This is a genomic window from Asticcacaulis solisilvae (genome assembly GCF_052327315.1).
GTDB lineage: Bacteria > Pseudomonadota > Alphaproteobacteria > Caulobacterales > Caulobacteraceae > Asticcacaulis > Asticcacaulis solisilvae_B.
Map to the genome: position 1 here is coordinate 1,710,469 of NZ_CP166196.1, position 54,976 is coordinate 1,765,444.

Genomic DNA, 54,976 nt, shown 5'->3' on the forward strand with positions numbered 1-54,976 from the left:
GCCTTCTATGCCGCCGGCTGGAAGAACAAGGAGACCAGGGTTGCCGCCGACCCGCACGCCTTCTTCCGTATCGGCAGCGTCAGCAAGATGTATATGGTTGCCGCCACCACCAAGCTGGTCGCCGCGCATCGCCTGTCGCTCGACGACACCCTGGCGCACCTCCTGCCAGAGCTGGCCGGGCACATCGCCAATGCCGACAGGATCACGCTCAGGATGATGATCCGGCATCGCAGCGGCATCCATAACTACGTCGAGGATTCGCGGTTCCGCTGGGACAAGTACGGTCATCCGGACGAGGCGCTGAGCCTGGTCCTCGACAGGCGCGCCGATTTCGAGCCCGACAGCAGCTATCACTACTCCAACACCAACTACCTGCTCCTGGGGCGGATTCTCGACCGGACGCTGGGCTACAAGTACGACGACTACGTCAGCGCCGAAATCCTGGCGCCGCTGCACCTGACCCATACCTTCGGCCAGCTCGACGACGTGAACGCAGCGGACGTCATGAGCGGCTACGATCTCGACTATCCCGGGGACATGAAGCCCCTCAGCCTGACCAGCCCGGGCGGCTCGATGGTCGCCACCGCCGACGATGTCGGGACCTTCCTGCGGGCTCTGAACACGGGCACGCTGCTGACGCCTGAAGAGCAGGCCATCTATACCTCGCTCTATCCGTACGAACATACGGGCCTGCTGCCGGGCTACGAGACGATTGCCCGCTATCACAAGGATATCGACACGGTGGTTATCGTGTTCGTCAATACGACCGGCCGCAATTCGTGGGGCAAGATCGAGGCGGTCGAAAGCCGGGTAAACCGCATCCTTCATAAGGAAAAACAATAGTTATAACGCGCCCAGCTGCCTCAGACTGGCGACGCCCTCGCGGCCGACGATGACATGGTCATGGACCTTGATCCCGAGGGCGCGGCCGGCCTCGACGATGGCCCTGGTCATCTCGATGTCGTCCTGCGACGGCGATGGATCACCGGAGGGGTGGTTGTGCACCAGGATGATATGGCTCGATCCCTGTTCCAGGGCGCGCTTCATGATCTCGCGCGGATAGGCCGGAGCGTGGTTGACCGTGCCGACGCCAAGCACTTCGTCGGCGATCAGCTTGTTCTGGTTGTCGAGGAAGAGGACGCGGAACTGTTCGCGCGGTTCGTGCGCCAGCGTCACGCGCAGATAGTCGATCAGGGCCGACCACGACGCCACGACAGTCGTGCGCTTCAGCGGCTCGGCAACCGTTCGCCGCGTCGCCTCGAACATCAGGCCGAGGTCCAGCGCGATATCCGGCGTCATCTTCAGCGCCTTGCCCTTGCCGTCGAGCACCGACACCTGAAGCATGTCGTCGAGCGGCGCCGACAGCACGCCTTGCAGCGAACCGAAGCGTGAAAGCAGCGCCTTGGCCAGCGGCTTGACGTCCCGCTGCGGGATCGAGCGGAACAGGAAAAGCTCAAGAAGCTCGTAGTCGGGCAGGGCCTCAAGCCCGCCCTTGCGCGCCCGTTCGCGCAGGCGCTGGCGATGGCCGCCGTGGTCGAGGCGGATGGGTGCGGCGGCCGAAACATCGAAGATGTCCGCCTGGTCTTCCATCCCCCCGGACATCGGCCTATTTCGCCGGCTGCGGCCGGAACTGGCCGGTGACCGAGGCGGTGAAGATCTCGACGCCGGTATCGGTGACGCCGACACTGTGTTCGCATTGCGCCGACAGCGTCTTGTCGCGCGTCACGGCGGTCCAGCCGTCGTTCAGCACCTTCACGTCGGGCTTGCCGAGGTTGATCATCGGCTCGACCGTGAAGAACATGCCCTTTTGCAGAACCGGGCCGGTGCCGGCGCGGCCGAAATGCAGGACGTTCGGATTGTCGTGGAAGATCTTACCGACGCCGTGGCCGCAGAAGTCGCGCACGACCGAGCAGCGCTGGCTTTCGGCGAAGACCTGGATGGCGTGGGCGATGTCGCCGAAGGTGTTGCCGGGCTTGATCTGCTCAAGGCCCAGGCGGATGGATTCGTAGGTGATGTCGACCAGGCGGCGCGAGCGCGGCGCGACGTCGCCGACCTCGTACATGCGCGACGTGTCGCCGTGCCAGCCGTCGATGATGGCCGTGACGTCGATATTGACGATGTCGCCTTCGCGCAGCGTCTTTTCCGACGGAATGCCGTGGCAGACGATGTGGTTCGGCGATATGCAGACCGTGTTCTGGTAGCCGCGATAGTACAGGCAGGCCGGAAGGCCGCCATGGTCCATGATGAATTCGCGCGCCAGGTCGTCTAGATCCGAAGTCTTCACGCCCGGCACGACGTGCGGGATCAGCATGTCGAGGCAATCCGCGGCCACCCGGCCGGCTTTGCGCATGCCTGCGAAATCCTCTTCCGTGTGGATGCGGATGGATTCGGAGCGGATGAGATAGTCGGAATCTGTGTTCATGTCGGGCAATATAGACCTGCGCGGGCTGTCGCGCTAGGGTCGGCATGAAGGTTGGGGGACGTTATGCGGTATTTGCGGCTCTATCTGATTGGTCTTGCGCTGGCCGTGCTGTCGGCGGCCTGGGCGTGGAACAGGATAGACCTGGCGCTCAACTATACGCAGGTCGCGGGAACGGTCATCTCGGCCGACGAAGCGTGCCGCGTCGAAAAGCAAGGCGATGCCGTGACGCGGAAGGCGGAAGTGATCAATGAAATGCCGTGCGACGCAGCCATGGTTGCCGTTCAGGCCGGGCAAGCCTACGCCGGCTATGGGGTCGAGGCCGGGACCGATATCCTTTATAATTACGTCTCCCCGGTCGATCATGCCGTGCATTCCGGAAAGCTATGGCGGGACGGCGATGTGGACCTGGGGCCAGTTCCGGGAGATGCCGTCGCGGTTTATGCCAGCAAAGCGACGGCCGGCGCCTCGAAATTCGTAACGCGATAACCGGGACTTACCCACGCGAATCGCGGTGTGCACACTGGCGGCGGCTGCCGGGTGCGCCTAAGTGACTCCTGTCCCCTGAGTCGTGTAGAGAGGGGCAGGAGCTATTGATGACGGCAGCGCGTATCCTGGTGTTCGGCAACGAGAAGGGCGGGGCGGGGAAATCCACCGTCGCCATGCACACGGCCGTGCACCTGCTGCACCAGGGCAAGCGCGTGGCCTTTCTCGACCTCGACCTGCGCCAGCGCTCGCTGGCCCGGTTCTTTTCCAACCGCGCCGAATGGGCGGCGGCCAATGGGGCGCGTCTGCCGCATGCCTTTGAACCGCACCTGCACGATCAGCCGGCCTCCCTGCTGGCGGCGCCGGAGACCGAAGCGAAACGGGCTTTCGACCGTGCGTTCGAGGAAGCGCTCGACGGCGCCGACTATATTCTGATCGACACGCCGGGCGGCGACCATGTGTTGTCGCGCCGGGCGCACGCCGCCGCGCACATGATCGTCACGCCGATGAACGACAGCTTTATCGACTTCGACCTGCTGGGCCAGGTCGATCCGGTGACTTTGGAGGTCAAGCGGCCGTCCATCTATGCCGAGACCGTATGGAATTCGCGCAAGCAGCGCGCCGTGTGGGACGGGCGCTCGATCGACTGGATCGTGCTGCGCAACCGCCTGGCGGCGACCGAGGCGCGCAACCGCAAGCGCGTCGATGAGCGCGTCCAGACGCTCGGCAAGCGTGTCGGGTTTTCGGTTCTGCCGGGCCTGCGCGACCGCGTCATCTATCGCGAGCTGTTCCCGTTCGGCCTGACGGTCCAGGACCTGTCGCCCGAGGTCAAGCCGGTGGCCCTGTCGATGAGCCATGTCTCGGCGCGGCAAGAGCTGCTGGCCCTGATGCAAGCGCTGGGGCTCGATGAGGCAGAGGGCCTGCGCGCATGTGGATAGCGGTTCCCGTCGTTATTTTCATGCTGCTGGTCTGGGTCGGGCGGCAGGTCCGTCTCGGCAAATGGAAGTCGGGTCCGTGGTTTCGCCAGTTCCGCGCGGTCAGAAGCGTGCTGGCCCTGCTGGCCCTGGCCGCCGGCGCGACGATGATGGTGCAAGGGCTGTGGCCGGCGGGTATCGGCTTCATCATCCTGGCCTTGCTGCTCAGCGGATCGGTGCGGGTGTCGGGGACGATGAGCCGGCGGGAACCGCAGGCGGCAGCGAGCTATACGGCCGAGGAAATCCGCGCCTACCAGACGCTGGGTCTCGGCATCGGGGCCGACAAGACCGCCGTGCGCAATGCCTGGAAGAGACTTATGAAGGACGCCCATCCCGACCAGGGCGGAGACGCGGCCCGTGCCAGTGCGCTTAATGCGGCGCGGGATGTGCTGCTTAGGCGAAGAGGGTAGGGCTAAGAATGCTTCGGCCTTCCTCGTTTACCGTGCATACGGAATTTGCCGGGTTCGTTTTATTCTTCCTCTCCCCTTTTAAGGGGGGAGGGTAGGGTGAGGGGTAGACCGTCAGCAGATGCGCGTGCGGAAGATGCCGGGTTTACCCCTCATCCGGCCCTTCGGGCCACCCAACGCTGGCGAAAGCTATACTTTCGCTGGCGCTATACCCCTATTCAAGGGGAGAAGGAAAAGGCAACGGACCACCTTGGAATGCCATATGCGATTGCCCTACCGTAAAGGGGGAGGTCCGAAGTGAAATCCAACGTTTCATCCAAATAAAAAAGAGGCGGATCGCTCCGCCCCCTTTGATATCCTGTCCGGCAACTCCGCTTACGCGTCCGGCTTGATGACCATGCAGTCGAGGCGCTTGGCTTCCATGCTCTTGCACGCCTTGGTCGCCTGTTCCTTGGTCAGGGCGGCGAAGCGCGTCCGGTACCAGCCGTTATCGTTCTTCGAAATTTCCGACCGGCTTTCGGCCAGGGCGTCGTCGAAGCGCATCTTGACGCTCCTGACCCAGTCGCTGGCGAGGGACTTTTCCTTGAAGGCGCCGACCTGGATCGACCAGCCGGGTTCCTTCTCCTTCTTGCACTTCTTGCCCTTTTTGCACTTCACGGGCGCGTCGGAATCATCGTCGCTGTCGTCGCGCGAAGCCAGTTGCTTCCTGTCGTCGGCCTTCGTGGTCTTCTGCGCGGTCATGCCCTTGCGGTTGGTCTCGACGGCGGCCGCCAGGTTGGCTTCCGACTTGTTGACCGGCTTGGCGCTGGCCTTGGCGGCCGCGGGCTTGGCGTCGGCCTCGACGGTCGCCACGACAACGGCCTTGACCGGCTGGTAGGCCGGCGGCTGGATGGCGGCCTTGACGGCGGCATATGGGACCGGGGCGGCCGGCGTGGCGGTATCGGGGATATCCTGCGACGGCGTCGCCAGGGCCGCGGCCTGGGCCTGCGGCGACTGGGTCAGGGTCTGCACGACCAGCGGCGCCTTGACCTGGGCCGACGCCTTCTGGACATCGACATCCTGGGCGTTGGCCTGCTCGCTGCCTTCCAGGGTATCGCGCAGTTCCTGATCGCTGAACTGGCGGTCGTTGCTGGCGTACTGGACGGCGTTGGTCGACATGCTGGGCATGTCGAGCTGGCGGGCGAATTCGTTCTGCGCGATGGCGATGACCTCGCCGTGCTCGCGGCGGTCCATGACGTCGAAGCCGATGCTCAGCAGTTCGGTGACGTGCTCGCGGCGCTGCTGCTTGTCGGCGGCGCCCAGCATGACGGCGACCAGGCGGTGGTTGTTCTTCACCTGCGACGCGACCAGGTTCTGGCCGGCGGCGTTGGTGTAGCCGGTCTTCATGCCGTCCACGCCCGGCATGCCGTGCAGCGGGTTGTGGTTATAATAGGTGCGGCCGCGATAGGTGACGGTCGGCAGGTCGAAATAGCTGTAATACTGCGGGAAGTCGCGCATGACCGCGCGCGCCAGGATGGCCAGGTCGCGTGCCGACGACAGCTGGCGCGGATCGGGCAAGCCATTGGCGTTGACGAAATTGGTCTGGGTCATGCCCAGTTCCTTGGCCTTGATGGTCATCATGGCCGCGAAGCGTTCTTCGGTACCGCCGACCTTTTCGGCCAGGGCCTCGGCCATGTCGTTGGCCGAATACATGGCGGCCAGCCGCATGGCGGTGTCGACGTCGATGGTGTCGCCGGCCTTGAGATAGACCTTGACCGGAGCCTGGGAGGCGGCGCGGGCGCTGACCGTGATGGTGTCGGAGGGACGGATGTCACCCTTGGCCAGGGCGTCGAACACCATGTACAGCGTCATGATCTTGGTGAGCGACGCCGGATAGCGCGCGGAGTCGGCGCGGGCGGCGTAGAGGACTTCGCCCGATTGCGCGTCAACCACGATGGCGGCGTAGCGGCTGTTGTAGCTGAGGTCGCTGGCCTGTGCGGCGCAGGCCGCCGTCGCCGACAGCGCCGTGGCCGCGAAAAGGGCCGCCATGCGTCCTTTTCGTTTCATCCCCGCCTGCTTGCCCTGCCCGAGATCGCCCAAAGCCTGCCCATATGTACGCATCAAAGCCGTCCTCAACTCATACCAAAAAAGCCTGCCCATTCTGGACCGCAATCCCAATAGCGACAAAGCGCCGCGGAACCGCGTCATACCCTATCCAAAGTGTCCCCGGAGATTTAAACAAACCTTAAGGAGCCACACAATAGTGTCCGTATTGCGTCCAGACCCGCACGGCCGAAAAACGTATCGACCGTTTATATGAAGCGGTTGTGAAGCGTCCCCCCGTTGCCGGCATAACGCCATTCCTATCAACCACCATGCGTGCGGTAACGGTAAGAATCTCCCACCGGAGGCGAAAAGTCCCTTCACATTGTCGTTAACGTTTTGTGCGGTGCACAATAAAGCTTGACATCTTTGTGCAGGTGCATCATATCTGCGTTATCCGGTTTGCAACGGCGATTCGCCGTGCCCGGTCCAGTATCGTACCGACAATCCGAAAAGGAGTTATGCTATGGAAACGGGCGAAGATACCATCAAGTCGACGGTCGAGCGCATGTCTCAGGCCGGCAACCAGGCGTTCAAGGATTCGGTCGAGAAGACCCTGAGCGCGCTCAACGAAGTCAACACCCTGTCGAAGGGCAATGTCGAAGCCGTCGTCGAAAGCCTGACCGCCGCCACCAAGGGCGCGGAAACGGTCGGCGCCCAGGCGCTCGCCTATTCGAAGAAGAACTGGGAAGAAGCCGTCACGGCTGCAAAGACCCTGTCCACCGCCAAGAGCGTCCAGGAAGTCATCGAGCTGCAGTCGACCTACGCCAAGTCGGCGATGGAAGCCTATGTGGCCGAAGTCAACCAACTGACGCAGACCCTGTCGGCCTCGTTCAAGGACACCTTCAAGCCGATCAACACGCGCGTCACCGCCGCGGTCGAGAAGTTCCAGTCCTACCGCTAAACACGGCTCCGTTCACGGAGCAAAATGAAGAAGGCCCCGGATAGGCGTCCGGGGCCTTTTTTGTGTGTTCAGGGCACGGTTCTCCTCCCCATCGCAAGATGAGGAGGTGTCGGCGCAGCTGACGGAGGGGGCGAAGCTAAAGGAAGAAGACCTGCTTCTACAGCGATGACCCCTCCACCGTTTCGGGGTGAGCGCAGCCGACGTATAGCGTCGGCAAGCGCAAGTCCCCATCTTTCGATGGGGAGGAGACGTTCGCGCCGAGCTGGGCGGGACAAGAGAAACGGCCAACTTCTCCCCAGCCGCACGAACGGCGTCCCTTGCTTTTCTCTCGCGGCGCACCATCTGTGTCCTGTCCCGGCACGTCCATGACATTTGCGATAAGAAACTGTGATCGTATGTTTGTGGATTTCGTGCATTTCCCCCTTAACAGGTTGCAGCTTTGGGATATCTTGTACTTTGCATGCAACGGCCTATCTAGGATTCAGGCCCCCGGGACGCCGGGGAAACCGGTCCAGGACGGCCACGATAAATGAGGTGTCTATTGTTGCTGGATTTGCGATCTGCAGACGCGTCCGACGACGTATACGGTAAGACGGTAATGAGTTCCGACGGCATCAAAGCCGCCGACAAGGGCGCGGGCACGACCCGGCCGGCAGGGGCGCCCCTGGCGGTGGTCGAAGCCAAGCCCAAGCCGCAAAAGCCGTCCCTGTACCGCGTTCTTATCCTGAACGACGACTACACCCCGATGGAATTCGTGGTCTACGTTCTGGAGCGCTTCTTCAACAAGTCGCGCGAGGACGCAACCCGCGTCATGCTGCACGTCCATCAGACGGGCGTCGGCGTCTGCGGGGTCTATACCTACGAGGTTGCGGAAACGAAAGTTGCGCAAGTTGTAGACATGGCCCGCAGGCATCAGCACCCGCTCCAGTGCACCATGGAGAAGGATTAACCATTATTCGCCAGGCGGGCGATTTTGTTAATCCTTCGGTGACGAAACGGGGCGGAAGATGCGGGCAGACACAAGTTTTATAACGGCCAGGTTCAGGTCGGGTTCAGCTTGAAGGCGTAAGAATCCCTCCTAAACCTCAAGTTAGAGGTTTTGATCTAGTGTACCGAGCAATCGGGTAGGTTTGAGGTTTCAGGAGGTTCTCATGCCGTCATTTTCCAGCGCCTTAGAAGAGACCCTGCATCGCGCAGTCGGTCACGCCAACGCGCATCACCACGAATACGCCACGTTGGAGCACCTCCTGCTCGCCCTCATCGACGACGTCGATGCGGCTGCGGTAATGAGTGCCTGCAATGTCGACCTGACCAAGCTGCGCGCGGCGCTCGACGCCTATATCGAGACCGACCTGAAATCGCTGGTCGAGCCTTCGTCGGAAGAAGCCAAGCCCACGGCCGGCTTCCAGCGCGTCATCCAGCGCGCCGTCATCCACGTCCAGTCGTCGGGTCGTGACGAGGTTACCGGCGCCAACGTCCTGGTCGCTATCTTCTCCGAACGCGAATCGCACGCCGCCTTCTTCCTGCAGGAGCAGGAAATGACGCGCTACGACGCCGTCAACTACATCGCCCACGGCATCGCCAAGAAGCCCGGCGCGTCCGAACAACGCCCGGTCCGCGGCGCCACGGAAGACAGCCCGTCGTCCAGCGGTGGCTCCGACGAAAAAGCCAAGGGCGGCTCGACCGATGCGCTCGCCGCCTACTGCGTCGACCTCAATGAAAAGTCGCGCCACGGCAAGGTGGATCCGCTCATCGGCCGTGCGGCCGAAGTCGAGCGCGCCATCCAGATCCTGTGCCGCCGTACCAAGAACAACCCGCTGCTGGTTGGCGACCCCGGCGTCGGCAAGACCGCCATTGCCGAAGGTCTTGCCAAGAAGATCGTCGACGGCGAGGTCCCCGAAGTCCTGGCCGGCGCCACCATCTACTCGCTCGACATGGGCACGCTTCTGGCCGGTACCCGCTATCGCGGCGACTTCGAAGAACGCGTCAAGCAGGTCGTCAAGGAACTGGAAGCTCATCCGAACGCCGTGCTGTTCATCGATGAAATCCATACGGTGATCGGCGCCGGCGCGACCTCGGGCGGCGCCATGGACGCGTCGAACCTGCTGAAACCTGCGCTCGCCGCCGGTTCCCTGCGCTGCATGGGCTCGACGACGTACAAGGAATACCGCCAGCACTTCGAGAAGGACCGCGCGCTCGTCCGCCGCTTCCAGAAGATCGACGTCAACGAGCCCACGCTCGACGACACGATCAAGATTCTGAAGGGCCTCAAGCCGTACTACGAGACCTTCCACCACCTGAAGTACACCGACGCCGCCATCAAGACGGCCGTCGAGCTGTCGGCCCGCTACATCACCGACCGCAAGTTGCCCGACAAGGCGATCGACGTGATCGACGAAGCCGGCGCGCTGCAGATGGTCCTGCCGGAAGGCAAGCGTAAGAAGGTCATCGGCCCCAAGGAGATCGAATACGTGATCTCCAAGATCGCCCGCGTCCCGTCGAAGTCGGTTTCCCGCGACGACACCCAGGCGCTGCGCGACCTCAAGACCGACCTGCAACGCGTGGTCTTCGGCCAGGACGAAGCTATCGAACAGCTGTCGACCGCGATCAAGCTGGCCCGCGCCGGCCTGCGCGATCCGCAGAAGCCGATCGGCTGCTACCTGTTCTCGGGTCCGACCGGGGTCGGCAAAACCGAAGTCGCCAAGCAACTGGCCGCGACCATGGGGATCGACCTCCTGCGCTTCGACATGTCGGAGTACATGGAACGCCACACGGTCTCGCGTCTGATCGGCGCGCCTCCGGGCTATGTCGGCCACGACCAGGGCGGCCTGCTGACCGACGCTGTCGACCAACAGCCCCACGCCATCGTGCTGCTCGACGAAATCGAGAAGGCGCACCAGGACATCTACAACATCCTGCTGCAGGTCATGGACCATGGCCAGCTGACGGATGCCGTGGGTAAAAAGGTCGACTTCCGCAACGTCGTGCTGATCATGACGACCAATGCCGGCGCGTCGGACAATCAGAAGAACTCGATCGGCTTCGGCCGCGAGAAGGTCACGGGCGAGGACGAACAGGCCATCAAGCGTCTGTTCACCCCGGAATTCCGCAACCGTCTCGACGCCATCGTGACCTTCCGCCAGCTCAAGCCCGAAGTCATCGGCCTGGTCGTGCAGAAGTTCATCATGCAGCTGGAAATGCAGCTGGCCGACCGCAACATCACGATCGAGCTGACCGAGGACGCCGCCAAGTGGCTGTCCGAAAACGGCTACGACGAACTGTATGGCGCCCGCCCGCTGGCGCGCGTCATCCAGGAAAACATCAAGAAGCCGCTGGCCGACGAGATCCTGTTCGGCAAGCTGGTCCGCGGTGGCCATATCCTGGTCAAGCTGACCGACGGCAAGATCGCCTTCGACATCACGCCCGCGACCAAGGGCGGTGCCGACAAGGCGGGCTCCAAGGCCGAAGCGGTCGACTAAGGCCAGGGGGCGAGCCCCCTGGACCCGGATACGCTACGGTGTTTTCGGAGTTCACGGAACACAGGGCCTCGGGGTGCGAACCCCGGGGCTTTTTGTTTGGGGTTGTTTTCGTCGCCGCCTTGTCGCACCATGGGGCTAAGGGGAGGGGTACATGAAAATCGCAATCGCGGCCGCGATGGCCGCCGGGACTTTGCTGGCGCCGCTGTCAGCGTCTGCGCTCCAGCCGTGGGATTTCGGGCGCGTGGCCTATGGCAAGGAACTGCACCATCCGCCGAAATGGGGCCTGCACGTTCGTTGCGACAAGTATGACGGGGCCTGTACGTTCAAAGACGGCGACGGCATCGAATATACGACCTGGCCGACTTGGGACGACCAGATCGTCGAAAAGGTGATCACGCTCACGCCCCGACAACGCTATTTGCCGTTCGGCATCCAGCGCAATGACGATTGGCAGTCGGTTATCCGCAAGGCCGCGTCGAAGACCGGCCTGAAGTTCGAATGCCAGACCCACGCCGAAAACCAGTATGTCGATCCCGGCGAACGCTTCTGCGTGGCCGAAGTCGAGCCTAAATCCTCTGTAGCCCTGGAATTCGCGTTCGGTCGGGACGGCCGGCTGAAAACCATCAGCATCAGCACGCAATATACCTGAGACCGCCCATGTCCGAGTCCGTCTGGCAGATCCTGCACAGTCTGCTGTTTTTGGGCGTTTCCCTTGTCTTCCTGTTCATGGCGGTCCATGCATGGGTTACGGGCCGCATACTTGTGCGCGGGCAAGGCTGGCTGACGCGCCGGGAAGATCCGTTCGCCTTCCACTTTTACACCATACTCTTCACGCTTATCGGCGGGGCCTTCAGCCTGGGCGGGATCGTGTATGTCGCTGTCACCCTGCGGCGGGTATTCGGATTTTAAGCCCTGCATCTTTCAATCGTAACGGTGGGCATTACATAGGAGGCACTGCAAGAGGTGCCCCATGATTCCGTTTTCCATTCTCGACCTGTCGCAGATTTGCGAAGGCGCCACGGCGTCGGACGCGCTCAACAATTCCGCGCGCATGGCGAAGGCCGCCGAGGAAAAGGGTTATCACCGCTACTGGCTGGCCGAACACCATGGCATGCCGGGTATCGCTTCGGCGGCGACCTCGATCGTCATCGCCCACGTGGGACAGGCGACGAAGACCATCCGCGTCGGTTCCGGCGGCATCATGCTGCCCAACCATTCGCCCCTGGTCATCGCCGAACAGTTCGGCACGCTGGAGGCGCTCTTTCCCGGCCGCGTCGATCTGGGGCTGGGCCGCGCGCCGGGCACCGACATGATGACGGCCCGCGCCCTGCGTCGTAATCTCGATCACAGCGTCGACAGCTTCCCGCAAGATATCCTCGAACTCCAAGCCTATCTCGGCGCACCCGGCGAAGGCCAGCGCATACTGGCCGTGCCCGGCGCAAACAGCCACGTGCCGATCTGGCTTCTCGGCTCCAGCCTCTACAGCGCGCAACTGGCGGCGGCGCTGGGGCTACCCTATGCCTTCGCCTCGCACTTCGCGCCGGAACTTTTGTTCGAGGCCCTGCACATCTATCGCCGCGACTTCAAGCCCGGTGCGGTCGACAAGCCGCGCACCATGGTCGGCGTCATGGGCGTCGCCGCCGATACGGACGCCGAGGCCGAATTCCTGGCGACCTCGATGCAGATGTCCTTCGCCAACCTGCGCCGCAATGTGCGCAAGCCTTTCCCGGCGCCGTCCTGGGACGGCCTGGCCGAATTCACCCCGGACGAAACGGCCCTGGCCGGGCATATGCTGCGTTACGCCATGATCGGTTCGAAAGCGACGATCGACAAGAGCCTGGCCAACTTCCTGCAACAGACCGGGGCCGACGAACTGATCATTTCGATGCCGGTCCACGACGTCGAGGCGCGGCTCAAATCACTCGACATCTTCGCCAGCCTGCCGGCGATGAAGGCCGATGCGTCGGTTGCCGCAGTCGCGTAAGCCGGCGCCCCTCACTGAACATTTTTGACTTGGTTTCAATGTGGTCTTTTTTTTGCAGTTGCGATGTCGTAAGTCGCGATTGGCTAGGAATTTGTCCGTGTGAGGCTTAATCTTCTCCGGGTTGCCGCGGCACGGACAGATGCGTAGGGGGAGGATGTTGGCGCATCCTCCCTTAGTTTCTTTCTAGCCGGCCAGTTGGACGCGTTCGGTGCGATGATAGGGCGCGATCTCCGGCGCCGGCCGCCCGATCAGGAAGCCTTGCGCTTCATGGCAGTTCAGCGCCTTCAACGCCTCCATCTGCGCTTCGGTCTCGACCCCTTCGGCGGTAATGCGCACGCCAAGCGACTGGGCCATGTCGGTAATGGCGCGCACGATCGACAGGGCGTTCTTGTCCTGCGTCAGGTCGCGGATGAAGCTGCGGTCGATCTTGATCTTGTCGAACGGGAAGGTGCGCAGGTAGCTGAGCGACGAATAGCCTGTGCCGAAATCGTCCATGGCGATGCGGACGCCAAGGGCGCGGATGTCGTTGAGGACCTGCAGGTTGTGCTTCACGTCCGACAGGATGACGCTTTCGGTGATTTCCAGCTCCAGCCGGCGCGCATTGAGCCCTGAGCTTTTCAGCGCCTTCCTGACCAGGTTGACCAGCGACCGGTTGCGGAACTGCACGGGTGAGATGTTGACCGCCACGCGCCAGTCGGCGGGCCAGGCCGCGGCGGCCTTGCAGGCAGCCTTCAGCACCCATTCCCCGATCGGCACGATCAGGCCGGTTTCCTCGGCCAGGGGGATGAAGTCGAGTGGTGAAACCAGGCCGCGTACGGGATGGCGCCAGCGCAGCAGGGTCTCGAACGAGACGATGGCGTTGTTGCCCAGGTCCAGCAAGGGCTGGAAGAACAGTTCGAACTCGCCGTTCTTCAAGGCACTGCGCAGGTCCTGTTCCAGCGCCATGCGGCGGTGCAGTTCCTCGTCCATCTCGGGCTGATAGACACACCAGCCCTGGCCTTCGGCCTTGGCGCGATACATGGCCATATCGGCCCGCGACAGGAGATTGTTGCCGTCCAGTCCGTCGTCGGGCGCCAGGGCGATACCCACCGATACGCCGACCTCGACGCGAGCGCCGTTGATGACAAAGGGCGCCTTCATTGCGTCGACGATGCGGCCGGCCAGGTGGCGGGCGTCGTCGGGATGATGGATGTCCTGGATGATGGCGAATTCGTCGCCGCCCATACGCGCGATGACGTCGCCCTTGCGCGCGCACTTTTTCAGGCGGCGGGCGACCTCGGTCAGCAACTGGTCGCCGGCCATGTGGCCCAGCGTGTCGTTGACCGCCTTGAAGCGGTCGAGGTCCAGGCACATCAGGGCGATGCGGCCAGGATTGCGCTGGACGCGGCTTAAGCAGCGCTCGACCTCGGTGGTGAACAGCGTGCGGTTGGCCAGGCCGGTGAGGGGATCATAATGCGCCAGCCGGGCGATCTGCGCCTCGGCCTGTTTCTGCTCGGTCATGTCGACCGCCAGGGTGATGATCGAATCCGCCTCGCCCGTCGGGGTGCGCAGGACGGCCTTCTTCAGCTGGACGACGCGTTCGGCGCCGGCGTGGTCGGTAAAGCGGCCTTCCTCGAAGACCAGTGGCTTGTCGCTTTGCAGCGCCTTGCGGTCGTAGCTTTCCAGCACGCTGGCGATTTCGGGGGCGAACAGTTCGTGCGTCGTCCGGCCGAGCAGGTCGTTGGCCGGCCGGCCCAGCAAGCTTTCACCGGCCTGGTTGACCAGCACGACCTTCTGGTCGGCGGCATTCTTGACCAGCACCATGCCCGGAATGTTCTGCACGACCATGTTGAGGAAGGCCTGGCTGCGCTGGGCGTCGGTGGTCAGCTGCATCAGGTCGTCGGTCAGCTTTTGCTGGATGTCCAGGCTGTCCGAAAGATCGAGGCCGATGGCCTTGAGCACGATGAGCGACGTGCCGACGCCGGCATAGCAGCCGGCTTCGGTGGCGACGAAGCCGCGCATGAGCTGCGACGGCCGGTCCTGCAGCGTCGTGACCGTGAAGTCGCGCAGCGGCGTCGTCACGTCGACCATCAGCGGGCAGTCGTCCATCATGGTGGTGACGGGCTTGTTGCCGAACAGGGCGCGGCCGTACTGTGCGGCCATGCGCAGGTTGAAGGCTTGGCGTTCGACCAGGCCCAGCACCGTACCGCCGGCGTCGACGACCGCCAGGACCATCAGGTCGGGATTGTCGCGGAACAGGTCGTAGACTTCGGCGTTGCTTTGGTTGGGGGGAACGGGGGCCAACGGATCAGTGATATCCGCGATACGCAACGCCTTTTGCATGCCAAGCCCCAATTTGCACCAGCGCCTGTGTTGCGCTGCAGCGAGGTTTAGCCGGGCAGGGTAAATCCGGGCTTAATTTTAAAATAGAATCTTGTTATTTTTCAATGCATTGTCCGGGTGCGGACGAAATTTCAGATCCGTCCCATGGTGGTTTGTGCATTGTAGACCTGCGGGATGGGCGCATTGTCCGGATCGAGCGCGACCATCCGCCAGCCTTCGTTGACCTGTTCGAAACGCACCGGCGCCGCATTGGGGCTGGACCACATTTCGTCTATATATTTCCGTGAGATAGCCCGGAACGGGATACCGTGGCAGACGAACAGGCAGGTGCCTGTTTTGCGGTAGTCCTCGACGCAGGTAAAGACGCGATCGATGACGTCGGGCAGGCGTTCGGCGTTCCACGGATAGTGTTTCCCGTCGATATCGGCTTCCGGGTTCATGTGTTCGCGCATTTCTTCGCGGTGCACATGGACTTCGTCGATCGTCATGCCTTCGAACTGGCCGAAATTGCGCTCGGTCAGGCGCGGATCGATTTCGGGCGCAAGGTTCAGCGCTTTGCCCACAAGTTGCGCCGTCTCCATGGCGCGCGACAGCGGGCTGACGATGATGCGATCTATACCGTGGCCCGTCAGGACCTCACCGGCGTGGCGGGCCTGCTGCCGGCCGGTGTCGTTGAGCGCGATGTCCGTGGACCCTTGCAGCCGGGCTTCGAGGTTCCAGTCGGTCTGGCCATGGCGAAGGACGAAGAACATATCGGTTTCCTTTATGCCGCAAGCCCCGTGGGTGTGCGGTAGACCAAGTCCCCAATGGTGGCAATCTTGAAGGGAAGATTCTGGGAAGAAAGCGTTTCGCCCGCCCTATAAATGGGGAGGGCGCAGGGTATCTTGTTTCTATAACTTCGCCCGGATCTGCGCCGCCAGGGCGTTGAGCTCATTGATATCGGCCATGCCACCGGCGTGGCGAGCCAAAGGCTGATCGTCCCACATCGGCAGGATGTGGAAATGGATATGATAGACGGTCTGGCCGGCGGCCTCGCCGTTGAACTGCATGATGCGCACGCCATCGGGCGAAAGCGCGTCGCGAACCGCGCGGGCGACGCGCTGGGTCTGCACGATCAGGGTTTGCAGGTCGCCCGGCGCGATATCGAACAGGTTGCAGGCATCGGCCTTCGGGATGACCAGGGTATGGCCTTTCGACTGCGGGAAGGCGTCCATGAAGGCGAACGTCCGGTCGTCTTCATAGACCTTGGCCGAGGGAATGGCGCCGCTCAGGATCTTGGCGAAGATGTTCTGGGAATCGTAATCTACAAGGAGGCTCATGGCGTGATCCTGGCTTATTTCGCAAGACTCGCGGTTTAAAGGACTATCCGTAACCCGCCAAGAGGGGTAATACCCGCCCATGTCTATCAATAGTGTTCTGGTCATGCCGGGTAACGCGCTCGGCCTGGTGTCCAGCCTTTCGAGGTCCCGCGGGCGGCCGCCAATCATCATGCGAAAGGTCGCGGCATGAGCAAGGAAGTCAAAACCCTCTACGTCACCGAAGGCGAGGACGGCGTCCGCGTCGACCGCTTCTTCAAGCGCCGCTGGCCGCACATCAACCACGTGCAACTGAACAAGCTGCTGCGCTCTGGCCAGGTCCGCGTCGATGGCAGCCGCGTCAAGGCCGATACGCGCCTGACGACCGGTGCCACGGTGCGCGTGCCGCCGCTGCCCGACGCGCCCTCCGAAGACCAGCAGAAGCGCGATCGGGCGACCCTGTCGCCGCAGGAAATCAAATACGCCCGCTCGCTGGTCATCTACGAGGACGAGGACGTCATCGCCATCAACAAACCGTCGGGCCTGGCGGTGCAGGGCGGCACCAAGACCAAGAACCATATCGACCGGCTGCTGTCGGCGTGGGGCGAGGGGCTGGAACGCCCGCGCCTGGTCCACCGCCTCGACCGCGACACCTCGGGCGTGCTGCTGCTCGGCAAGTCGCCGGCCGCCGCCGCGCGCCTGGCCGGAGCGTTCGCCAAGCGCCGCGCCAGCAAGACCTATTGGGCGCTGGTCGTCGGCAACCCCAAGCCGGAAGAGGGCTATATCGATACGCCCCTGGTCAAGAAGGGCTTCCATGACCGCGAAATCGTCCAGCCGGCCGATATCAAGGAGCCGGGCGCCGAAGCGGCCGAAACCGAATACGTCACCATCGGCCGCGCCGGTCCGCGCGTCGCCTGGATGGGCCTGCGTCCGCACACCGGCCGCACCCACCAGCTGCGCGCCCATATGCAGGCCATCGGCCATTCGATCCTGGGTGACCCCAAGTACGGCAACGACGCCAGCCGCGACCTGTCCGAAGGCCTGGGGCTGCAACTGCATCACCGCCGCATCGAGCTGCCGCACCCGAGCCAGGGCACGCTGATCGTCGAGGCGCCGCTCGATCCGGTGATCAAGGCGGGCTTCGACCGCTTCGGCTTCGATATCCACGATGCCGAGGCCGATCCGTTCGTGCGCGTCAGCAAGAAGAGCCGCCGATGAGTTTGAAGCTGGTCGTCTGGGATGTCGACGGCACGCTGGTCGACAGCCGTGCCTCGATCTTCAAGGCCTTGCAGGAAGCCGCCGTCACGGTAGGGCTGGACGCGCCGACCTACGACGAAGTCCGCCAGATCGTCGGCCTGTCGCTGCTCGAAGCCGTGCGCCACATGCGCCCCGACCTGGCGCCCGATCGTGCGGAAGCCTATGCCAGCGCCTACAAGCAAGCCTTTATCCGCATGCACGGCGATCCCGACTTTCATGAGCCGCTCTATCCGGGCGCCGAGGAGACCCTGCGCCGCCTGAAGCGCGACGGCTGGCTGATCGGCATGGCGACGGGCAAGTCGCGCCGCGGCATCGAGCGCAATACCGAGGTCTATGGCTGGGGCGATGTCTTCGACACCAGCTTCTGCGCCGACGACGGCCCGTCCAAGCCGCATCCGCACATGCTGGATTGCAACATGGTGGCGCTGGGCGTCGACGCGCACCAGACCGTCATGATCGGCGACACGACGCACGACATCCATATGGGACGCGCGGCCAAGGTGCGGACGATCGGCGTGTCCTGGGGCTTTCACACGGTCGAGGAATTGCAGGCGGCGGGCGCCGACGTGATCGTCCACGATTTCAACCAGTTGAACGCGGCGCTCGACGCCTTCGTTCTTGAGAATATGCTATGACTTACAAGGCCGAAGCCCCCACGAAGAAGAGCGACCAGCTGGGCTATCGCCCGGCGCGGTTCTGGAAAGCCGCTGGCGTCTCCGAAGCCGAAGGCGGTTTTGCGGTCGAGCTCGACGGACGCGGCGTGAAGACGCCGCAAGGCCGCGCTTTGGTGTTGCCGACCAAGGCCCTGGCCGAGCGTGTCGCCGCCGAGTGGGACGCGGTCGGTGAGCACGTCAATTACGAGGACATGCCGCTGACGCGCCTGGGCTTCGCCGCCGTCGACCGCATGAAAGACGTGGTCGAAGAGACGGTGGCCGAGGTCCTGCGCTACGCCGAAACCGACCTGGTCTGCTATCCGTCGGAATATCCGGCGGCGTTGATCGCGCGCGAAGACGAGGCCTGGCTGCCGCTGATTGCCTGGACGAAGGACGAACTGGGCCTCGAATTCCACCAGAACAGGACGCTGATCCACCAGAAGCAGCCGGCGGAAACGCCGGTCAAGCTGCGGGCGATTGTCGAAGAGGCGACGTCTTACGAGCGCGCGGGCCTGATGTCGGCCATTCCCCTGTTCGGGTCGGTCGTGCTGGCATTGGCCGTATGGCGCGGGTGTCTGACGGGCGAGCTGGCCTTTGCGGCGTCGCGCGTCGGTGAGACCTTCCAGGCCGAGACCTGGGGCCGTGACGAAGAGGCTGCGCAACGCGCCGCCAATATGGAAGTCCAGGCGAAGAGCCTTGATGCCTGGTTCAGCGCGCTGATTTAGCGGCCGCGCGACGCTTGTTCAGCCGGCCGGTCAGCCACAGGGCGAACATGTGATAGTCGCCGAGGAACGACCAAAGGGGATATTTGAACGTCGCGGGCTTGTTGTGCTCAACGAAAAAATGGGCGATCCAGGCAAAGCCGTAGCCTGAGACCAGGCCGGCCGGAATCCACAGGAGGTTTGCGGTCGTAACGGTGAGGATCAGCGCCGATATCCCGCACGCCGAGCCGCAATAGTGCAGGGCGCGTGTCAGCGGCTTTTCGTGTTCCGAAAGGTAGAAGTCGAAGAAGGCCGAATAGGTCGTGTAGCGCTCTGCCATGTTCCTGTCCTTTGGGAACAGTTTTAGCAGCTTAGCCGCCCTTTTTGAACGGCGACGCTTCGGCGGCCAGTTCGACCATGTTCTCCGCCACCGCTTCGCGTTCGCGCGCCAGATAGTCTGCGACCGGACGCCTTAGACGCGCGTCGCGGATATAGTGCGCCGAATAGACCGGATGGGGCAGGTATCCGCGCGACAGCTTGTGCTCGCCCTGCGTCCCGGCCTCGACGCGCTTGAGGCCCGTGGCAATGGCGTAGTCGATGGCCTGGTAGTAGCAGACCTCGAAATGCAGGAAGGGTACGTCGACCAGGGCGCCCCACTGCCGCCCGTACAGCACGCCGTCGCCGGTGAAATTGATGGCGCCGGCCACCGCGCGGCCGGCCTCATAGGCAAACACAAGCACGATACGGTCGCGCATGGTTTCGGCGATGCGCGAGAAAAAGGCGCGTGTCAGGTACGGCTTGCCCGTGCCCCACTTGCGGGCATAGGTGTCGGCGATAAAGGCGTACATGTCGTCGAGATGGCGTTCCTCGATATCGTTGCCGGTCACCACTTTGAAATCGAGCTGGGCCTGCACGTCTCGGCGTTCGCGCCGAATGACTTTGCGGCGGTTGGACGACAGCTGCGCCAGAAAATCGTCGAACGACTGATAGCCCGGATTGTCGAACCAGAACTGCTGGTCCTGACGCAGCAGCAGGCCGCAATCGCCCATCAGCCGCCAGTCGTCCTCCGCAGGGAAGTTGATGTGCAGCGACGACAGCGTGTTGCCGTCGCATACCTTGACCGCGGCCTCGACCAGCGCACGCCGTGTCGCCGCATCCTTTGCCAGCAGCCGCGCGCCGGTCACCGGGGTGAACGGCACCGCCGACAGAAGCTTGGGATAATAGTCGCCGCCGGCGTCTTCGTAGGCGCGCGCCCAGGCATGGTCGAAGACATATTCGCCCATCGAATGGTATTTGACGTAGAGCGGCAGGATGCCCGTGACCGCTTCGCCTTCGCGCAACGCCAGGTGCGTCGTCTGCCAGCCCGAGCGCGCATCGACCGAGCGGCTGGCCTCGAGCGCATGCAGGAAGTCGTATGACGTAAAGGGATTGGCGTCGGGGCGCACGGCCTCCCAGGCGTCACGGCCGATGTCGGCGATGGCGGAATGAAGGGTTACGGAAAGGGGCGTCATATCGTCCATATAGGGCGCTTTCCGTATTGCGCTACAGGATTACCGGTCAGCCAGGCGTTTCACCAGCTTATACTGGAAGCGGCGGCCGTCCATCAGGGACTGCACGCCGATGCGTTCGTTAAGGCCGTGGACATTGCCGTTGTCGGGATCGATGAAATAGCCGGTCAGGCCATAGGTCGGGATGCCCACGGCTGACAGGTAAATTCCGTCGGTCGCGCCGGTGGACATGAAGGGGACGACAGGAATGCCGGGATAGATTTCGGCGGTCGTGGCCTGGATGGACCTGAGCAGGTCGGCGCCCAGCTGGGGCGCGGGTGTGGCGGGGCTGCGAGGTTCCCGGATCGTGACGGCGACGCGCGCATCGTCGATCGTCTTTACCAGGGCATCGCGCACGTCTTCGACCTTGCTGCCCGGGAACATGCGGCAATTGACATTGGCGGTGACCCGTTGGGGCAGGGCGTTGAGCGCATGGCCGCCGTCGATCAGGGTCGCGACGCAGGTGGTGCGCAGCAGCGAATGCCATAACTTGTCCTTCGACAGGACGGCGTCGGCGGCGGCATCGCCGGGGTTGGCGACGATGGCGCGCATGGCGGCGGCGGTTTCGGGGTCCTTCAGCTTGGCGGTCTCGGTGAAATAGCCGCGCGTGGCATCGTTGAGCTGGGCCGGGAATTCGAGTTTGGACACCTTGCCCAGCGCCGTGGCCATCTCGTAGATCGCATTGTCGGGTACAGGCTGCGAGGAGTGTCCCCCTGGATTCGTCGTCACCAGGGTAAAGTCCTGGTAGACCTTTTCGGCGGCCTCGATATTGAACGAGATGCGCTTGCCGTCCTTGTCGAGGACGCCCGACGCGCCTTCGTTGAGCGCCAGTTCGGCGTCTATCCAGTCCTTGTGTTGTGTCGCCAGCCAGTTGGCGCCGTTGAACGCGCCTTCGGTCTCCTCACCGCAGGTCAGGGCCAGCCGGATCGTGCGTTTCGGGCGATAGCCTTCCTGTTTGTAGCGGATCATCAGGTCGGTGAAGACGGCGGCCATCGCCTTGTCGTCCGAGGTGCCGCGCCCGTAGAAATAGCCGCCTTCCTCGATGAGCGTGAAGGGATCGCGCGTCCAGTCCTCGCGCTTCGCCTCGACCACATCGATATGGGCCAGCAGCAGGATTGCCTTGGCCTTGGGATCGCTGCCGGGAAGCTGCGCCACCAGACCGCCGTCCTTGGGGTGGTCAGGCGTGGAAAAGAGGCGGACATCGGCGTCGCCATAGCCCCCCGCTTTCAAACGGGCGGCCATGCGTTCGGCCGCCAGTGTGCAACTGCCCGACGACAGCTCGGTATTGGTCTCGACCAGCTCTTTATAGAGCGCGCGGAACTGGGGCTCGCCGTCGCCGGAGCGGTCGGCGGCCAAAGCCGGGGAAGCGATAAGGAAGGCAGCGGAAACTGCGGCGAAAATACGCATGAACGGCCCTCACGACATGGATTTCCGGCGACGCTAACACCCTTAACGGCGGGGCACAATCGGTCCAATTTTGACGGTGGCTTGACCGTTTCAAGAACCGGGCGCAGTCTCGTTCGTTTCCGGGGAGACGATAATGTCGGATACGCGCAAGATCGGCCTGTGGAGTCTCGTCTTCTACGCCTTCGCCATGAACCTGGCGATCCGCTGGCTGGCGACGGGGGCCGCGACGGGGGCGAAGTCCCTGCCCATCTGGCCGTTGGCCGGGCTGGTCTTCCTGCTGCCCTTGCTTACCGCCACGCTCGATCTTTCGGCGCGGTTCCCGGGCGAGGGCGCCATCTATGCCTGGACGCGTCACACCCAGGGACCGTTCGCCGGCTTCATGTGCGGCTGGCTCTACTGGGCCAGCAATGTTCCGTACTTCGCGGGACTGCTGATCTTCGTCAATTCGATGCTGGCCCAGGTGGCGGGCGGGGCGTTCGGTGCGTGGCTGGGCGGACCGTTGGGCGCCTTCGTCGCTTCGACCGTCATGATCCTGCTGGTCGGCTTCCTGCACAGCCGGGGGCTGGGCGCCGGCAAATGGATCCCGCTGGCGGGGGCGGCGGCGACCCTGGTCATCTACGCCGTCCTGGTCGGCTCGGGCCTGTGGTTGGGTGTGCAAGGCCATTCCGCCACCAACTTCGCGGCCGCCGACTATCGCCCGCCGCTCAATGCCGACGGGGCGATCCTTTGGTCGGCCATGGTCTTCGCCTATGGCGGCGCCGAAGGTGTGGCGCTGCTGCGCAATGCGGTCAAGGGCGGCATCAGGACCCTGCGCTCGGGCCTGATCATCCTCGGTATTACGTTGAGCTTCGCCTTTCTGCTAGGGACGGCCTGTATGCTGATGGTCATCCCGCAGGATCAGGCGTCGCGCCTGGCCGGCCTGCCGGATGCGCTCAAGGCCGCGGCCGGACGCATCCATGCCGCCCAGATCGCACCGTGGCTGGTGCTGGCCCTGGCACTCAGCCAGGCGGGCGCCGTCAGCGCCTGGTTCGGCGCCGCGGCGCGCCTGCCGTTCGCCGCGGGCCTCGATGCCGCCCTGCCGAAAGCGGTCGGCTATATGGACCCGAAGACCGGTGCGCCGGTGGCGGCCATATGGTTGCAGGTGGCGCTGGTCGTCCTGATGCTGGTGCTCAGCCAGTCCGGCACGACGGTCGCCAAGGCCTACGACTTTATCGTCGCCATGAGCGTCCTGTCCTATACCCTGCCATACCTCTTCATGTTCGCCGCCTACTGGAAGGCGCAGTCGCTGCCGGAACCCGAAGGCGGCACGGGCGTGGCCGGCGGGCCCCGCTTCGGGCGCTGGATGGCGGCCCTGGGCTTTGTCGGCGCCTTGAGCGCCATCCTGTGCAGCTTCGTGCCGACGCCCGACGCCACGCCCGGGGCACTGGGCGGCTGGATGGCGACGATAAAGCTGGCCGGCGCCGCCCTTGTGCTCATCGTGTCGGGTGGCGTCCTCTATTTCATTGCCAGGATGAGGAAGCCGTCATGAGCGCCGACAGCCTGAAGCCCAGATCGCCCGTCACCGCGCCGGCGCGCTGGTACAGCGACCCCGAACGCTGGGCGTTGGAAAAGACGGCGGTCTTTGCCGGTAACTGGCAGTTCCTGGGCCATGAAAGCGATCTGCCCGTGCCGGGGGCATGGCGCGCCGACGTGCTGGCGGGGTACCCCGTTATCATGGTGCGCGATATGGCGGGTGATATCCGCGCCTTCCATAATGTCTGCCGCCATCGCGCCGGCCCGCTCAATGTCGAGGAGACGGGCGTGTGCGACGGCCACCTGATCTGCCGCTACCACGGCTGGAAGTACGCGCTCGACGGGCGCCTGCGGCTGGCGCGGGACTTCGGACCAGCCGCCGATTTCGATCCGAGAGACTTCAGCCTGTTTCCGGTGCGCATCGCCGTGTGGCGCGGGCTGATCTTCGCCGCCATGGGGGAGGGGGCGCCCGATGTCGATGGGCTGCTCAAACCACTCGATGCGCGCCTCGGCAATGCCGACTGGTCGGGCCTGAAGGTCGGTTTGCGCCGGGCGCACACGCTGAATTGCAACTGGAAGACCTATGTCGAGAACTATCTCGAAGGCTATCATGTGCCGGACGTCCATCCCGGCCTGAACGCCGAGATTCGCGCCGAGAATTACCGTGTGACGGTTGATGGCCATGTGGTGCTGCACGACGCCCCGCCGCGCTCGCCCGACGCCGTCTATGACGGCCTGTGGGCGTGGCTGTGGCCCAATATCGGCGTCAATATCTATAGCGAAGGCCTGATGATCGAGCGCATGACGCCGGTGGGCCATGCGCGGACGCAACTCGACTATATCTATCTGACGCCGAATGGCGTGCCCGTGCCCGAGGCGACCCTGGCCATGTCCGATCAGGTCACTGCCGAGGACATCTGGATCGCCGAGCGCGTGCAGCAGAATCTCGATGCCGGAATCTACCAGACCGGCCGCCTGTCGCCGAAACACGAGGTCGCCGTCGCGGCCTTCCAGGAATGGGTGGCGTCTTCTTGCACCTCCCCGTCGCCCGAAGCGTAGCGAAGGGGGAGGGGGAGGGGGACCGCCCGGAGCGTTAGCGCAGGGGGGTGGTGGGGTTTCTTGCTTTCCTGGAAACACCGGGGGCGAAGCAAGCAAGAAACCCCACCACCACATCTCCTTCGCTATCGCTTTCGCGATAACTCAGTCGTGCGGTCCCCCTCCCCATTTTTCTGCGAAAAACGGGGAGGTACAAGAAAACGCGTTTTACCGGCGATCCGCCACTTCGATAAAGGCGTCGATCTCGACCGCGAAGCCGAGCGGAATCTTGTACATGCCCACCGCCGAGCGCGCATGGCGCCCGGCATCGCCCAGCACGGCGACCATCAGGTCCGAGCAGCCATTGATGACCTGCGGGATGTCGTAGAAGTCGGGGCCGGCCTGGACGAAGGCGTTGAGCTTGATCACGCGCACGACATTGTCGAGGTCGCCGCCGGCCGCCGCCTTCATCTGCGCCAGCAGGTTCAGACCGCACAGGCGCGCGGCTTCGACGCCTTCATCAACGGTCACGTCGACGCCCAGCGTGCCCTTGATGCGGCCCGTGCCGTCGTTCGACAGCTGGCCGGAGATATGGGCGTGGTTGCCGGTGCGCACGAACGGCACATAGTTGGCGACCGGCGCGGTCGGCGTCGGCAGGACCAGGCCCAGGGCTTTGAGACGCTCTTCGCTTTTCGACATGATGGCTTCCTGAATTGAAGGTGGGAATGCCGCCTTATAGCCCATCTTCAGGGTTAGAAAAGCCACCCGTTTTCGCGACTCGGGGACTCCTTTCGCGAGAGCGTAAAGGAGTCCCTAACGGACGCGAAAAAGCCTTATATACTAACGTTTTGCTAAGGTTTTGCGGCCGCGATTTTTACCTCTTGTTATCTTCCTTTTCACCTCACCTTAAGACTACCCCTGTAGAAGTTTTGACCACAAGGCGGCGAATCCGGGTCAAGGCCCGATTCGACAAGACATCAGGCCCTGTGCCGGTCCGGAAACGGGCAGGCATGGCGCAATCAAGGTGAAGGCACTATGTTTTCGGGGCCAAAGGTTGTCGATATGACCAACAAGAAAGTCCTCATCGTCGAGGACAACGAACTGAATATGAAGCTGTTCCATGACCTGCTCGATGCGCAGGGCTATGAGACGCTTCAGACCGGTGAAGGTCTGTCGGCCCTGACGCTTGCCCGCCAGCATCGTCCGGACCTGATCCTGATGGATATCCAGCTGCCCGAAATCTCCGGCCTCGAAGTCACCAAGTGGCTGAAAGAGGACGATGAACTGTCGCACATTCCCGTGGTCGCCGTGACGGCGTTCGCCATGAAGGGCGACGAAGAGCGCATTCGCGACGGTGGTTGCGAAGCCTATATTTCCAAGCCGATCTCGGTGACGCACTTCCTCGAAACGGTTCGCCGCTATCTCGGGTAAGGCCTAATGACCGCGCGCGTTCTTATCGTCGACGACATCCCGGCCAATGTGCGCCTGCTCCAGGCCAAGCTCGAGGCCGACTATTACGACGTCATCACTGCCGGCAACGGCCAGGCGGGGATCGAGACCGCCATCGAGGAACAGCCGGACATCATCCTGCTGGATGTCATGATGCCGGGCGTCGACGGCTACGAAGTCTGCCGCCAGCTCAAGCACCATCCCGAAACTCGCCACATCCCGATCATCCTTCTGACCGCGCTCGACGGCCGCGAAGACCGTTTGTCGGGGCTGGAAGCGGGCGCCGACGACTTCCTGACCAAGCCGGTCGACGACATCATCCTGATGGCGCGCCTGAAAGCCCTGGTGCGGCTCAAGCAGATGGTCGACGACTTAAGGCAACGCGAAGCGTCGTCGCGCCGCGCCGGCCTGTCCGGCGAAGACCTCTATAACCGCCAGATTTCCGCCACCGGCAATGTGCTTATCCTCGACGACAATGAGCGCCAGGGCGAGCGGCTGATGCTGCAACTGGGCCACGATCACCGCTGCGCCTATGTCACCGATCCGGCCGAAGGCCTGCGCATTGCCGCCGGCCGCGTCGACCTGGTGGTGCTGAACATGACGGCCAAGGCCTTCGATCCGCTGCGCTGGGTGGCGCAGTTGCGTTCATCGGAGCCGACGCGCCACCGGCCGGTGCTCGGCATCTACAATCCCGACGACCGCAAGGCCTTGCTCAAGGCGCTCGATCTCGGCGTCAACGACGTGGCGCCCAAGCCCCTCGACATGCAGGAGCTGCTGGCGCGCGCCAAGACGCAGATACGCCGCAAGCGCTACAGCGACTTCCTGCGCGATTCGCTCGACCGCAGCCTGGAAATGGCCGTGACCGACGGCCTGACGGGCCTGAACAACCGGCGTTTTCTCGATCACCAGCTCAGTCTGGCCCTGTCGCGGCATAACCGCGGCGGCCAGCCCTGTTCGGTGCTGCTGCTCGATATCGACTTCTTCAAGCGCGTCAACGACACCTATGGTCACGACGCCGGCGACGAGGTCATCAAGGAATTTGCCCGGCGGTTGAGCCTCAATGTTCGCGCCATCGACCTGCCGTGCCGATTCGGCGGCGAGGAATTCGTGGTGCTGATGCCGGAGACCGAAAGCGTCGATGCCGGCCATATCGCCGAGCGTGTGCGCCAGCAGGTGGCCGATGCGCCGTTCATCCTGTCCGATGGCCGTCAGCTCAATGTCACCGTGTCGGTAGGCGTGGCGACCTCACAAGGCCTGGGCGATTCGCCGGAAAGCCTGCTCAAGCGCGCGGACGAGGGCGTCTACGAGGCCAAGTCCTCGGGCCGCAACCGCGTGGTCATCAAGGCCGCGGCTTAAGGGCGATCGACTTTCAGCCGACCGGTATCGTCTATATAGCCGAAGACCTTCACCCCGAATTCCGAGGACTCGTAAGGAAGCGAAAGCCGGGCCAGTGCAGTCATCACGGCTTCGGCTGCATCGTGCTTGAATCTGATTTCAGTCCATTCGATATCGTTGTAGCCGCCAAGACGGAAGTGATAGAACCAGTCTGTGTCCCAATCGGAGATGTAGCTACGGCCCAAGGCCTTGCACCGCCAGGGAATCACCGCGTCCAGCGCGTGCATGGCGTGGCGCAGTTCTTCCCATTTGGTGTTGTTCATGACCGAATGAAGGTGCGAAGCGTCTTCCGCATCGTTGCCGGTCCACTCCCACCTATGTCCGTCGTATTCGTATGGTTCGCTCATTCGTCATCACCTGCGTAAGGGCCTGAAGAGCAGACGCGAAAAAGCCGCGCCGAGTATTTGGGGGACTCAAAGGCGCGGCTTCCGTACGTCTGTGAGCGAGGGGGGGGGATGCTCACAGACCGTCTTGATGCGAGGAGAAGATCCTACTTGATCTTGCCTTCGCGGAATTCGACGTGCTTGCGCACGACCGGATCGTACTTCTTCAGGACCATCTTTTCGGTCTTGGTGCGGGCGTTCTTCTTGGTGACGTAGAAGAAGCCGGTGTCAGCCGTCGAGTTCAGACGGATCTTGATCGAAGCTGGCTTAGCCATGACGGAGTGTCCCTAACAAAATGCGATGCGGCGCGCAGGGTCCCCCGCGCGTTGAATTGAGAGGCGCGGAAAATACTCACCGACGCAGCGAAGTCAATGGCCAATCCGGGCCAAAGCGCGATTTTTTGTGTCGGGCGACGAATATGGGGTCGTCTTGCTGACGCAATCCTTGAATAACGTTCCGGCAACGCGAAAGGAAGTGGCGATGAAGCGCTGGGCAACACTGGCATTTGTATTGGCGATTGCGGCAGGGCCGGTGACGGCGCAAACGACACCCGCGACGGAGCCTGCGGCGCCACCGGCTGCTGACGACGCGCCGCCCAGGCTCTACCAGGCCGACAAGGCGATCGCCGTCAAGGCGCCGACCGGCGAAACGCGGTCCGTCCAGACCGATCCCTTAAGCAGCGTGCGCAAGATCGGCGTGACCCTGTCCTTCGACTGTTCGGAAGCGACCTGTTCCGATTCGAGCTACGAACTGGCTGTCAAAGGCGCGGACGGGCAATCCGTCGTGTTCGACGTGACAGGGCAGGGCGGCAAGCTGATCGGCCGCGTGGCGCGGTCTGACGGCGCCGGCAACCAGGCGCTGGTCGGCACGCCGAAGCCCGGCGAGACCTACGACCTGCGTATTTCGTGGAGCAATGGCAATCGGGTGACGTTCGATTTGTACCGCCACGACGGATCGGGCCGTGACCTGATGGAAAGCCACGATGTGCAGCTGTCGGCGCCGGTCGATACCCTGTCGATGCGCGTTACCAGCGGCGAACTGCAGATCAGCAGGCAGGTTTATACGTTCAGGTAGGCGCGGGTGGAAAGATACCCCTCCACCACTTCGTGGTCCCCCTCCCCACGCTTCGCGTAGGGAGGAGAAACGTGCACGAACTCTCCTCCCCATCTTGATGGGGAGGGGGACCGCGAAGCGGTGGAGGGGTATCTTCTTCTACCGCCGCGTCTTCTTCGACTTGACGTTCTTGACGCCATGACCCGGGCCACCGGGTTTCTTGCCGGGGCGGCCGCGCTCTGGTCCCTTGCCGGTCCGCGCCCGCACGCCCAGACGGGGACGCGGTGCCGACGGATCGGCCTTTTCCGGAATGCTCAGCATTTTGAAGACCAGCCCGCCGGTGATCGGCATGGCCTCTGCCAGCTCGACCTCGACCTTGGTCCCCAGCCGCCAGCGCGTGCCCGACCGTTCGCCGATCAAGGCGTGCTGGACGTCGTCGTGGATATAATAGTCATCGCGTAGGCTCGACACCGGCACGATGCCGTCGGCGCCGGTGTCGTCCAGCTTCACGAACAGCCCGAAGCGCGTGACGCCGGTGATGCGGCCGTGGAAACTGGCGCCGACCTTGTCGTGCAGATAGGCGGCGATATAGCGCTCGATGGCCTCGCGTTCGGCCTGCATCGAGCGGCGCTCGGTGGCCGTAATGTGCTCAGCCGTATCCGACAGCGTCTTGATTTCGTAGTCCGTCAGGCCGTCGTCGCCCAGCTTCAGCGCACGGATCAGCGCCCGGTGCACGACCAGGTCGGCATAGCGGCGGATCGGCGAGGTGAAGTGCGCGTAGCGGTCGAGATTGAGCCCGAAGTGGCCGTAGTTTTCGGAACTGTAGTGGGCCTGCATCTGGGTGCGCAGGACGACCTCGTTGATGATTTCGGCGTTCGGGCCGTCCTTCTGCGCGTCCAGCAGGGCGTTGAAACGCTCGGTGCGCGGCGGCTCGCCCTTGTTCCATGGCAGGCCGAGCGTCCCCAGGAAGTCCGCCAGGTTCTGCACCTTTTCCAGGCTGGGGGCCTCGTGGACGCGGTAGATCAGCGGAGTCTTGTGTTTTTCCAGCGTCTCGGCGGCCGAGACGTTGGCCTGGATCATCATCTCTTCGATCAGTTGATGCGCTTCCAGGCTGATGCGGGGCTCGATCCTGGTGACGTTGCCGTCCTTGTCGAGATGGACGCGGCGTTCGGGCGAATTGATGTGCAGGGGCTGGCGGGCATTGCGGCCGCGCGTAAGACAGGCGTGCGCCGCCCACAGGGGCTTCAGCAAAGAGTCCAGGATCGGCTGCGTTTTGTCGTCCGGATTGCCGTCGATCGCCGATTGCGCCTGTTCGTACGACAGCTTGGCGGCCGAACGCATCAGGCCGCGCACGAAGGTATGGCTCTTCTTGATGCCGTGGGCGTCGAAGACCATGCGCACGGCCATGGTGGCGCGGTTCTCGCCTTCCTGGAGGCTGCACAGGCCAGACGAGAGGACATGCGGCAGCATGGGCTCGACGCGGTCGGGGAAGTAGGTCGAATTGCCCTTGTCGCGCGCGTCGCGGTCGAGCGACGAGCCCGAGGTGACGTAGTGCGCGACGTCGGCGATGGCGACCCAGACGACATGGCCGCCCGGATTGTCCGGTGCGTCGTCGGCATGGGCGTAGACGGCGTCGTCGTGGTCCTTGGCGTCTACGGGATCGATCGTGACGAAGGGCAGGTCGCGCAGGTCGGTGCGGCTGCCGAGCGCGGGCGCTTTCGCCGCCTTGGCTTCGGCCTCGGTCGAGGTCTGGAAGCCGGTTTGCAGACCATGGCTGTGGATTGCCATGATCGAGGCGATCCTGGGGCTGTCCTCGCGGCCGACGACTTCGACCAGCTTTGCCGGCTTCGGGCCATAGCGGTGCGTGCCGCCGCCGACCGGCGAGGCCAATACGACGTCGCCGTCGCTCAGCGCATCAAGGCCCGGACCGGTGAGGGCGAAGCTGTCCTTTTCCTTGCGGTTGACGCTTTCCAGGCGGATTTCGCCGCGCTTGCCCTTACGCACCACGCCGACCAGACGCGGGGCGCCCTGGTCGAGGATCTTGATCAGGTGGGCGACCCAGCCGTCCGAGGTCGATTCGAAGCGGACATAGATGCGGTCGCCGATTTTGGGCGGCGTCTGGGCCAGGGATTTCTTCAGCGGCGCCAGACGCGCCAACGGGGCTTTTTTGGGTTCGCGGTCGCGGCCTGTCGAAGGCGCGCCCCACTGGCACCACAGTTCGCCGTCGACATCGGTTTCGGTAACTTCGGCCACACCGGTCTCGGGCAGGCTCATCAGCGGGGCGAAGGATTTGCGGCCGCGCTTGTCGAGCTTGCCGGCCTCGGCCAGGGCTTTCAGGCGCTGGCGCAGCAGGCGCCGGTCCTCGCCCTTCAACCCCCACATCCGCGCTAGATCGGACAGGTCCAGTTCGCGCTGCGACTGGAGCGCTTTCAAAAGGGTTTCATCGTCCGGCAGGCCGGCGGGGAGTCTTGTCTTTTCGACTTTTGGTTTCTTCATTCCGCCCCGTGTACAGGTTTTGCGGGACTTTTCCTAGTAACGAAACTATGTGGCCGCCCGCGCGCGGCTCCATTCCGCCAGGACGATGCCGGCGCAGACGAGGCTCAGCGCCACGATGTGGAAGCCGTGCAGCGGTGCGCGCAAGAGCACGACCGACAGGCCGACGCCGAAGATCGGCAAAAGGTTGATGAACAGGCCGGCGCGGTTGGCGCCGATCAGCTCGATGCCGGCGATATAGGTGGCCGACGCCACCAGCGCGACCAGGACCGACGCATAGGCCACCACACCCCAGCCCGTGGCGTCGGGCAGGCCGAACGGACGCGTGAAATGCTGCCAGGCCAGGAAGGGCAGGCAGGTGAGGGCGGCGCCGACACAGGGAACGGCCAGCAGACTTTGCCAGTGCAGCGCCGGCTTCCATTTCAGCGCCACCGTGTAACCCGAATAGACGACGACCGACAGCAGCATCAGCGCGTCGCCCATATTGAGCTGCAGCTTCATCAGTTGCGCCGGGTCGCCATGCACGGCAGTGATCAGCACGCCGGCAAAGGTCAGCCCGAAGCCCAGGAGTTGCGCGATCGTGGCGCGCGTGCGGAACAGGAGGTAGTTGCCGATGAAGATGGCAAACGGCATGCCCGCCTGCTCGATCATGACATTGATGACGCTGGTCCTGGTCAGGGCCGTGTAGAGCAGGATGTTGAAGATGGCGAAGCCCGACGCGCCGAACCCCAGCAGGATCGGCCAGCTTTGGCGGATAACGGGCCAGTCGGCGCGAAGGCGCTTCCACGACACGGCCACGATCAGGACGGCGGCAATCGACCAGCGCAAGGTGGTCAGAAGCACCGGATCGATATGGCCTGAGCCGATCTTGCCCGCGACGCTGTTGCCGGCCCACAGGAAGGTGGTGACGACGAGGAAGGCGTAGGCGCGCAAGGTATCGGAGCGGGACGGCATGTCTTTCCTTGCCCGTGAAACCGGCCACGGGCAAGGCCGCGTGACCTCAAAACCGCCACGGATACACTTTATCGTCGCGAGCGGTAGCAATCGTCATGAAACCGGTGTAGGGCGCGCTTGCATGATCCGGGACAGGAGGGCGCCGTGGATACGCTCGAAAAGATCGTCGATTTCGATGCCGATGGCGGCGAGGCCGCAACCGTCGACATGGGCGCCTATAGCGAAAGCCTGAATCAGGCCACGGCCAAATCGGTCAAGCTGGTCGACGCCATCAGCGGCGCGCCGCTGAAGAAGAAAGACGCCGTGCGCCTTGACGACCTGCGGCCGGCCCTGCTCGACTATATCCTGGCGCAGCACCCGCATCTCAAGATGGATGACTATATCGCGCGCAAGGGGCTGGACGACTTCCGCGGCCTGTACGTCTCGGAGCTTTTGAACAACGAGCGCGGCGAGCTGTCGAACCTCGAGGACGAGGTGGTCGAAAGCCTGAAGACGCACGACACCCTGGCCGAAAACATCGAAGAGGACTACGAGGACCACCGTTCGCTGGGCGACCGCGTCGCCGACGGCGTGGCGTCGTTCGGCGGAAGCTGGACCTTCATCATCTCCTTCTGCCTGTTCCTGGCGGTGTGGATGGGAATCAATCTTGTGATGGGCGAGAGGAAGGCCTTCGACGCCTATCCCTTCATCCTGCTCAACCTGATTCTGTCGACCATCGCCGCGCTGCAGGCGCCCATCATCATGATGAGCCAGCGCCGGACGGAAGCCAAGGACCGCCTGCGCGCGCACAACGACTACAAGGTCAACCTCAAGGCCGAACTGGAAATCCGCCACCTGCATGAAAAGGTCGACCACCTGCTGAACCGCCAGTGGGAGCGCCTGACCGAAATCCAGCAGATCCAGATCGAAATGATGCTGGAGCAGGCCAAGGCCGGCAACCGCGTCGTCAAGGTGCGCAAGATCATCAAGCGCAAGCCGAAGAAGCCCAAGGCTCCGGCCAATGAGACCGTAACCTTGCCGGACGAGGGCGGTGCGGCATAAGCCGGCGCTCGACGCGGATTTCAAGCGGAAAATCTGACAATTGGTCTTCCAGCCGTCGCCCCCGGGGCCGCGGCCGCGGCCTTGCGTCCGGCGGATGTCCAGCAATTATTATTTCGTGTTAATTCGTCGCACAAATAATACAGCTTATGGAATCTTTATATTGCTGCGCCGCAAATACTGAAAATACGGATACATAGGACGGGTATAAGTTTGCTTGACGGTTGCTTTTCGCCGTGCAAGCTGTGCGCGCCGCCGAAAGTACGGCGTTATATCAGTACACCGGCGGAATACCCGAAAAAGGAAAGGCAGCCTCAGCGCTGCCAAAGCACAGTGGAGCTAAACATGAATTTTAAACGTCTGCTTATGGTAGCGGTAACACGAGTGGTTCCCGCGGTTCTGGCCATGACGCTCGCGGGGGCGGGCGCGTCGCATGCGCAAAGCGTCTGCTCGAACGGGACAGGAACCAATAACGGTTTTTATTATCAAATGTATCTGAGCTCCGGCACGGCGTGCATGACGCTCGGCAGCGCCGGTCAATACAGTACCACCTGGAGCCTGGGCTCCAGCGGCAACATGGTCGCCGGCAAGGGCTGGTCGACGGGCTCGACGTCGCGCAAGATCGGCTATAATGCCGGCGTGTTCAACGGCGGTTCGAACGGCTATCTGTCGCTCTATGGCTGGTCGACCAACCCGCTGGTCGAATACTACGTCGTCGAAGACCATGGCGGCTTCACGCCTCCGGGCAGCGGCGCCACCTTCATGGGCACGGTCAGCAGCGACGGCGGCACCTACAACATCTACCGCACGCAGCGCGTCAATGCGCCGTCGATCATCGGCAACGCGACCTTTTACCAGTTCTGGAGCGTGCGGACGTCGAACAACTCGACCGGCACCAACCACGTCATCACCTTTGCCAACCATGTCGCGGCCTGGAAGAGCCATGGCATGAATCTGGGCACCATGAACTACCAGATCATGGCGACCGAAGGCTATGGCTCGACCGGCAGCTCGAACCTGACGGTGTGGCAGCAGTAAGCGCGTAGGGGAGGGGAGGGGCTCAACGCTCCTCCCCATCGTCAGGGATGGGGAGGAGAAGCGGAGCGCGACGAACGCCAATCCACTTTTCGCTTGGCCTTTGCCTGAAAGTCTTATAGCGACCGGACCCAAATCGGATTTCGTACCCGTGGGGTCTCATGTCTACGCTTGTTCTCAAATTCGGCGGTTCGGTGCTGACCTCGGAAAGCGCGCTTCAGCGCGCCGTGTCGGAAGTCTACCGCCATGTCCGCGACGCCCATAAGGTCATCGCGGTGGTGTCGGCCTTCAAGGGCCAGACCGACCAGCTGCTGCGCCTGGCGGGCGCCTATACCCAGGCCTCGACATCCTCGGCCACGCCGCACCTGCTGGCGACCGGCGAGATGCGCGCCGCGACCCTGTTCGCCATGGCGTGCGAACGTTCGGGCATCGTCACGCGCTTCCGCTCGGCCTACGAAATCGGCCTGACCGCCGACGGCGAACACCTCAACGCCAACCCGACCGGCGTAAAGCCCGAGGTCCTGCAAAACGATCTGCAAGGCGTCGATCTCGTCGTCGTGCCGGGCTATGTCGCCGAAAACGCGGCAGGTGAGCCCGTGCTGCTCGGCCGCGGCGGTTCGGACCTGACCGCTGTCTATATCGCCGGCGCGCTGAACATCCCCGTGCGCCTGATCAAGGATGTCGACGCCGTCTACGACGCCGACCCGGCGACCGTCGGTGAATCGGCCAAGCCCTACGAGGCTTTGTCGTGGGCCGAGGCGACGAAGATCGCCTTCCCGGTGGTGCAGTCCAAGGCCATGCGCTATGCCGCCGACAAGGGCATGACCGTCGAGGTCGCCGCCCTGACGAAAGGCTACGAAACCGTCCTGGGCGCCGAGACGAAACTTCGCAAGACTCCGACGCTCAAGCGCCGCATCCGCATCGCCGTCATGGGCGCTGGCGGCGTCGGTTCCAAATTTCTGGAACGATGCGTCGAGTGGTCCGACCTGATCGAGGTCGACCGCATCCTGGTGCGTGACGCGTCGAAACGCCGCGACCATCCCCTGGCGGCCCTGTTCACCTCGGACGCCCGCAGCTTCGTACGTCCCGACGTCGATGTCTTCGTCGATATCGGCACGGGCGTGTCGCCGTCGCTGGAACTGCTGGAAGGCTTCCTCAAGGCCGGCGTCAGCGTCACCTCGGCCAACAAGCAGGCCGTGGCGGCGGCGGGCGAACGCCTGCGCGAAGCGGCCAGGGCGTCGGGCGCCATGCTGACCTATTCGGCCAGCGTCGGCGGCGGCGCGCCGGTAATCGAAGCGCTGAAGCGCGCGGTCAAATATAACAGGATCAAGGGTTTCAGCGGCGTGCTCAACGGCACGTCCAATTTCGTCATCGACCAGGTGGAATCGGGCAAGACCTTCGACGCCGCCATGGACGAGGCGCGCCGTCTGGGTTTCGCAGAACCGGACTCGACGGCCGATCTCGACGGCACCGATGTCGGCGCCAAGTTGAAGCTGCTGCGTGACATCGCCTTCCCGGGCGAGACGCCCAAGCATATAGAAGTCGGCCAGATCACCGAAGACTCTCTGGTCATTCCCGAAGGCAAGGGCCTGCGCTATGTGGCGCGCTGCTACCGTACCGACAACGGCCTAGAAGCTTCCATGAAACTGGAAGTTTTGGATGCCAACCACTATCTGGTGGGCGCGCGCGGCGAACAGAACCGGGCGATCATCGAGCTGGAAAACGGCGAGACCTGGTACGTCACGGGCAAGGGCGCGGGCGCGTGGCCGACCTCGGAAGCGCTGCTGGCCGACGTGTTGCAGATCGCGCGCGAGCAAAAACTGAAACCCGACCTGGCCTGAAATGGATAAGGATCGCTTCAACGCCTTCTGCAAGAGGTTGCCCGCCAGCACCCACGTGGTGCAATGGGGCGACCACGATGTGTGGAAGGTGGGCGGCAAGGTCTATGTTATCGCCGGCAGCCAGGAAGACGGGCATTTCGCAGCCAGCTTCAAGGTGTCGGAAATGGGCTGGGAGGTCCTGCGCGACCATCCTGACTGCCGTCCGGCGCCGTACCTCGCGTCGCGTGGACTGAAGTGGATCCAGTATTATCGCGGCGATACGCTGGGCGACGATGAACTGCTCGACTTCGTCCGCGACGCGCACGGTATTGTCGCATCGGGCCTGTCGAAGAAGAAACAGAGAGAACTGGGGCTGCTGCCGTGAACTATCGCCACGGCTATCATGCCGGCAACTTCGCCGACCTGGCCAAGCACGCGGCCTTGCTGGTGCTGCTGAGGCTCCTGCGTGAAGGCCAAAAATCCCTGCGCGTGGTCGACACGCATGCCGGGGCAGGAGCCTATGACCTGTCCGACCCGGACTTCGCGCGCTCGAAGGAGGCCGAGGCCGGTATCAAGCACCTGCTTAGCCACAATGTGCCGGATAACCTCAGGCCCCTGGCTGACTACGTCCGGGCCAAGAACGCTGCGGTGGGCTTTCATACCCGCGTCGGTCTCTATCCCGGCTCGCCGGTCCTGACCCTCGACCACCTGCGCGCCGACGACGACTATATCGGCTGCGAACTGCGGCCCGACGACTATGGTCTGTTGCGGGCCAGGGTCGAGCCGCGCGGCCACGCCATCCAGGCCGACGGCTACGCCATAGCTACCGAGGTCGCGAAGGACAGCGACGATCACGACCTGCTGTATCTGATCGATCCGCCGTTCGAACTGCCGGGCGACTATGCGGCGATCGTCACGACGCTGGCCGAGGTGCTCGACCTCAGGCCGGATGCCCGTGCCCTGGTCTGGCTGCCGGTCAAGGATCTTGAGACGCTCGATTCCTTCCTGCGCCATATGGAGCGCGATCTCGAAGGCGCCGACATCGTGGCCGCCGAAGTGCGTCTGCGCCCCTTGTGGAACCCGATGAAGATGAACGGCTGCGCCCTGGTGGCCGTCAACGCGCCCGAAGGCTTTGCGCAGACACTGGAAGCCATTGCCGGCGACGTCGTCGCCGTCTTCGGCGAAGCGGGCGGCGTGGCCAAGGTGCAGCGCCTTTAATCACAATCCGCGTGAGGCTCATCTCCCGGTTTGGACTGTGTCCGCGCCTATGCTATGCTGCGCTGCAACATCTATGAGCGAAGGTTGGCAGCCATGTTGAGCATGACGGACACGGATACGACGGTAAGCTTCGCCACGCCGGACGATGTCCGGCAGGCATCGGAAAAGGCCTTCCATATCTGGCTGGGTGCGTTTTCGCCGCTGTGGGCGCCGTTCATGGCGGCGACAGCGACAGGGCTCGGCTTCTGGTCGATGAGCCAGGCCATGAAGAACAGCCTCGGTTTCACGGCTCTTGAGCCCCTGGGGCCCGGCACGCATCTGTTCGCCAAGTGGCCGGGCTTTGCTCTGCCGTTTGCTACGCCGTGGAGCAAGGGCTGGGGCGAGGTGGCGGAAGAGGCCGACCGGATCGCCGAACTGACCCACGACTCCTTCAGCGCCCCCATGCAGATCGCCTTCGAGGCCGAGGAGAAGCTGGAAGAGGCGATCGAGGAAGCCATCGCTACCGCCCAGCACAGCGTGGACGTCCTGACGCCCAGGGCCGGAGACCTGTTCCCGGTCGCTGAAACGGCCAACCGTGCCGCCGCTGAGGCCGTGACGAAAACCGCGGCCACAACGGTGGAGACGGTCGAAACGGTGGCCGATGCCAATGCGAACCTCGCTGAAGACGTGGCGTCAACGGCCGAGCTTGCGTCCGACACAGCCGCCGAAGGGGCTGAAACGACGGCGAATACGGTGACGGAACAAACCGAAAAGGCCGCCGAAGCCCTTGCGGAGTCTCCCAGGGCGGTCATTGATCCGGTGAGCGAAACCCCGGTCGTGCCGGCAGTCGCCGAGGAGATAGCGGAAAAGCTGCCCCTGCCTCTGGCCGATATTTCGCCCGCCCTGGCGCCGCGCCGGCCCCGGAAGCCCCGGGCCTGAATACCTAGGGCTTTACAGGCCGGATCTCGACATAGACCGGGCGATGGTCGGAACCGTCGTCCGGGCCGACCTCGCGTTTCGACAGGTTGAGGTCTGAACTGGCCAGGATATTGTCGATCGTTACCCGCATCAGGCCCGGCAGGTCGGCGCGCCATGTCCCTGTCAGGGCCGGCGCGGCATGGATATCGAGGCTCTTCGCGAAGTCGCGCAACTGGGCCGCCGACGGCGTTGTGTTGAAATCGCCCGCCAGCACGAAGCGCGACGGGGGCAGGGGCTTCAGGCTGTCTTCCAGCCGCGCGAACTGACGGGGCTGGTCGCCGGGCTCGGTGAACGGCCAGGGCCGTGTCAGGTGCGTGACCGCGAGGTTCAGCGGTCCTTGCGGAGTCTTGACTGTCAGGGTCACCAGCGCAAAGCCCGCCGGGCGCGGCTGAGCATGGGCCAGGGGCCAGCGCGAGGCGATCAGCATGTCGTAATGCACGACCATGTAGGGATAGGTCACCTTCAGCTTGTCGATCAGGTCGGCGCGGGCGTCGCGGTTGATCTCGACGAAGGCCACGATGTCGGGTTTTTTTGTCTCGATCCACGGCAGGATCTTCTGCGGTTCGGGATTGAGCACATAGAGATTGGCCCAGACCATCCGTATCGGCTGGGCCCCCGGGTCGGGCGCGGCCTGGTGCGGAAAGACTTGCGGCGCCATGGCGATGCCGAGCAGCAGGACGGCCACGGCGCCGAGGGCGGCCGCGCGCACCTGGCGGATCGCCGCGAAAGCCAGGATGGCGATGACCGCCACGGACAGGATCGGCAGGGTGAAGATGTCGATCAGGTAGAAGACGTGACGATGGCCGTTGGCGACGCAAACGAAGCCGGAGGCCACCAGGGCCAGCGCGATGGCGGTGCAAAGGGCCGAAAACACGCCCTTGACGATCTGCATGGTTAACGCCCGTGTTGACAACTCTGCCCATGCCGGACTTACTGCCTGGACGGACGGTCGTCTATACATTTCGGGAGTGGGGCGAATGCTGGCGAGATCGCAAGAGGACATCGACCGGATTCATGACACTCTGACCGCGGTCAAACGCCTGTCCGACGGCATCATCAAGATCGGGCCGATCAATGTCGTCGGTATCGACGGCATCCTGTCATGGATCCCGATCGCCGGCGCGCCGATCAATGCCATCTATTCGGTGCTGTCGGGCCTGTTTATCCTGCTGCAAGGCGTCCGCGCCCGTTGCGATGCCGGTACGCTTTTCATATCGGCCATCGTGCTGATGATGGACAGCGGCATAAGCGCCTTCGACGGCATCGTTCCCGTCATCCCGGCCGGCAGTATCGCGGATACCCTTTTCCAGGGCCAGCTCTATGCCTGTCACATGATCCAGAAGACTATCGAAAAGACGCTGTACGTCGAGCGCGGGGAGGCGAGCCACGCCGAGAACCTGGCCGAGATGCGCGCCACCAAGGGAAAGAAGCGGTTAGTCTATTTAGGCTAATAACAGGGTTGTTATGCGTTCGTTTTACGCATGGACTTTTGATTGCCGCACTTTCGCGGTATGGTTGGCGCCGAGCTGGGGAGCTCACCTATGAAAGTAACCCGATTGGCGCGTATCCTGCCTGCGGCCGTCCTGGCCTGCCTCGTTTCCGCTTCGGCGGCCCATTCCGCTTCCGTCACCGACAATCCCGAAGGCCGCTGGACCGGCACGCTGCAATGCGCGCGGTCGGAGATCGCCTGCGTCGACATGCCAGTGGTCCTCCAGATCACGCCCGACGGCCATGACCTGTCCTATACGGCCAAGCTGACCTATGTCGCCGACGGTGCGCCGGCCGATGGTCCCTCGATGACCTTCGTGATGAAGCCGGAACTGCATACCCTGACGGCGCACTACAAGGATTTTACCGAGCGTCAGTTCTGGGCGCTGAAGATCGACGGCGATTCCCTGGGCGGCGTGCGCCTGATCAACGAGCACTATATCGACCGCTTCGTCTATCTGACGCGGGATAAGCAGCCTTAGAGTTTTCGATTGTCCTGAAACGGATCGGGGCCCGGCTCTTTCGAACCGGGCCCCGCTGGTGCCGTATGGCAGGATTGAACTGCCGACCTCAGCCTTACCAAGGATGCGCTCTACCACTGAGCTAATACGGCCCGAAGCCGCATAAAGCGCTCCGAGGGCGTGGGCTATAGCCAAACTTTTCGGGAAGACAAAGCAAAAAATCGCCGTCCTTGAAATTATTCCCGTCTTTTCTTATGCCTGCATCCTCGTTAGGGCATTTGTGATGACGGACGCTGACAAGACACCTTCCAAAACCGCGCGCGAAGAGGCGCTGGAAAAGGCGCTGCGCGACAACCTGCGCCGCCGCAAGGCCGCGGCAAGGGACGCTGTCCCGCCGGAGACGCCTGAACTTCACGAAAAAGCGAGCGGAAACAGCGGGCAGAGCACATAAACCCCGTTGCGCGGGCGGCAATGTGATGTAGAACCGCACACTCCACAATTTCCAACGTTTTCGGGACGCATATATGGACCGCATTGCCATCGAGGGCGGCAATCCTCTTTTCGGAGACATCCCCGTTTCGGGCGCGAAGAACTCAGCCATCAAGCTGATGGCGGCGTCGCTCCTGACCTCCGAACCGGTGCGGCTGACAAATATGCCGAGGCTGGCCGATACGCGTCTTCTGGGCCGACTGTTGCAGCGTTTCGGCTGCGGCATCTCCGAATCGGACGGCCCCGACGGCCAGCAGACCCTGCTGCATACACCCGAAATCACCTCATCGTTCGCGCCTTACGACCTGGTGCGCCAGATGCGCGCCTCGTTCAACGTGCTGGGGCCGCTTTTGGCGCGTACCGGTCACGCCAAGGTCTCGCTGCCTGGCGGCTGCACCATCGGCGCGCGTCCGGTCGACCTGCACCTCAAGGCGCTGGAAGCGTTGGGCGCGCATATCGACATGCACGAAGGCTATGTCTTCGCCCAGGCGCCGCGCGGCCTGAAGGGCGGCGACATCACCTTCCCCTTCGTTTCGGTCGGCGCCACCGAGCACGCCCTGATGGCCGCCGTGCTGGCCCACGGCACGACCGTGATGCACAATTCCGCCTGCGAGCCGGAAATCGTCGACCTGGCAGACTGTCTCAACGCCATGGGCGCCAAGGTATCGGGCGCCGGCACCAAGACCATTACGATCGAGGGCGTGACCAGCCTGAAGGGCACCGACTGGGCCGTGGTCTGCGACCGCATCGAAGCTGGCACCTATGCCGTCGCGGCGGCAATGGCCGGCGGCGAGGTTCGCCTGACCAGGGTCCGCCCGGACCTGATCGCCGTCCTGCTCGACAAACTGGTCGAAGCCGGCTGCGAAATCACCCGCGGCGACAACACCGTGACCATAAAGCGCGGCGCGGGCCGCCTGCGCCCCGTCGACCTGACGACCGACGTCTATCCGGGTTTCGCCACCGACCTGCAGGCGCAGTTCATGGCGCTGATGACCCTGGCCGACGGCGAAAGCGTCATCCGCGAAACCATCTTCGAAAACCGCTTCATGCACGTGCCGGAACTGGGCCGCCTGGGCGCCGACATCTCGGTCAGCGGCGGCGAGGCGCGGGTGCGCGGCGTCGAGCGCCTTAAGGGCGCACAGGTCATGGCGACCGACCTTCGCGCTTCGGCGTGCCTGGTCATTGCCGGGCTGGCGGCGGAAGGCGAAACGACGGTCAACCGTGTCTACCATCTCGACCGCGGCTTCGAGAACCTGGAAGGCAAGCTGTCGGCGTGCGGCGCCAATATCCGCCGTCTCAAGGGCGACAGCCCCGTCGAAGAGGACGAATAGTGTTCGGCTTCGGGGCGCCTAAGGTGAAGCCGTTGCGCCTGATGGCCGAGGCGGCCGAGGACGTGGGCCCGATCTCGGCGCTGGTCCAGGACGCGGCCCTGCGCCCGGGCGACATGGAATACGACGCGCAAGGCCGGCATTTCACGCTGCGCATGAATCGCTTCTGCAACGAAAGCGGGGCAGGCGTGCCGCTGCGGGCGCCGTCTGTCCTGCGCATCAGCTGTGTCACGAAGGTCCAGCGCCGTGGCTTCGATCCGAAGGTCCCGGGCGCACCGCTCAGCCTGCTGGGCATCGAGGTTGAGGACCTCGAGGCGCCGGCGCATGCCTTGATCCTGCGCTTTGCCGGGCAAGGTAGCCGCGACATCCGAATCGAAGTCGAATGTCTCGACGTGCTGATGATGGACCTGGCCGCGCCGCGCCGCGCCAAATCGAAACCCGTTCACCCCGTCTGAGCCTGGAGCCCGCCATGCGTATCGCCCGTATCGATATCGACGAAGCCTCCCTGTCGGCGCCTTCCGACCAGGTCGAGCACGAACGCAAGGTCGCCATGTTCGACCTGATCGAAAAGAACAGCTTTACCCCGGAAGGGGCGGCGGAGGCCGGATCGGAAGGGCCGTTCGACCTGCGCCTGGCCTATGAAGACAACCGCCTGGTCTTCGACATCACCGGACCGGATTTCACGCGCAAGATCATGCTGTCGCTGATGCCGTTCAAGGCGATGATCCGCGACTATGCGATGATCTGCGAGAGCTATTACGACGCCCTGAAGAACGCCACGCCGTCGCAGATCGAAGCCATCGACATGGGACGGCGTGGCGTCCACAACGAAGCCGCCGACCTGCTGACCGAACGCCTCAAGGGCAAGATCGAGATCGACCATGAAACGGCACGCCGGCTGTTCACCCTGATCAACGCGCTGCAGATCAAGCCATAATTGGTGAGTCGCCCAATGTGCCGGACGCGGCGGCGGCCAATAGGCAATATTTGCCTATGTTGATGATTTTCTTACATTTTTGTAATCTGCGACTATTCATCCGCGGTTCATCAACGTGGCCGGAAGACGACCGCAAAGCGGCGATATAACACCACTCGCCCTATTGGCGACAAAACCGTGACGGTTTCGCCTTTATTGGCGGCAAATACCCCAGAATGACCTCATGCCTGCCCCACGAAGGCCGGTCGCCGCATCCATATTTTCTTCAGGCGACACGATGATCGCCACCAATGAAAATATGGAGCACAGATATGAAGACCCTCATTATTGCCGCCGCTTCGGCGCTGACCATTGGTACCTTTGCCTCGGCCGCCATGGCCCAGGACACCTCGAACAATGCCGACGTCGGCCGCGTCTACGGCTCGCTCGGCGTCCAGGGCCAGGACAACCACAAGACCGGTTCGAACCTCGGCAGCGTCAATGCCCGCGTCGGCACCAAGATCACGCCGCACTTCGGCGTCGAAGGCGAAGCCGCGTTCGGCACCAACAAGGACACGACCTCGGCCGGCGACTACCGCCTGACCAACAAGGTCGGCGTCTATGGCGTGGGCTACCTGCCGGTAAGCTCGAACATCGATCTTCTGGGCCGCGTCGGCGTCTCGGACACCGACCTCAAGGCGCCGGCTTCGGCCGGCAAGCTGGAACAGGGAACGGCCGTCGACTACGGTGTCGGCGCCCAGTATCACTTCAACCGCGACTATGCCGCCCGCGTCGACTACACCAAGTCGGACTTCCAGAACCACAAGGGCACGACCGGCACCACCTCGGTCAGCCTGGTCAAGAAGTTCTAAAACGGCTTCGACGGACTATTCCCAAGCGCCCTCCGCACAGCGGGGGGCGTTTTGCCGTTTACGTTTAATGCCTTTGGGTATAAAGGGCGCACTTCCCGTGCGGCGTGATGGCGATTCCGCGCGCACAAACCTATTTGAGAGTCTGCATGGCCAAAGAAGAACTGCTCGAGTTTCCGGGCACCGTGATCGAACTGCTGCCGAACGCCACCTTCCGCGTCAAGCTGGAAGACAGCGGCCATGAGATCATCGCCCATACCGCGGGCAAGATGCGCAAGAACCGTATCCGCGTGCTGGCGGGCGACCGGATCATGGTCGAAATGACGCCCTATGACCTGACCAAGGGCCGCATCACCTATCGCTTTAAATAAGCAGCGCGCGGCCCGCATGGCGTCCCGCGCTCCCCTGATCCTGGCCAGCGCCAGCCCGCGCCGGCGCGACCTGCTGGCGCAGATCGGCATCGTGCCCGACGGCATCGCGGCCGCCGATCTCGACGAATCTCCCAAGCCTTCCGAAACTCCGCGCCAGCTGGCGCAGCGCCTGGCGGCCGACAAGGCCCGGGCGGTGGCGGCCTCATACCCGGACGCCTTCGTGCTGGCGGCGGACACCGTGGTCTGTGTCGGCCGGCGCGTGCTCGACAAGGCGTTGACCCCCGACGACGTGCGCACCTGCCTGGAGTTGATGTCCGGGCGCGGTCACCGCGTCCAGACGGGTATCGCCCTGATAGCGCCCGGCGGCCGCCTGTCGTCGCGCGTTGTCGAAACGCGCCTGACCTTCAAGGTCCTGACCGCCGCCGACATCGCCGCCTACCTGGACTGCGGCGAAGGCATAGGGAAGGCCGGAGGCTATGCCTTGCAGGGGCGGGCCGGCGCCTTCGTCACCAATCTGGTCGGCAGCTATACGTCGGTGATCGGCCTGCCGGTCTATGAAACGCGCTGCCTGCTGGAAGGCGCGGGCTGGGCCCCTTGATTCTCTATTATGAAAGCCGCTTCGGCCTGGCGCGCGCTGCCCTCTTCCGCGACGGCAGGGCGCAGCTGTACGCTGAAGGCTATGAGGCCGATCCTGCCCTGACCGTGCCGGGTACGGTGTCGGTGGCGCGGCTGAAGGGCCGGGCAGGGGGCGTGGGTTTCCTGGGCCTGGCCGATGGCGGCGAAGCCGTGCTCGATGCCCCCGTGGAGATGATGCACCGCCTGGCCGACGGCATTGCGGTGGAAATCGAAATCGCCGCCGCGGCACGTAAGGAAAAGCTGGCGCGTGCGCGATTGCTGCGGCCGGCGGAAGGCGAGGACCTGAGGCGGTTGTCGCCGGTTCTCGATCTCAAGGCACGGGTGGTGGCGCAGGCCCGGCACCTGATGGGCGACGAAGACGTGGCGCAAGCCGATGATGGCGACGCCATAGACGCCGCCGAAGACGAAGCGTTCAATCCGTCGGGCGCCTTGCCCGGTGGCGGATACCTGTCGATCGAGCGCACGCGCGCCCTGATCGCCTGCGATGTCGACCTGGGCGACGCCGCGTCCGGTAAGGCGGCCGTCCGGCGCTGCAACGACACGGCCGTCGCCGAGGCTGCGCGAAGGCTGCGCCTGTCAGGCCTGGCGGGGCTGGTCGTCATCGACCTGATCGGGCGCAGGCACGACAATGAAGGCCTTCGGCGTGCACTGGAGAACGCCTTTGCCGCCGAGGCCCGCCGCCTTATGGGGACGCCGGTGACGAAGTTCGGCACGTTGGAATTCATCCGGCCCTGGGGCTGGTGTCCCGCGATCGACCTGCCGGCCGATCTGGTGGCCGCGGGGCGGCTTCTCAGGACCGCGGCGCGCCAGGCCAGGGAGCGCCCTGGCCGCATCCTGACCTTGCGCGCGCCGGCAGATGTCCTAGATAGGGTGCGTCCCCTGATCCATAACAGTTATGATCCGCTTGCGCCGCTGCTGCGGCTCGAGACCGGAGCATCGCCCGAGGTCCTGTCATGAGCGTCCGTTACTGCACCCGTTGCCACCAGCCCTACGGCGAGGCCGTCGAAGGCGTCGTCAATGTCGCCCGCGACTATGCGCCCTTCTGCTCGAAGCGCTGCGCCGATGTCGACCTGGTCCACTGGCTGAAGGGCGATTACGTCATCGGCGGCGAGGGGGCGCTGACGGTCGACCAGGGCGATGAGCCGGCCGCTCCGAACACCCGGCTGCCTTACGATGACGGCGAATAGCCGCCGCCGTAATTCCACAGGAAAAAATGAAAAAAGACCGGCCTTTCGGCTGGACAAGGCGAAATTGCTCGCCTATAGACCTGCCTCCTTCCGGCGCGGTGGCCTTACGCCCGCGCAGTGACAGAGGGCCTGGATAGCTCAGTTGGTAGAGCAGCGGATTGAAAATCCGCGTGTCGCTGGTTCGATTCCGGCTCCAGGCACCATCTCCCCCTTCGCTGATGTTCGCTGATATCTAGAAAATCCTTTAGATTCATGATATTGTGTTGCCTGTAACCTCGCAGGTAACCGCTGGTATTCGCCGACATTCAGGGCAACGTGGGTTATCGAGTGGGTTATCCTGGCAATGACGGAAAACACGATAGCCCAGGCGCGTAATCCGGATGCTCCAGATTATAACGCGGCCATGCGAGATAGCGATCATCCTTGGAGCAATCTCGCTAAACAATAACGGAGCAGTATGCCCCACTGCGACACGAGGTATTACCGAAAAGATTGCAGTTCGCTCAACCGGCAGCAATGCTGCCGACACGGTCTTGCCGCAACTTGCCGCCATCATCAAAGCGCTACCGAAAGCCATACCATCGTCGACCGTCCGGCTTGCCGCCATTTTTGCGCTGCAACCCAGATATTTGACGCGGCAACTCAAAGGGACGGATCGTGCGATTTGGCTGCGGCTGGTTGGGTCGGATGCGCAAGATGGCGGTGCGGCCAATGTCTTTCCCTTCCGACCGCGTATAGATCTAGCCTGGCGAACCGCTGTAGCCCAGCTTATCGGGACGGGTGCGCTTATTGATAATGTCACCGATGGGACATGGGCGCTCGGCACAGGTTTGAACGGCATGCCCTCAAGTGCGTGGTCGGATGGTCGTGCCCAGTTCGCGCTGCAAATGATTGATCGCTATGGCCTGGACAAGATCGACCTCGATCTGGCCGCCGAAGACATAGCCTGGGTGGCCACAAATGCAGCCTGACTTATTTCCGCCCATCGGTCTCTCAATCACGCCAGAAGCCGGGCGCAAAGACCCTTGCTGACAAGGAAGCGGAACTTGAAGGCGTCAAAGGTATGATGGGGGCGCACCGTAAGGCAGCGTCTTTGGCAATTGCCCAGCTTGCCGCGCACTTCCAAACCGTTGTCCGGCAACTCAGTCATACCCAGGCTTCGGCAGATATTAAGTTGGATGGCAAAGGGCTGACCTTAAGGACCGATCTGGGTGGGGCGGCCATAGACTCTTTGAAGGTCGTCGCCTTCGACTATGCGGTGTTGATGCTAACCATGGAGGGCAAGACGCGCTTGCCTGGTTTTCTGCTTCACGACAGCCCTCGCGAGGCTGATTTGGGCCGGTCGATCTACAATCGTTTGTTTGACCTCATCAGGCAGCTTGAGGCAGTTGGTGAGGCACCGCTATTCCAGTATGTTGTAACGACGACAACAGAACCGCCAGAAGCTTTTCAAGAGGAACCTTGGCTTTGTCTTAAGATTCTCGGATCGCCGGCTGAGAATCGTTTGATGAAGGCAGACCTTTGAGCGTGAAACACACGGATCTAATGAATTGTCTTATTTGGCGCTTGAACGCGGCTCTGGCCGATTTCAGATACCGGAAGCTTTCTCTCTCGAAAGGCGAGGGCGGTTCCGCGCTGCGGCAAGCCATAAAAAAGAAATAAATCCCCGGCTTTTCGCGACGGAATTTCAAATAACGGCGGAAGCTCAATTCCGGAATTCCACCGTTCGGAGAATCAACCCTCGCGCTTCACCGGCGGACCGCCGCGTTTCCTTTGCGCTTTTGCGGTTGCAGCGTTTTTCCCGATTTCGCCTGTGAGGGGCATTCGGCCCGTAATCGATTACGCAGGGAAAATTTTTTTTGAGGTGCGGGAACTATCCATAACGCGGCTCGATAAACATTAACTATCGGACATGTTTGAATTTTTGTTTCACACTTTTGAAATGTGTTGCCGCTAAACGTGCATAGGTCGAAAAATTGTCTGTAACTGATACCTTGACGTTTCGCGTCGCGCCGGATCATTTAGGCCCAAACCTATATCACGAACGGTTAACAGCCGTTAACAATATAGGTCGCCTTTTGAACGGGAATGGTTCATACTGGCAAAGTTTGTGCTCGGCGGGGACATGATGCGGCCGTTAGAATGCCGCACGGAAGCCGAACCGGGCACGTGAGGTCCGAGTGCGAAAAAGCAGGCCGCAGGCCTTATTTTTCCACAGGGGCTTTTGGTTTTAACATGGGGTAAACGCTTCCCCCTTAGTCCTTGGTCAGCCCTACGGGCGTAGTCCATATTCAGGAATTGGCGAAAGATGCTCGAACACAAGAAACACAATCCGCTCATTGCTCTGCTCGGCGCAGCTGCCCTGCTGATGAGCTCTCCGGTGCTGGCCCAATCGGCCGCCGCCCCGGCTCCGGCGACCTCCGCCGCTGCTGCCGCTCCGGCCGCTCCGGCTGATGCTGCCGCCACCGACGATTCCTCGTCGTCCAGCTCGAGCCACAGCGGCAAGGCTGACGTCAACTTCGTCTCGATGTTCGCCGGTGCGACCATCGTCGTTAAGGTCGTCATGATCCTCCTGGGCGTCTGCTCGGTTATCTCCTGGATCCTGCTGATCATGAAGCTGCTCGACTTCTCGAGCCTGAACCGCGTTTCGAACAACTTCCTCGAAGCCTACCGCGGCGCCCGCTCGATCGCGGACATCAACCGCATCGCCGTCTCGGACGAGTTTGCCGGCAACCCGCTGGCCGATATGGCCGCCGTCGGCACCGAAGAAGTCCAGCTGTCGAAGCAAGCCGGCCTGCAGATCTCGGGCGAGCACAAGGACTCGACCCTGAACCGCGCCCAGGCTTCGATCCACGCCGTCCAAGCCGGTCTCGCCAAGCGCCTCTCGGGCGGTCTGGCCTTCCTCGCTTCGGTCGGTTCGACCGGCCCCTTCATCGGTCTGTTCGGTACGGTTTACGGTATCATGAACTCGTTCATCGGTATCTCGAACTCGCACACCACCAGCCTCGCGGTCGTCGCTCCGGGTATCGCCGAAGCCCTGATGGCTACCGGCCTCGGCCTGATCGCCGCTATCCCGGCGGTCGTCATGTACAACGTCTTCAACACGGGTATCACGCAGTACGGCACCCGTTCGGAGCAATTCGTTTCGGAACTGATGAACTCCCTGTCGCGTCAGCTTGACAAAGGGGCGTAATCACGATGGGCGCCAAGCTATCAGGTGGCGGCGGCAGCAAATTCCACGTGGAGTCGAACCACGACATCAACGTTACCCCATTCGTGGACGTGATGCTGGTTCTCCTCATTATCTTCATGGTTGCCGCTCCGTTGGCCACTGTGAACGTCGAAGTGAAACTGCCTCCGGCATCGGTTAAACCTCAACCGAACCCGCCGAAACCGGTCTACATATCGCTGCAAAGAAACGGCAATGTGTATGTCGGTGACGACCCGAGTTCGCTCGATACGCTGGGAGACGATCTCCGTGCGCGTATCGGCGCTCGGGATCCGGATCAGGAACGCATCTTCATCCGCTGTGACAAAGGCACCCGCTACGCCGATTTCATGAAGCTGATGAATAAGCTGCAGGACAATGGCTTCTACAGCGTTGCGCTCCAGGGCGAAGACGCGAATAACTAAAGGGTCTAAAGTTTATGGACGAAACACCCCATAGAAAACGGGACCCTATCCTCGACCCACCCGAGAAGAAAGCTTCATCTTCTCTGTTTGTCGGGATTGGCGTCGCCGCCGCACTCCACCTGGGCGTGGCCTACTACTTCCTTCAGGCCCGTTTCCAGATTCACGAGCAGAAGTTCAGCGATGAGAAGGTGAACGTCGACCTGGTCGCACCGCCACCGCCTCCGCCACCTCCGCCACCTCCGCCTCCGCCGCCGCCGAAAGCGCCGCCACCCCCCGTGGTTCAGCCGCGCGTAACGCCGCCGACGGACGTTGCTCCGCCGCCTCCGATCCCGGTGCCGCCTGTTCCTAAGGAAGCGCACCAGGACTACAAGGAGCCGCCGCAGCAGATGAACCAGAGCACGCCGCCTCCGGTGGCGCCTCCGGCTCCGGCATACGTCACCCCCAAGTGGGCGAAGTTCCCGGACTTCAACGAGTACTATCCGCCGCGCGCGTCCGAAGACGAAGTCGAAGGTGCCGCGACGGTGGAATGTACGATCATCAGTGCCGATGGTCGCATCAAGTGCTCGGTGGTCAGTGAAACGCCCGCAGGGTACGGCTTCGGCGCTGCCGCCGTTAAGGCCCTTGAGAGCAGGGGCCGGGTCGATACCGGCGGTGGACAGGTTCAGGTCGGCTCGAAGCTGAAGCAAACCTTCCGCTTCCAGCTCGGCTAGGCCGGACTACCAGAAGAAACGAAGAACCCGAGGCGAAAGCCTCGGGTTTTTTGTTTTGCGCGCCACAGTGTTCGCAAACGAACACCGGCGAATATCGGTGGCCTCCGTCTTGTATAAACGACTCTGATTTTATTGAATTTTTGGCGATTATTGGCGTTTGTGCCGGGTCCATGACAGGCGTACTATAGGATAACGGCAGCAAGACATTTGCCGAAAAGATATCAGCGTTCAGACTATTGATGCAGAGCGTAACGGCCAAGTCATTCAGTGTAATGGCGGCTGCCTATACTTCTGCCTGGTCTTGTCATGGAGGAGTTGAAATGGACGAACCCACCCACGGCCGTCATGCCGCCATCTACGCCGTCCCGGCAAAGCGTCTGCCCAGGTCGTTCTTTGTAGCCGCAAGTATCGCCGCCTTGCTGCATGCCGGGCTGGCCTGGTACCTGATCAACCAGACCTTTACGATGCCGAAGGAGGAAAAGATTTCCGACGGCGGAACCATTATCCTCCAGCCCTATCGTCCGGAAAAGCCGGTCACGCCTGACAAGCCGAAACCCCAGAAGGCGCCGCCGCCTATCCACGCCGCGCCGTTGACAAACAATCCACCGGAAACCAATCCTTTCCCGCCGCAGCCGCATGGCATCGATACTAACGAGCCCCCGAAAGTCATTCCGACGGTCGAAGTTCCCAAGGTGGATCCGAAGCCGGATACCGGGACGGCAACGAGCGCGACCGAGGTTCATTGGGCCCGTTTCCCGGATGCCGACGCCCTGACGAACTACTATCCGCCGCGCGCCGCCGAAGACGAGATCGAAGGCAGCGCCACGGTGCAGTGCACCGTCCTGAATACGGCGGGGCAGGTGTCCTGCGTCGCCATCGCCGAAACGCCCGGCCGCTACGGTTTCGGCGCCGCGACTGTCCGCATGGTCCAGGACAAGGGCCGGGTCGACACCACCAAGGGCAATGCCACCGTGGGCTCCATCCTGCGCCAGACCGTTGTATGGCGGCTTAACTAGCCGGTGACATCCCTGAAGCCGGCGCCCCGGATCTCGTATCCGGGGCTTTTTGCGTTTAATGCGAGGAAGGTGGCGGAATTTCACAGATTTCGCTGTACGGGTCTTGATAATCGCCAAACATGGCGTTAGACACGCGCTTCCTGCGATGACGTGCCGCCTTAGCTCACTTGGTAGAGCGCCAGATTGTGGCTCTGGAGGTATCTGGTTCGAAACCAGAAGGCGGTACCATCGCAGGCCCGACCCGGATTCCCAGACAATATGTCGCATAGCGCCCTTATCCGGACACGGTTAAGGCAACGGACTTCTTTGCGGTAGGCTATGACGACTTCCCCCTCCCTTATCGTTATCGGCGCCGGCATCACCGGCTTGTGCATCGCGGTCGTCGCGCAGGCGCGCGGACTGAGCGTGACGCTCATTGCCCGCGACCGCGGGGACGCCATCGCCTCGGGCGTGGCCGCCGGCATGATCGCGCCGGTATTGGAAGCCCTTATCGAGCACGAACCGGATGTCGCCTTCGCGCGCCTGAAGGCGGCCGAACAGCAATGGCATGAACAGGGCGGCGCCTGGGGCCCGGCCCTGGGTGACTTGATCGCCCGAGCCAGGACCGAGACCGACAGCCGCTATGTCTGGCCGCAGAGCGACAATGCCAGCGACATCACCACGCCGCGCCTGCACGCCATGGGGGCCGTCTTCCGCGCCCTGACCGACGACGAGCTTGAGCCCGTCGCCAGCGATTGCGACGGCGTGCGGGTCGAAGGCGACTGGCTGGTGCCGGCGGGCGCCGTCCTGACGCTGCTTGAGGCCCGCCTGCGTGAACTGGGCGGGCAGGTGTTGTCCGGCGCCGTCCGGTCGGTCACACCCATCTCTGTCACGCTGGATGACGGCACGATCGTCAAGGCCGGCCACATCGTCTTGGCGGCGGGCTATGATGCCGCCGCCCTGGCCGGCGACGTGCCGTCGCTCAACAGCCTGTCGCCGATCAAGGGCCACCTGCTCGAACTGAAGGCACAAGGCACGACCGGCGTGCTGCGGTCTCCGCTCGGCTACCTGGCAGGCTATAGCGACACGGCCCGTTTCGGCGCCACAATGCAGTTCGGCCAGACCGGCAGCGCCATCGACGCTGCCGAGATCGACGACCTGAAGGCGCGCGCCCGGCAGATACTGCCCGATCTCGACCTGTCCGATGCGACGGGCCGGGCAGGGGTGAGGGCCTCGACGCCGGACGGCTGGCCGCTGATCGGCCGCGATCCTTCAGGGGTGCTGGTGGCCGTGGGGATGCGCCGCAACGGCTATATCTTCGCGCCGCTGGCCGCGCATATTGTCACCGCCCTGATTCTGGGCGAAGCCTTGCCGGATGATGCGGCCCTCTATGCACCGGACCGGTTTTAAGGGTGTGTTAACCACGATGTGGGCAATATTTGCCCATGCCCACGTCAGTAACGAGTCCCCAATCCCTTATCAACGGCATCGGCCAGACCGCTGAGACGGTCGCCCATGGCGTCATGGGATCGTTGCAGCGGGCCGCCAGCGCCACCGGCGTCGACTTCAGCTACCTGGTCAAGACGGCGCAGCGCGAAAGCTCGCTCAACCCCAATGCCCGGGCGCGGACGTCTTCGGCCGCCGGCCTGTTCCAGTTCGTCGAGCAGACCTGGCTGGGCGTGCTCAAGACCAACGGGGCCAAGCACGGCTACGGCGCCTATGCCGACCAGATCACCAAGGGCAGGGACGGGCGCTATCGCGTGACCGATCCGGGTGTGCGCCACCAGGTCATGGGGCTGCGCTTCAATCCCGACGCCAACGCTGTCATGGCCGCCGAAATGACCGCCGGGCACGCCGCCTACCTGAAGGGGCGCATCGGCCGCGACCCTACCCAGGGCGAGCTTTACGCCGCGCACTTCCTGGGCGCCGACGGGGCCGCCGACCTGATCACGGCCAATGCCTCGCGGCCGGGCGCACGGGCGGCCTCGCTGTTTCCGGCGGCGGCGCACGCCAACCCGACCATCTTCTACAAGCACGGCAAGGCGCTGGATGTCGCCTCGGTCGTCAGCAACCTGACGCACACGGGCGGCGATGCGCCCATGCCGATCGCTCCGGCCGAGCCCGATGACGCCGTCACGGCGGATACCGGGCTGGGCACCAATCCGATGATCGTGGCGCGGCTCGACAAGCTCAAGGCCGACCAGGCCATCATGCAACTGGTGTTCGGCGACAATGGCGGCGATTCGAGCGGTCTCTTGTTCGCTACGCAACTGATGTCGGCCTTTGGGCCGGAAGGCGATGACGACGAAAGCAGCCGGCTGGCCAGCCTGAACAAGGCGTTCGGCGGCACCGGCAACATGATGGGCTAAACCACCTCGAGCGCCTTGTCGAACCGCCAGCCGTCCTGTGAAATCTCGAAGCTGACCGCGATGATCTCGACGCCCGCCGCCCGCGCAGCGTCGTAGGCGCGGCCGAAGTCGGGATCGCAATCGCGCGCCGCGTCGAAACGGTCGACATCGTTGCGCTGGACGCAGACGACGACGACGGCGCGAAAGCCGGCCTTCACCATCTCGATCAACTCGTACATATGCTTGGTGCTTCGCGCCGCCTCGCAATCGGGAAATTCCGCCAGGCCGGGCGTCCGCGACATGTGGCAGTTCTTGATCTCGATATAGGTGTCGGGATGGCTGTCGTGCCCGGTGGCCAGCAGGTCGATGCGCGAATTGACGCCGTACTTAACCTCGGGCCGTATTGTCGTGTAGCCCGAAAGCTCGGGGATCGCTCCGGCCGCGATGGCCAGCGGAATCAGCCTGTTGGGGCGTTGCGTATTGACGCCGGCCCAGGTATCGCCTTGCCGCAGGGCCTCCAGCCGGTAGCGCAGTTTCGCGGTCGGGCTGTCGACATCGGCATAAAGCGCCGGCGTGCCGGGGTCGAGCAAACCCAGTATCTTGCCGCCGTTGGGGCAGTGTGCTGTAATGGTTTCAGCCGTATCGAGCGCGCCCGTTTCGATATCCGCAAAGAATCGCTTGTAACGCGCGCGCAAACGCCCGATTTTCAGCCCCGGCACCGATACCAGCAGACCTTGCGCTTCCGGAGTTGCACTCATGACTTCGTCACCCAATCCGACCGCCGCCATCATGATCATCGGCGACGAAATCCTGTCGGGGCGTACACTGGACTCGAACGTCAACACAATCGCCAAATTCCTGGCGGCGCTCGGCATCGACCTGAACGAGGTCCGCATGGTGCGCGACGTCGAAACGCAGATCGTCTCGGCCGTCCTGGCCCTAAGCGAAGCCTACGACTACGTCTTCTCGACGGGCGGCATCGGGCCGACGCACGACGACATAACGGCTGACGCCATGGCCGTGGCGTTCGGCGCCGGCATTTCCGAACATCCCGATGCGCTGCGCATTCTGCAGGAGCGCGCCGACAAGATGGGCTGGGAGCTCAACACCAACAGCCGCCGCATGGCCCGCATTCCCGAGGGCGCCGACCTGATCAAGAACCCGGTCTCGGCCGCGCCCGGCTTCCAGATCCGCAACGTCTTCGTCATGGCCGGCGTGCCCAAGATCATGGAAGGCATGCTGTCCGACGTGGCGCCGCGCCTGAAGACCGGCCGCAAGGTGCTGTC

60 protein-coding genes and 3 tRNA genes (2 of these 63 running past the window's edge) are annotated in these 54,976 nt (G+C 63.2%); 46 read left to right on the forward strand and 17 right to left on the reverse strand.

Translation table 11 applies throughout. The features are described 5' to 3' along the window. Positions 1-843, forward strand: the 3' portion of a protein-coding gene (locus AB8717_RS07855; RefSeq protein WP_443750475.1) for a serine hydrolase domain-containing protein. Its footprint begins 189 nt before the window's first position; the window shows 843 of its 1,032 coding nt (coding positions 190-1,032); its start codon lies beyond the left edge, outside the window; its stop codon occupies positions 841-843. Here the strand turns inward: AB8717_RS07855 and radC are convergent, their stop codons facing one another. Beyond that, positions 844-1,590, reverse strand: a complete 747-nt coding sequence (gene radC, locus AB8717_RS07860) for a RadC family protein (RefSeq protein ID WP_443750870.1) — start codon at positions 1,588-1,590, stop codon at positions 844-846. A 16-nt stretch (positions 1,591-1,606) separates the two neighbouring features. Next, the gene (gene map, locus AB8717_RS07865) at positions 1,607-2,422 is read right to left on the reverse strand and encodes a type I methionyl aminopeptidase (RefSeq protein WP_443750476.1); all 816 of its coding nucleotides are present in this window, start codon (positions 2,420-2,422) and stop codon (positions 1,607-1,609) included. Positions 2,423-2,485: 63 nt separating this feature from the next. Between map and AB8717_RS07870 the strand changes: the two genes are divergently transcribed. The 3 genes from AB8717_RS07870 (at position 2,486) to AB8717_RS07880 (ending at position 4,289) form a co-directional block, all read left to right on the forward strand. Beyond that, complete coding sequence (locus AB8717_RS07870) at positions 2,486-2,908, forward strand: hypothetical protein (protein WP_443750477.1); 423 nt, start codon at positions 2,486-2,488, stop codon at positions 2,906-2,908. A gap of 107 nt (positions 2,909-3,015) precedes the next feature. After that, positions 3,016-3,843, forward strand: a complete 828-nt coding sequence (locus tag AB8717_RS07875; protein WP_443750478.1) for a division plane positioning ATPase MipZ — start codon at positions 3,016-3,018, stop codon at positions 3,841-3,843. After that, positions 3,834-4,289, forward strand: a complete 456-nt coding sequence (locus AB8717_RS07880) for a J domain-containing protein (protein ID WP_443750479.1) — start codon at positions 3,834-3,836, stop codon at positions 4,287-4,289. The genes AB8717_RS07875 and AB8717_RS07880 overlap by 10 nt, the downstream gene beginning before the upstream one ends. A 372-nt stretch (positions 4,290-4,661) precedes the next feature. Here AB8717_RS07880 and AB8717_RS07885 read toward each other — a convergent pair whose 3' ends face one another. Beyond that, complete coding sequence (locus tag AB8717_RS07885) at positions 4,662-6,314, reverse strand: serine hydrolase (protein ID WP_443750480.1); 1,653 nt, start codon at positions 6,312-6,314, stop codon at positions 4,662-4,664. Positions 6,315-6,834: 520 nt separating this feature from the next. On the opposite strand from AB8717_RS07885, the gene AB8717_RS07890 reads away from it, so the two are divergent. The 6 genes from AB8717_RS07890 (at position 6,835) to AB8717_RS07915 (ending at position 12,735) form a co-directional block, all read left to right on the forward strand. Then, a complete protein-coding gene (locus AB8717_RS07890) occupies positions 6,835-7,272 on the forward strand; it encodes a phasin family protein (RefSeq protein WP_443750481.1) in 438 nt (145 codons plus the stop codon). Positions 7,273-7,870: 598 nt separating this feature from the next. After that, on the forward strand, positions 7,871-8,221 hold the full coding sequence (clpS, locus tag AB8717_RS07895) for an ATP-dependent Clp protease adapter ClpS (protein WP_443750482.1): 351 nt from the start codon (positions 7,871-7,873) through the stop codon (positions 8,219-8,221). Positions 8,222-8,423: 202 nt separating this feature from the next. Then, on the forward strand, positions 8,424-10,751 hold the full coding sequence (clpA, locus tag AB8717_RS07900) for an ATP-dependent Clp protease ATP-binding subunit ClpA (RefSeq protein ID WP_443750483.1): 2,328 nt from the start codon (positions 8,424-8,426) through the stop codon (positions 10,749-10,751). A 151-nt stretch (positions 10,752-10,902) separates the two neighbouring features. Next, positions 10,903-11,400: a hypothetical protein gene (locus AB8717_RS07905; RefSeq protein WP_443750484.1), complete on the forward strand. Its 498-nt coding sequence runs from the start codon at positions 10,903-10,905 to the stop codon at positions 11,398-11,400. 8 nt (positions 11,401-11,408) lie between these two features. After that, positions 11,409-11,660, forward strand: coding sequence for a hypothetical protein (locus AB8717_RS07910; RefSeq protein ID WP_443750485.1), 252 nt, complete (start codon positions 11,409-11,411; stop codon positions 11,658-11,660). Positions 11,661-11,721: 61 nt separating this feature from the next. Next, positions 11,722-12,735 carry an LLM class flavin-dependent oxidoreductase gene (locus tag AB8717_RS07915; RefSeq protein WP_443750486.1) on the forward strand — a complete coding sequence of 338 codons (1,014 nt, stop codon included), beginning with the start codon at positions 11,722-11,724 and terminating at the stop codon, positions 12,733-12,735. Between the two features lie 183 nt (positions 12,736-12,918). On the opposite strand, the gene AB8717_RS07920 is transcribed toward AB8717_RS07915, so the two are convergent. The 3 genes from AB8717_RS07920 to AB8717_RS07930 form a co-directional block, all read right to left on the reverse strand. Then, the gene (locus tag AB8717_RS07920) at positions 12,919-15,057 is read right to left on the reverse strand and encodes an EAL domain-containing protein (RefSeq protein WP_443750487.1); all 2,139 of its coding nucleotides are present in this window, start codon (positions 15,055-15,057) and stop codon (positions 12,919-12,921) included. A 131-nt stretch (positions 15,058-15,188) separates the two neighbouring features. Further along, positions 15,189-15,809, reverse strand: coding sequence for a histidine phosphatase family protein (locus tag AB8717_RS07925; RefSeq protein ID WP_443750488.1), 621 nt, complete (start codon positions 15,807-15,809; stop codon positions 15,189-15,191). Positions 15,810-15,947: 138 nt separating this feature from the next. Beyond that, positions 15,948-16,376 (reverse strand): HIT family protein, encoded by a 429-nt coding sequence (locus tag AB8717_RS07930; protein WP_443750489.1) that lies wholly within the window; start codon positions 16,374-16,376, stop codon positions 15,948-15,950. A gap of 186 nt (positions 16,377-16,562) precedes the next feature. Between AB8717_RS07930 and AB8717_RS07935 the strand changes: the two genes are divergently transcribed. Genes AB8717_RS07935 through AB8717_RS07945 form a run of 3 tightly spaced genes read left to right on the forward strand, consistent with a single transcriptional unit; the run spans position 16,563 to position 18,987 of the window. Continuing rightward, positions 16,563-17,570 (forward strand): RluA family pseudouridine synthase, encoded by a 1,008-nt coding sequence (locus AB8717_RS07935; protein ID WP_443750490.1) that lies wholly within the window; start codon positions 16,563-16,565, stop codon positions 17,568-17,570. Next, positions 17,567-18,244, forward strand: a complete 678-nt coding sequence (locus AB8717_RS07940; RefSeq protein WP_443750491.1) for an HAD-IA family hydrolase — start codon at positions 17,567-17,569, stop codon at positions 18,242-18,244. The genes AB8717_RS07935 and AB8717_RS07940 overlap by 4 nt, the downstream gene beginning before the upstream one ends. Then, positions 18,241-18,987, forward strand: coding sequence for an ATP12 family chaperone protein (locus AB8717_RS07945; RefSeq protein ID WP_443750492.1), 747 nt, complete (start codon positions 18,241-18,243; stop codon positions 18,985-18,987). Before AB8717_RS07940 ends, AB8717_RS07945 begins: the two co-directional genes overlap by 4 nt. Here the strand turns inward: AB8717_RS07945 and AB8717_RS07950 are convergent. From AB8717_RS07950 to AB8717_RS07960, 3 genes are read right to left on the reverse strand one after another with little or no spacing between them, the layout of a single operon-like run. Continuing rightward, positions 18,971-19,303, reverse strand: coding sequence for an Mpo1-like protein (locus AB8717_RS07950; RefSeq protein WP_443750493.1), 333 nt, complete (start codon positions 19,301-19,303; stop codon positions 18,971-18,973). The two genes, AB8717_RS07945 and AB8717_RS07950, sit on opposite strands and share 17 nt — an antisense overlap. A 31-nt stretch (positions 19,304-19,334) precedes the next feature. Continuing rightward, positions 19,335-20,483 (reverse strand): GNAT family N-acetyltransferase, encoded by a 1,149-nt coding sequence (locus tag AB8717_RS07955; RefSeq protein ID WP_443750494.1) that lies wholly within the window; start codon positions 20,481-20,483, stop codon positions 19,335-19,337. 30 nt (positions 20,484-20,513) lie between these two features. After that, positions 20,514-21,917 carry a M20/M25/M40 family metallo-hydrolase gene (locus AB8717_RS07960; protein ID WP_443750495.1) on the reverse strand — a complete coding sequence of 468 codons (1,404 nt, stop codon included), beginning with the start codon at positions 21,915-21,917 and terminating at the stop codon, positions 20,514-20,516. 133 nt (positions 21,918-22,050) lie between these two features. Between AB8717_RS07960 and AB8717_RS07965 the strand changes: the two genes are divergently transcribed. Together AB8717_RS07965 and AB8717_RS07970 are read left to right on the forward strand one after the other, a co-directional pair. After that, positions 22,051-23,445, forward strand: a complete 1,395-nt coding sequence (locus AB8717_RS07965) for an APC family permease (RefSeq protein WP_443750496.1) — start codon at positions 22,051-22,053, stop codon at positions 23,443-23,445. After that, positions 23,442-24,488 (forward strand): aromatic ring-hydroxylating oxygenase subunit alpha, encoded by a 1,047-nt coding sequence (locus AB8717_RS07970; protein WP_443750497.1) that lies wholly within the window; start codon positions 23,442-23,444, stop codon positions 24,486-24,488. Before AB8717_RS07965 ends, AB8717_RS07970 begins: the two co-directional genes overlap by 4 nt. Before the next feature lie 204 nt (positions 24,489-24,692). Here AB8717_RS07970 and AB8717_RS07975 read toward each other — a convergent pair whose 3' ends face one another. Next, complete coding sequence (locus AB8717_RS07975) at positions 24,693-25,163, reverse strand: RidA family protein (RefSeq protein ID WP_443750498.1); 471 nt, start codon at positions 25,161-25,163, stop codon at positions 24,693-24,695. 363 nt (positions 25,164-25,526) lie between these two features. On the opposite strand from AB8717_RS07975, the gene AB8717_RS07980 reads away from it, so the two are divergent. Both AB8717_RS07980 and AB8717_RS07985 read left to right on the forward strand, forming a co-directional pair. Beyond that, the gene (locus AB8717_RS07980; RefSeq protein ID WP_192618530.1) at positions 25,527-25,895 is read left to right on the forward strand and encodes a response regulator; all 369 of its coding nucleotides are present in this window, start codon (positions 25,527-25,529) and stop codon (positions 25,893-25,895) included. A gap of 6 nt (positions 25,896-25,901) precedes the next feature. After that, on the forward strand, positions 25,902-27,269 hold the full coding sequence (locus AB8717_RS07985) for a PleD family two-component system response regulator (protein WP_443750499.1): 1,368 nt from the start codon (positions 25,902-25,904) through the stop codon (positions 27,267-27,269). Here the strand turns inward: AB8717_RS07985 and AB8717_RS07990 are convergent. Then, positions 27,266-27,655, reverse strand: a complete 390-nt coding sequence (locus tag AB8717_RS07990) for a DUF6678 family protein (RefSeq protein WP_443750500.1) — start codon at positions 27,653-27,655, stop codon at positions 27,266-27,268. The two genes, AB8717_RS07985 and AB8717_RS07990, sit on opposite strands and share 4 nt — an antisense overlap. A gap of 143 nt (positions 27,656-27,798) precedes the next feature. Then, complete coding sequence (rpmG, locus tag AB8717_RS07995) at positions 27,799-27,966, reverse strand: 50S ribosomal protein L33 (protein ID WP_004620056.1); 168 nt, start codon at positions 27,964-27,966, stop codon at positions 27,799-27,801. Positions 27,967-28,171: 205 nt separating this feature from the next. Between rpmG and AB8717_RS08000 the strand changes: the two genes are divergently transcribed. Further along, on the forward strand, positions 28,172-28,765 hold the full coding sequence (locus AB8717_RS08000; protein WP_443750501.1) for a hypothetical protein: 594 nt from the start codon (positions 28,172-28,174) through the stop codon (positions 28,763-28,765). Between the two features lie 138 nt (positions 28,766-28,903). On the opposite strand, the gene rnr is transcribed toward AB8717_RS08000, so the two are convergent. Both rnr and AB8717_RS08010 read right to left on the reverse strand, forming a co-directional pair. Continuing rightward, positions 28,904-31,240 (reverse strand): ribonuclease R, encoded by a 2,337-nt coding sequence (gene rnr, locus AB8717_RS08005; RefSeq protein ID WP_443750502.1) that lies wholly within the window; start codon positions 31,238-31,240, stop codon positions 28,904-28,906. Between the two features lie 45 nt (positions 31,241-31,285). Beyond that, positions 31,286-32,191 carry a DMT family transporter gene (locus AB8717_RS08010; protein WP_443750503.1) on the reverse strand — a complete coding sequence of 302 codons (906 nt, stop codon included), beginning with the start codon at positions 32,189-32,191 and terminating at the stop codon, positions 31,286-31,288. Positions 32,192-32,335: 144 nt separating this feature from the next. On the opposite strand from AB8717_RS08010, the gene AB8717_RS08015 reads away from it, so the two are divergent. The 6 genes from AB8717_RS08015 to AB8717_RS08040 all read left to right on the forward strand — a co-directional run bounded on the left by AB8717_RS08015 (position 32,336) and on the right by AB8717_RS08040 (position 38,220). Continuing rightward, the gene (locus AB8717_RS08015; protein ID WP_443750504.1) at positions 32,336-33,232 is read left to right on the forward strand and encodes a DUF1003 domain-containing protein; all 897 of its coding nucleotides are present in this window, start codon (positions 32,336-32,338) and stop codon (positions 33,230-33,232) included. A gap of 486 nt (positions 33,233-33,718) precedes the next feature. Then, positions 33,719-34,267 (forward strand): glycoside hydrolase family 11 protein, encoded by a 549-nt coding sequence (locus AB8717_RS08020; protein ID WP_443750505.1) that lies wholly within the window; start codon positions 33,719-33,721, stop codon positions 34,265-34,267. Between the two features lie 158 nt (positions 34,268-34,425). After that, positions 34,426-36,105, forward strand: a complete 1,680-nt coding sequence (locus tag AB8717_RS08025) for an amino acid kinase family protein (RefSeq protein ID WP_443750506.1) — start codon at positions 34,426-34,428, stop codon at positions 36,103-36,105. Position 36,106: 1 nt separating this feature from the next. Next, positions 36,107-36,469 carry an MmcQ/YjbR family DNA-binding protein gene (locus AB8717_RS08030; protein ID WP_443750507.1) on the forward strand — a complete coding sequence of 121 codons (363 nt, stop codon included), beginning with the start codon at positions 36,107-36,109 and terminating at the stop codon, positions 36,467-36,469. Continuing rightward, positions 36,466-37,302, forward strand: a complete 837-nt coding sequence (rlmJ, locus tag AB8717_RS08035; RefSeq protein WP_443750508.1) for a 23S rRNA (adenine(2030)-N(6))-methyltransferase RlmJ — start codon at positions 36,466-36,468, stop codon at positions 37,300-37,302. The genes AB8717_RS08030 and rlmJ overlap by 4 nt, the downstream gene beginning before the upstream one ends. Positions 37,303-37,395: 93 nt before the next feature. Beyond that, positions 37,396-38,220 (forward strand): hypothetical protein, encoded by an 825-nt coding sequence (locus tag AB8717_RS08040; protein WP_443750509.1) that lies wholly within the window; start codon positions 37,396-37,398, stop codon positions 38,218-38,220. A 4-nt stretch (positions 38,221-38,224) separates the two neighbouring features. Here the strand turns inward: AB8717_RS08040 and AB8717_RS08045 are convergent, their stop codons facing one another. Further along, positions 38,225-39,151, reverse strand: coding sequence for an endonuclease/exonuclease/phosphatase family protein (locus tag AB8717_RS08045; protein ID WP_443750510.1), 927 nt, complete (start codon positions 39,149-39,151; stop codon positions 38,225-38,227). Between the two features lie 85 nt (positions 39,152-39,236). On the opposite strand from AB8717_RS08045, the gene AB8717_RS08050 reads away from it, so the two are divergent. After that, entirely contained in the window at positions 39,237-39,710 is a 474-nt protein-coding gene (locus AB8717_RS08050; RefSeq protein WP_443750511.1) for a DUF4112 domain-containing protein, read from the forward strand. Positions 39,711-39,800: 90 nt separating this feature from the next. Further along, positions 39,801-40,229, forward strand: coding sequence for a hypothetical protein (locus AB8717_RS08055; protein ID WP_443750512.1), 429 nt, complete (start codon positions 39,801-39,803; stop codon positions 40,227-40,229). Positions 40,230-40,285: 56 nt separating this feature from the next. On the opposite strand, the gene AB8717_RS08060 is transcribed toward AB8717_RS08055, so the two are convergent. After that, positions 40,286-40,360 (reverse strand) — tRNA-Thr (locus AB8717_RS08060). Positions 40,361-40,491: 131 nt separating this feature from the next. Between AB8717_RS08060 and AB8717_RS08065 the strand changes: the two genes are divergently transcribed. The 19 genes from AB8717_RS08065 (at position 40,492) to AB8717_RS08155 (ending at position 53,711) form a co-directional block, all read left to right on the forward strand. Continuing rightward, positions 40,492-40,659, forward strand: coding sequence for a hypothetical protein (locus tag AB8717_RS08065; RefSeq protein WP_443750513.1), 168 nt, complete (start codon positions 40,492-40,494; stop codon positions 40,657-40,659). Positions 40,660-40,732: 73 nt separating this feature from the next. After that, on the forward strand, positions 40,733-42,028 hold the full coding sequence (murA, locus tag AB8717_RS08070) for a UDP-N-acetylglucosamine 1-carboxyvinyltransferase (RefSeq protein WP_443750514.1): 1,296 nt from the start codon (positions 40,733-40,735) through the stop codon (positions 42,026-42,028). Positions 42,029-42,051: 23 nt separating this feature from the next. Further along, entirely contained in the window at positions 42,052-42,480 is a 429-nt protein-coding gene (locus AB8717_RS08075) for a DUF2948 family protein (RefSeq protein ID WP_443750515.1), read from the forward strand. A 14-nt stretch (positions 42,481-42,494) separates the two neighbouring features. Continuing rightward, positions 42,495-42,962, forward strand: coding sequence for a UPF0262 family protein (locus tag AB8717_RS08080; protein ID WP_443750516.1), 468 nt, complete (start codon positions 42,495-42,497; stop codon positions 42,960-42,962). 311 nt (positions 42,963-43,273) lie between these two features. After that, complete coding sequence (locus AB8717_RS08085) at positions 43,274-43,813, forward strand: porin family protein (RefSeq protein WP_443750517.1); 540 nt, start codon at positions 43,274-43,276, stop codon at positions 43,811-43,813. Positions 43,814-43,959: 146 nt separating this feature from the next. Further along, a complete protein-coding gene (gene infA, locus AB8717_RS08090; protein ID WP_192618509.1) occupies positions 43,960-44,181 on the forward strand; it encodes a translation initiation factor IF-1 in 222 nt (73 codons plus the stop codon). Positions 44,182-44,197: 16 nt separating this feature from the next. Beyond that, the gene (locus AB8717_RS08095; RefSeq protein WP_443750518.1) at positions 44,198-44,779 is read left to right on the forward strand and encodes a Maf family protein; all 582 of its coding nucleotides are present in this window, start codon (positions 44,198-44,200) and stop codon (positions 44,777-44,779) included. Continuing rightward, positions 44,776-45,774 carry a ribonuclease E/G gene (locus AB8717_RS08100; RefSeq protein WP_443750519.1) on the forward strand — a complete coding sequence of 333 codons (999 nt, stop codon included), beginning with the start codon at positions 44,776-44,778 and terminating at the stop codon, positions 45,772-45,774. Before AB8717_RS08095 ends, AB8717_RS08100 begins: the two co-directional genes overlap by 4 nt. Then, positions 45,771-46,004, forward strand: a complete 234-nt coding sequence (locus AB8717_RS08105) for a DNA gyrase inhibitor YacG (RefSeq protein WP_443750520.1) — start codon at positions 45,771-45,773, stop codon at positions 46,002-46,004. The genes AB8717_RS08100 and AB8717_RS08105 overlap by 4 nt, the downstream gene beginning before the upstream one ends. Before the next feature lie 127 nt (positions 46,005-46,131). Next, positions 46,132-46,207: transfer RNA gene (locus tag AB8717_RS08110), tRNA-Phe, on the forward strand. Positions 46,208-46,537: 330 nt separating this feature from the next. After that, positions 46,538-46,975, forward strand: coding sequence for a hypothetical protein (locus tag AB8717_RS08115; RefSeq protein ID WP_443750521.1), 438 nt, complete (start codon positions 46,538-46,540; stop codon positions 46,973-46,975). Positions 46,976-47,067: 92 nt separating this feature from the next. Next, positions 47,068-47,529, forward strand: coding sequence for a hypothetical protein (locus AB8717_RS08120; RefSeq protein ID WP_443750522.1), 462 nt, complete (start codon positions 47,068-47,070; stop codon positions 47,527-47,529). A 783-nt stretch (positions 47,530-48,312) separates the two neighbouring features. Continuing rightward, positions 48,313-49,197: a MotA/TolQ/ExbB proton channel family protein gene (locus tag AB8717_RS08125; RefSeq protein WP_443750523.1), complete on the forward strand. Its 885-nt coding sequence runs from the start codon at positions 48,313-48,315 to the stop codon at positions 49,195-49,197. 5 nt (positions 49,198-49,202) lie between these two features. Then, entirely contained in the window at positions 49,203-49,637 is a 435-nt protein-coding gene (locus AB8717_RS08130; RefSeq protein ID WP_443750524.1) for a biopolymer transporter ExbD, read from the forward strand. 14 nt (positions 49,638-49,651) lie between these two features. Next, complete coding sequence (locus tag AB8717_RS08135) at positions 49,652-50,347, forward strand: energy transducer TonB (protein ID WP_443750525.1); 696 nt, start codon at positions 49,652-49,654, stop codon at positions 50,345-50,347. Between the two features lie 320 nt (positions 50,348-50,667). Then, positions 50,668-51,363, forward strand: coding sequence for an energy transducer TonB (locus tag AB8717_RS08140; RefSeq protein ID WP_443750526.1), 696 nt, complete (start codon positions 50,668-50,670; stop codon positions 51,361-51,363). Positions 51,364-51,515: 152 nt separating this feature from the next. After that, positions 51,516-51,591 (forward strand) — tRNA-His (locus AB8717_RS08145). A 90-nt stretch (positions 51,592-51,681) separates the two neighbouring features. Continuing rightward, positions 51,682-52,752: an NAD(P)/FAD-dependent oxidoreductase gene (locus AB8717_RS08150; RefSeq protein WP_443750527.1), complete on the forward strand. Its 1,071-nt coding sequence runs from the start codon at positions 51,682-51,684 to the stop codon at positions 52,750-52,752. A gap of 35 nt (positions 52,753-52,787) precedes the next feature. Beyond that, on the forward strand, positions 52,788-53,711 hold the full coding sequence (locus AB8717_RS08155; protein ID WP_443750528.1) for a transglycosylase SLT domain-containing protein: 924 nt from the start codon (positions 52,788-52,790) through the stop codon (positions 53,709-53,711). Here AB8717_RS08155 and sfsA read toward each other — a convergent pair. Beyond that, positions 53,708-54,448, reverse strand: coding sequence for a DNA/RNA nuclease SfsA (gene sfsA / locus AB8717_RS08160; protein ID WP_443750529.1), 741 nt, complete (start codon positions 54,446-54,448; stop codon positions 53,708-53,710). The two genes, AB8717_RS08155 and sfsA, sit on opposite strands and share 4 nt — an antisense overlap. Between sfsA and AB8717_RS08165 the strand changes: the two genes are divergently transcribed. Beyond that, positions 54,447-54,976: the 5' portion of a competence/damage-inducible protein A gene (locus AB8717_RS08165; protein ID WP_443750530.1), read on the forward strand. Its footprint extends 265 nt past the window's final position; only the first 530 of its 795 coding nucleotides appear in the window; the start codon lies at positions 54,447-54,449; the stop codon falls past the right edge of the window. The two genes, sfsA and AB8717_RS08165, sit on opposite strands and share 2 nt — an antisense overlap.

Bases quoted from the DNA above. Each gene is read 5' to 3' on its own strand.
- radC (WP_443750870.1), bottom strand. From the start codon at position 1,590: ATGGAAGACCAGGCGGACATCTTCGATGTTTCGGCCGCCGCACCCATC.
- map (WP_443750476.1), bottom strand. From the start codon at position 2,422: ATGAACACAGATTCCGACTATCTCATCCGCTCCGAATCCATCCGCATC.
- AB8717_RS07870 (WP_443750477.1), top strand. From the start codon at position 2,486: ATGCGGTATTTGCGGCTCTATCTGATTGGTCTTGCGCTGGCCGTGCTG.
- AB8717_RS07875 (WP_443750478.1), top strand. From the start codon at position 3,016: ATGACGGCAGCGCGTATCCTGGTGTTCGGCAACGAGAAGGGCGGGGCG.
- AB8717_RS07880 (WP_443750479.1), top strand. From the start codon at position 3,834: ATGTGGATAGCGGTTCCCGTCGTTATTTTCATGCTGCTGGTCTGGGTC.
- AB8717_RS07885 (WP_443750480.1), bottom strand. From the start codon at position 6,314: ATGGCGGCCCTTTTCGCGGCCACGGCGCTGTCGGCGACGGCGGCCTGC.
- AB8717_RS07890 (WP_443750481.1), top strand. From the start codon at position 6,835: ATGGAAACGGGCGAAGATACCATCAAGTCGACGGTCGAGCGCATGTCT.
- clpS (WP_443750482.1), top strand. From the start codon at position 7,871: ATGAGTTCCGACGGCATCAAAGCCGCCGACAAGGGCGCGGGCACGACC.
- clpA (WP_443750483.1), top strand. From the start codon at position 8,424: ATGCCGTCATTTTCCAGCGCCTTAGAAGAGACCCTGCATCGCGCAGTC.
- AB8717_RS07905 (WP_443750484.1), top strand. From the start codon at position 10,903: ATGAAAATCGCAATCGCGGCCGCGATGGCCGCCGGGACTTTGCTGGCG.
- AB8717_RS07910 (WP_443750485.1), top strand. From the start codon at position 11,409: ATGTCCGAGTCCGTCTGGCAGATCCTGCACAGTCTGCTGTTTTTGGGC.
- AB8717_RS07915 (WP_443750486.1), top strand. From the start codon at position 11,722: ATGATTCCGTTTTCCATTCTCGACCTGTCGCAGATTTGCGAAGGCGCC.
- AB8717_RS07920 (WP_443750487.1), bottom strand. From the start codon at position 15,057: ATGCAAAAGGCGTTGCGTATCGCGGATATCACTGATCCGTTGGCCCCC.
- AB8717_RS07925 (WP_443750488.1), bottom strand. From the start codon at position 15,809: ATGTTCTTCGTCCTTCGCCATGGCCAGACCGACTGGAACCTCGAAGCC.
- AB8717_RS07930 (WP_443750489.1), bottom strand. From the start codon at position 16,376: ATGAGCCTCCTTGTAGATTACGATTCCCAGAACATCTTCGCCAAGATC.
- AB8717_RS07935 (WP_443750490.1), top strand. From the start codon at position 16,563: ATGAGCAAGGAAGTCAAAACCCTCTACGTCACCGAAGGCGAGGACGGC.
- AB8717_RS07940 (WP_443750491.1), top strand. From the start codon at position 17,567: ATGAGTTTGAAGCTGGTCGTCTGGGATGTCGACGGCACGCTGGTCGAC.
- AB8717_RS07945 (WP_443750492.1), top strand. From the start codon at position 18,241: ATGACTTACAAGGCCGAAGCCCCCACGAAGAAGAGCGACCAGCTGGGC.
- AB8717_RS07950 (WP_443750493.1), bottom strand. From the start codon at position 19,303: ATGGCAGAGCGCTACACGACCTATTCGGCCTTCTTCGACTTCTACCTT.
- AB8717_RS07955 (WP_443750494.1), bottom strand. From the start codon at position 20,483: ATGGACGATATGACGCCCCTTTCCGTAACCCTTCATTCCGCCATCGCC.
- AB8717_RS07960 (WP_443750495.1), bottom strand. From the start codon at position 21,917: ATGCGTATTTTCGCCGCAGTTTCCGCTGCCTTCCTTATCGCTTCCCCG.
- AB8717_RS07965 (WP_443750496.1), top strand. From the start codon at position 22,051: ATGTCGGATACGCGCAAGATCGGCCTGTGGAGTCTCGTCTTCTACGCC.
- AB8717_RS07970 (WP_443750497.1), top strand. From the start codon at position 23,442: ATGAGCGCCGACAGCCTGAAGCCCAGATCGCCCGTCACCGCGCCGGCG.
- AB8717_RS07975 (WP_443750498.1), bottom strand. From the start codon at position 25,163: ATGTCGAAAAGCGAAGAGCGTCTCAAAGCCCTGGGCCTGGTCCTGCCG.
- AB8717_RS07980 (WP_192618530.1), top strand. From the start codon at position 25,527: ATGACCAACAAGAAAGTCCTCATCGTCGAGGACAACGAACTGAATATG.
- AB8717_RS07985 (WP_443750499.1), top strand. From the start codon at position 25,902: ATGACCGCGCGCGTTCTTATCGTCGACGACATCCCGGCCAATGTGCGC.
- AB8717_RS07990 (WP_443750500.1), bottom strand. From the start codon at position 27,655: ATGAGCGAACCATACGAATACGACGGACATAGGTGGGAGTGGACCGGC.
- rpmG (WP_004620056.1), bottom strand. From the start codon at position 27,966: ATGGCTAAGCCAGCTTCGATCAAGATCCGTCTGAACTCGACGGCTGAC.
- AB8717_RS08000 (WP_443750501.1), top strand. From the start codon at position 28,172: ATGAAGCGCTGGGCAACACTGGCATTTGTATTGGCGATTGCGGCAGGG.
- rnr (WP_443750502.1), bottom strand. From the start codon at position 31,240: ATGAAGAAACCAAAAGTCGAAAAGACAAGACTCCCCGCCGGCCTGCCG.
- AB8717_RS08010 (WP_443750503.1), bottom strand. From the start codon at position 32,191: ATGCCGTCCCGCTCCGATACCTTGCGCGCCTACGCCTTCCTCGTCGTC.
- AB8717_RS08020 (WP_443750505.1), top strand. From the start codon at position 33,719: ATGTATCTGAGCTCCGGCACGGCGTGCATGACGCTCGGCAGCGCCGGT.
- AB8717_RS08025 (WP_443750506.1), top strand. From the start codon at position 34,426: ATGTCTACGCTTGTTCTCAAATTCGGCGGTTCGGTGCTGACCTCGGAA.
- AB8717_RS08030 (WP_443750507.1), top strand. From the start codon at position 36,107: ATGGATAAGGATCGCTTCAACGCCTTCTGCAAGAGGTTGCCCGCCAGC.
- AB8717_RS08040 (WP_443750509.1), top strand. From the start codon at position 37,396: ATGTTGAGCATGACGGACACGGATACGACGGTAAGCTTCGCCACGCCG.
- AB8717_RS08045 (WP_443750510.1), bottom strand. From the start codon at position 39,151: ATGCAGATCGTCAAGGGCGTGTTTTCGGCCCTTTGCACCGCCATCGCG.
- AB8717_RS08050 (WP_443750511.1), top strand. From the start codon at position 39,237: ATGCTGGCGAGATCGCAAGAGGACATCGACCGGATTCATGACACTCTG.
- AB8717_RS08055 (WP_443750512.1), top strand. From the start codon at position 39,801: ATGAAAGTAACCCGATTGGCGCGTATCCTGCCTGCGGCCGTCCTGGCC.
- AB8717_RS08065 (WP_443750513.1), top strand. From the start codon at position 40,492: ATGACGGACGCTGACAAGACACCTTCCAAAACCGCGCGCGAAGAGGCG.
- murA (WP_443750514.1), top strand. From the start codon at position 40,733: ATGGACCGCATTGCCATCGAGGGCGGCAATCCTCTTTTCGGAGACATC.
- AB8717_RS08080 (WP_443750516.1), top strand. From the start codon at position 42,495: ATGCGTATCGCCCGTATCGATATCGACGAAGCCTCCCTGTCGGCGCCT.
- AB8717_RS08085 (WP_443750517.1), top strand. From the start codon at position 43,274: ATGAAGACCCTCATTATTGCCGCCGCTTCGGCGCTGACCATTGGTACC.
- infA (WP_192618509.1), top strand. From the start codon at position 43,960: ATGGCCAAAGAAGAACTGCTCGAGTTTCCGGGCACCGTGATCGAACTG.
- AB8717_RS08095 (WP_443750518.1), top strand. From the start codon at position 44,198: ATGGCGTCCCGCGCTCCCCTGATCCTGGCCAGCGCCAGCCCGCGCCGG.
- AB8717_RS08105 (WP_443750520.1), top strand. From the start codon at position 45,771: ATGAGCGTCCGTTACTGCACCCGTTGCCACCAGCCCTACGGCGAGGCC.
- AB8717_RS08120 (WP_443750522.1), top strand. From the start codon at position 47,068: ATGATGGGGGCGCACCGTAAGGCAGCGTCTTTGGCAATTGCCCAGCTT.
- AB8717_RS08125 (WP_443750523.1), top strand. From the start codon at position 48,313: ATGCTCGAACACAAGAAACACAATCCGCTCATTGCTCTGCTCGGCGCA.
- AB8717_RS08130 (WP_443750524.1), top strand. From the start codon at position 49,203: ATGGGCGCCAAGCTATCAGGTGGCGGCGGCAGCAAATTCCACGTGGAG.
- AB8717_RS08135 (WP_443750525.1), top strand. From the start codon at position 49,652: ATGGACGAAACACCCCATAGAAAACGGGACCCTATCCTCGACCCACCC.
- AB8717_RS08140 (WP_443750526.1), top strand. From the start codon at position 50,668: ATGGACGAACCCACCCACGGCCGTCATGCCGCCATCTACGCCGTCCCG.
- AB8717_RS08150 (WP_443750527.1), top strand. From the start codon at position 51,682: ATGACGACTTCCCCCTCCCTTATCGTTATCGGCGCCGGCATCACCGGC.
- AB8717_RS08155 (WP_443750528.1), top strand. From the start codon at position 52,788: ATGCCCACGTCAGTAACGAGTCCCCAATCCCTTATCAACGGCATCGGC.
- sfsA (WP_443750529.1), bottom strand. From the start codon at position 54,448: ATGAGTGCAACTCCGGAAGCGCAAGGTCTGCTGGTATCGGTGCCGGGG.